Annotated in this window: 41 protein-coding genes, 1 tRNA gene and 1 pseudogene (1 of these 43 only partly in view); 23 read left to right on the forward strand and 20 right to left on the reverse strand. The window is 67.3% G+C overall.

The window, feature by feature from the left end:
• From ASD67_RS04855 to ASD67_RS04880, 6 genes are all read right to left on the reverse strand, one after another.
• A protein-coding gene (locus ASD67_RS04855; RefSeq protein WP_056344199.1) for a phosphotransferase crosses the window boundary here: on the reverse strand, positions 1–865 show its 5' portion. Its footprint begins 206 nt before the window's first position; only the first 865 of its 1071 coding nucleotides appear in the window; the start codon lies at positions 863–865; its stop codon lies beyond the left edge, outside the window.
• Between the two features lie 84 nt (positions 866–949).
• Positions 950–1759 carry an acyl-CoA thioesterase gene (locus ASD67_RS04860; protein WP_056344202.1) on the reverse strand — a complete coding sequence of 270 codons (810 nt, stop codon included), beginning with the start codon at positions 1757–1759 and terminating at the stop codon, positions 950–952.
• A 4-nt stretch (positions 1760–1763) separates the two neighbouring features.
• Positions 1764–3002 carry a hypothetical protein gene (locus ASD67_RS04865; protein WP_056344205.1) on the reverse strand — a complete coding sequence of 413 codons (1239 nt, stop codon included), beginning with the start codon at positions 3000–3002 and terminating at the stop codon, positions 1764–1766.
• Positions 2999–4195: a sulfotransferase family protein gene (locus ASD67_RS04870; RefSeq protein WP_056344207.1), complete on the reverse strand. Its 1197-nt coding sequence runs from the start codon at positions 4193–4195 to the stop codon at positions 2999–3001. Before ASD67_RS04870 ends, ASD67_RS04865 begins: the two co-directional genes overlap by 4 nt.
• On the reverse strand, positions 4192–5013 hold the full coding sequence (locus ASD67_RS04875; protein ID WP_056344211.1) for an SDR family NAD(P)-dependent oxidoreductase: 822 nt from the start codon (positions 5011–5013) through the stop codon (positions 4192–4194). Before ASD67_RS04875 ends, ASD67_RS04870 begins: the two co-directional genes overlap by 4 nt.
• 43 nt (positions 5014–5056) lie before the next feature.
• Positions 5057–6664, reverse strand: coding sequence for a class I adenylate-forming enzyme family protein (locus tag ASD67_RS04880; RefSeq protein WP_056344214.1), 1608 nt, complete (start codon positions 6662–6664; stop codon positions 5057–5059).
• A 142-nt stretch (positions 6665–6806) separates the two neighbouring features.
• Between ASD67_RS04880 and ASD67_RS04885 the strand changes: the two genes are divergently transcribed.
• Together ASD67_RS04885 and ASD67_RS04890 are read left to right on the forward strand one after the other, a co-directional pair.
• Positions 6807–7523, forward strand: coding sequence for a 2-oxo acid dehydrogenase subunit E2 (locus ASD67_RS04885; protein ID WP_056344216.1), 717 nt, complete (start codon positions 6807–6809; stop codon positions 7521–7523).
• Positions 7520–8290: an enoyl-CoA hydratase/isomerase family protein gene (locus tag ASD67_RS04890; protein ID WP_056344218.1), complete on the forward strand. Its 771-nt coding sequence runs from the start codon at positions 7520–7522 to the stop codon at positions 8288–8290. Before ASD67_RS04885 ends, ASD67_RS04890 begins: the two co-directional genes overlap by 4 nt.
• 257 nt (positions 8291–8547) lie before the next feature.
• Here ASD67_RS04890 and ASD67_RS04895 read toward each other — a convergent pair whose 3' ends face one another.
• Positions 8548–9315: a sulfite exporter TauE/SafE family protein gene (locus ASD67_RS04895; protein ID WP_056344221.1), complete on the reverse strand. Its 768-nt coding sequence runs from the start codon at positions 9313–9315 to the stop codon at positions 8548–8550.
• Positions 9316–9443: 128 nt separating this feature from the next.
• Positions 9444–10340, reverse strand: a complete 897-nt coding sequence (locus tag ASD67_RS04900; protein ID WP_235535570.1) for a LysR family transcriptional regulator — start codon at positions 10338–10340, stop codon at positions 9444–9446.
• A 113-nt stretch (positions 10341–10453) separates the two neighbouring features.
• On the opposite strand from ASD67_RS04900, the gene ASD67_RS04905 reads away from it, so the two are divergent.
• From ASD67_RS04905 to ASD67_RS04920, 4 genes are all read left to right on the forward strand, one after another.
• Positions 10454–10792: a hypothetical protein gene (locus ASD67_RS04905; protein WP_056344227.1), complete on the forward strand. Its 339-nt coding sequence runs from the start codon at positions 10454–10456 to the stop codon at positions 10790–10792.
• Positions 10793–10959: 167 nt separating this feature from the next.
• Positions 10960–11451: an FKBP-type peptidyl-prolyl cis-trans isomerase gene (locus ASD67_RS04910; protein WP_056344229.1), complete on the forward strand. Its 492-nt coding sequence runs from the start codon at positions 10960–10962 to the stop codon at positions 11449–11451.
• A 2-nt stretch (positions 11452–11453) separates the two neighbouring features.
• Complete coding sequence (pip, locus tag ASD67_RS04915) at positions 11454–12545, forward strand: prolyl aminopeptidase (protein WP_056344233.1); 1092 nt, start codon at positions 11454–11456, stop codon at positions 12543–12545.
• A complete protein-coding gene (locus tag ASD67_RS04920) occupies positions 12545–13411 on the forward strand; it encodes a DUF2520 domain-containing protein (protein ID WP_056344235.1) in 867 nt (288 codons plus the stop codon). Before pip ends, ASD67_RS04920 begins: the two co-directional genes overlap by 1 nt.
• Before the next feature lie 6 nt (positions 13412–13417).
• Here ASD67_RS04920 and trmB read toward each other — a convergent pair whose 3' ends face one another.
• The 8 genes from trmB to ASD67_RS04960 all read right to left on the reverse strand — a co-directional run bounded on the left by trmB (position 13418) and on the right by ASD67_RS04960 (position 21458).
• A complete protein-coding gene (gene trmB, locus ASD67_RS04925) occupies positions 13418–14131 on the reverse strand; it encodes a tRNA (guanine(46)-N(7))-methyltransferase TrmB (protein ID WP_056344238.1) in 714 nt (237 codons plus the stop codon).
• 37 nt (positions 14132–14168) lie between these two features.
• Complete coding sequence (locus ASD67_RS04930) at positions 14169–15254, reverse strand: hypothetical protein (protein WP_056344241.1); 1086 nt, start codon at positions 15252–15254, stop codon at positions 14169–14171.
• Positions 15255–15327: 73 nt separating this feature from the next.
• Complete coding sequence (locus ASD67_RS04935; protein ID WP_056344243.1) at positions 15328–16191, reverse strand: ETX/MTX2 family pore-forming toxin; 864 nt, start codon at positions 16189–16191, stop codon at positions 15328–15330.
• Positions 16192–16339: 148 nt separating this feature from the next.
• Positions 16340–17314 (reverse strand): hypothetical protein, encoded by a 975-nt coding sequence (locus ASD67_RS04940; protein ID WP_056344246.1) that lies wholly within the window; start codon positions 17312–17314, stop codon positions 16340–16342.
• A gap of 71 nt (positions 17315–17385) precedes the next feature.
• On the reverse strand, positions 17386–18606 hold the full coding sequence (gene metK, locus ASD67_RS04945; RefSeq protein ID WP_056344250.1) for a methionine adenosyltransferase: 1221 nt from the start codon (positions 18604–18606) through the stop codon (positions 17386–17388).
• Positions 18607–18655: 49 nt separating this feature from the next.
• Positions 18656–20284 carry an apolipoprotein N-acyltransferase gene (gene lnt / locus ASD67_RS04950; protein WP_082544857.1) on the reverse strand — a complete coding sequence of 543 codons (1629 nt, stop codon included), beginning with the start codon at positions 20282–20284 and terminating at the stop codon, positions 18656–18658.
• A 33-nt stretch (positions 20285–20317) separates the two neighbouring features.
• Entirely contained in the window at positions 20318–20710 is a 393-nt protein-coding gene (locus ASD67_RS04955; protein WP_082544979.1) for a DUF2141 domain-containing protein, read from the reverse strand.
• Complete coding sequence (locus tag ASD67_RS04960) at positions 20679–21458, reverse strand: sterol desaturase family protein (protein WP_443028007.1); 780 nt, start codon at positions 21456–21458, stop codon at positions 20679–20681. Before ASD67_RS04960 ends, ASD67_RS04955 begins: the two co-directional genes overlap by 32 nt.
• A gap of 47 nt (positions 21459–21505) precedes the next feature.
• Between ASD67_RS04960 and crtY the strand changes: the two genes are divergently transcribed.
• From crtY to ASD67_RS04990, 6 genes and pseudogenes are all read left to right on the forward strand, one after another.
• Positions 21506–22660: a lycopene beta-cyclase CrtY gene (gene crtY, locus ASD67_RS04965; RefSeq protein ID WP_056344252.1), complete on the forward strand. Its 1155-nt coding sequence runs from the start codon at positions 21506–21508 to the stop codon at positions 22658–22660.
• Positions 22657–24135, forward strand: coding sequence for a phytoene desaturase (locus ASD67_RS04970; protein WP_056344254.1), 1479 nt, complete (start codon positions 22657–22659; stop codon positions 24133–24135). Before crtY ends, ASD67_RS04970 begins: the two co-directional genes overlap by 4 nt.
• A gap of 98 nt (positions 24136–24233) precedes the next feature.
• Complete coding sequence (locus tag ASD67_RS04975; protein ID WP_056344256.1) at positions 24234–24815, forward strand: TIGR00730 family Rossman fold protein; 582 nt, start codon at positions 24234–24236, stop codon at positions 24813–24815.
• Between the two features lie 103 nt (positions 24816–24918).
• A pseudogene (locus ASD67_RS04980) lies at positions 24919–25907 on the forward strand (phytoene/squalene synthase family protein); the annotation flags it as partial.
• Positions 25904–26470: a nicotinamide riboside transporter PnuC gene (gene pnuC / locus ASD67_RS04985; RefSeq protein WP_056347027.1), complete on the forward strand. Its 567-nt coding sequence runs from the start codon at positions 25904–25906 to the stop codon at positions 26468–26470. The pseudogene ASD67_RS04980 and the gene pnuC, both read left to right, overlap by 4 nt.
• Positions 26467–26985, forward strand: a complete 519-nt coding sequence (locus tag ASD67_RS04990; RefSeq protein ID WP_056347028.1) for an AAA family ATPase — start codon at positions 26467–26469, stop codon at positions 26983–26985. Before pnuC ends, ASD67_RS04990 begins: the two co-directional genes overlap by 4 nt.
• Positions 26986–27144: 159 nt before the next feature.
• Here ASD67_RS04990 and ASD67_RS04995 read toward each other — a convergent pair whose 3' ends face one another.
• Positions 27145–28236, reverse strand: a complete 1092-nt coding sequence (locus ASD67_RS04995) for a helix-turn-helix transcriptional regulator (RefSeq protein ID WP_056344260.1) — start codon at positions 28234–28236, stop codon at positions 27145–27147.
• An 84-nt stretch (positions 28237–28320) separates the two neighbouring features.
• Here ASD67_RS04995 and ASD67_RS05000 point away from each other — a divergent pair, with 84 nt between their 5' ends.
• Genes ASD67_RS05000 through ASD67_RS05020 form a run of 5 tightly spaced genes read left to right on the forward strand, consistent with a single transcriptional unit; the run spans position 28321 to position 32676 of the window.
• Positions 28321–29337, forward strand: coding sequence for an alcohol dehydrogenase catalytic domain-containing protein (locus tag ASD67_RS05000; protein WP_056344262.1), 1017 nt, complete (start codon positions 28321–28323; stop codon positions 29335–29337).
• The gene (locus ASD67_RS05005; protein ID WP_056344264.1) at positions 29334–30491 is read left to right on the forward strand and encodes a sulfotransferase family protein; all 1158 of its coding nucleotides are present in this window, start codon (positions 29334–29336) and stop codon (positions 30489–30491) included. Before ASD67_RS05000 ends, ASD67_RS05005 begins: the two co-directional genes overlap by 4 nt.
• A gap of 1 nt (position 30492) precedes the next feature.
• A complete protein-coding gene (locus ASD67_RS05010) occupies positions 30493–30978 on the forward strand; it encodes a VOC family protein (protein ID WP_056344268.1) in 486 nt (161 codons plus the stop codon).
• Positions 30979–30995: 17 nt separating this feature from the next.
• The gene (locus ASD67_RS05015) at positions 30996–32180 is read left to right on the forward strand and encodes a DUF1214 domain-containing protein (protein ID WP_056344272.1); all 1185 of its coding nucleotides are present in this window, start codon (positions 30996–30998) and stop codon (positions 32178–32180) included.
• A 13-nt stretch (positions 32181–32193) separates the two neighbouring features.
• Positions 32194–32676: a VOC family protein gene (locus ASD67_RS05020; RefSeq protein WP_235535571.1), complete on the forward strand. Its 483-nt coding sequence runs from the start codon at positions 32194–32196 to the stop codon at positions 32674–32676.
• A gap of 1 nt (position 32677) precedes the next feature.
• Here ASD67_RS05020 and ASD67_RS22925 read toward each other — a convergent pair whose 3' ends face one another.
• Complete coding sequence (locus ASD67_RS22925; protein ID WP_162248540.1) at positions 32678–33358, reverse strand: Crp/Fnr family transcriptional regulator; 681 nt, start codon at positions 33356–33358, stop codon at positions 32678–32680.
• A gap of 99 nt (positions 33359–33457) precedes the next feature.
• On the opposite strand from ASD67_RS22925, the gene ASD67_RS05030 reads away from it, so the two are divergent.
• Positions 33458–35185 (forward strand): N-acyl-D-amino-acid deacylase family protein, encoded by a 1728-nt coding sequence (locus tag ASD67_RS05030; RefSeq protein WP_056347032.1) that lies wholly within the window; start codon positions 33458–33460, stop codon positions 35183–35185.
• Positions 35186–35254: 69 nt separating this feature from the next.
• Complete coding sequence (locus ASD67_RS05035; RefSeq protein WP_056344278.1) at positions 35255–36226, forward strand: quinone oxidoreductase family protein; 972 nt, start codon at positions 35255–35257, stop codon at positions 36224–36226.
• Positions 36227–36319: 93 nt separating this feature from the next.
• Here ASD67_RS05035 and ASD67_RS05040 read toward each other — a convergent pair.
• Positions 36320–36395 (reverse strand) — tRNA-Val (locus ASD67_RS05040).
• Positions 36396–36555: 160 nt separating this feature from the next.
• On the opposite strand from ASD67_RS05040, the gene ASD67_RS05045 reads away from it, so the two are divergent.
• Positions 36556–37806: a hypothetical protein gene (locus tag ASD67_RS05045; protein WP_156377577.1), complete on the forward strand. Its 1251-nt coding sequence runs from the start codon at positions 36556–36558 to the stop codon at positions 37804–37806.
• Here ASD67_RS05045 and ASD67_RS05050 read toward each other — a convergent pair.
• On the reverse strand, positions 37782–38816 hold the full coding sequence (locus ASD67_RS05050) for a winged helix DNA-binding protein (RefSeq protein ID WP_056344283.1): 1035 nt from the start codon (positions 38814–38816) through the stop codon (positions 37782–37784). The two genes, ASD67_RS05045 and ASD67_RS05050, sit on opposite strands and share 25 nt — an antisense overlap.
• Before the next feature lie 239 nt (positions 38817–39055).
• On the opposite strand from ASD67_RS05050, the gene ASD67_RS05055 reads away from it, so the two are divergent.
• The 3 genes from ASD67_RS05055 to ASD67_RS23605 all read left to right on the forward strand — a co-directional run.
• Positions 39056–39643, forward strand: a complete 588-nt coding sequence (locus ASD67_RS05055; protein WP_056344287.1) for a thermonuclease family protein — start codon at positions 39056–39058, stop codon at positions 39641–39643.
• 46 nt (positions 39644–39689) lie between these two features.
• Positions 39690–40067 (forward strand): fluoride efflux transporter CrcB, encoded by a 378-nt coding sequence (gene crcB / locus ASD67_RS05060; RefSeq protein WP_056344289.1) that lies wholly within the window; start codon positions 39690–39692, stop codon positions 40065–40067.
• On the forward strand, positions 40064–40549 hold a 486-nt coding region (locus ASD67_RS23605), incomplete at its 3' end, for a pseudouridine synthase (RefSeq protein WP_235535572.1). The genes crcB and ASD67_RS23605, both read left to right, overlap by 4 nt.

Below are 40549 nucleotides of genomic sequence, written 5' to 3' on the forward strand. Positions count from 1 at the left end.
AGCCGGCGAGCAAGTCCTTTTCCGCCGACCGGCGGTCCGCGACCGTCAGATTGCCGATGATCGAATAAGCGACGTCGTGCATATACGGCCCCTCCTGCCACGCCTGCCAGTCGAGAAAGCCCGGCCGCCCGTCGGTTTCGAAGAACATGTTTCCGAGATGCGCGTCGCCGTGCGAGAAGCATTGCGGGATTTCGACCGACCGCTTCCACTGCATCCGCAGCCCCGCCTTGATCCGGTCGCGGTCGCGATAGGGCCCGACATAGGCGGCGCAGCGGCGGTGGTTCATGCACGCGTCGAAATATTCGGGCTCGAGCATCATCATCACCACCCGATCGGCCGCCTGCCAGACGGTCGAGAAGTTGCGCAACGTCTTGAGTTCGGGCGACTGCCACCAGCGCGCGTGCATCCGCGCCAGCAGTTCGAGCGTCTGCGCCTGCTGGTCGATCGTGATCAGCCGCCGCGCGTCGCCGAAGCTCACGTTGCGCGCCGACAGATCCTCCATCAGCACCAGCCCTTGAACCTCGTCGTGCCAGCCCGACCAATAGGCGCGGGGAATGTGGATATTCATCTCGGGCGCCCAACTCGCGAAGAATTTCGCCTCGTTCACGAAGGAATCGTCGAAGGTGTAGGCGTGGCGGATAAACCCGCCCTTCAGCCACATCGTCGGCGGCAGGCGGTGCGCATGGCCGGCGGCATTGTAGGACAGCAGCAAGCGGACCTTGGTCGCGGTGCCGGCGATCACGGTGCCGATATGGGCCTCGGTCACGATCGTGCCGGGGAAGCGCTCGGTCAGGATCGACGTGAGCCATTCGGCGGTGATGTCCTCGATCCGCAGCGGCAGGTGGCTGGTGGGGACTTCGGTCATGCACGTTCCTCTCTCGGTCGAATCCATCGAAAGCTTATTTAGTATACTGTTTTGCGCTTTGGCAAGCCTTCTCGCTTTGTCGGGTCAGCCGCGCAGCCGCATCGTCTGCGCGGCGACCGCAAGCAGGATGCCCTCCTCGGAAAAGAGCCGTGTCGCGACATGCGCGATGCCATTTTCACCCCCGTCGACATGCATCGCCGCGAGCACCCATTCGCCGACCGGCGGCGCGACGAAGCGGATGGCATTGTCGAGGCTGCTGCCTCTCGTCGTCGGTCCGAGCGCGTCATCGAGGGCCAGAAAGGCACAGTCGGCCACGACCGCCAGCAATCTGCGGTCGAGCGGTGCGCCGCAGCGCGCGCGAATCCAGCAGGCGAGGTCGACGCCGCCGGGGCCGCTCCAATCGGCCCGATCGGGGATGGCGCCGCTTGCCAGCCGGAATTCGAGCAAGGCGTTGAGGTTTGTCGACAAGCGCCGCGCCATCGACCGGCCCGGACACGCGTCCGGCGGCGGTACGACGGGCATCGCTGCGTCGCGACGCGCGATGGCGGCATCCTGTCCGCCGCATGCGCCCTGGACGTGAAGAAAGGCGAGCTGACCGCATCGTCCCGTCACCCGGCACTGGCGCACCACCCTCCCGTCGGCGACGATTTCGGCATCGAAAGAAAGCGTATCGCCCGGCCGCGCCCAGGTCAGGAACTGCGCCGAGGCGAAGAGCGCGGGCCGCCCCGTTCGCCGCTCCATCGCCTCGATCGCCGCCGCGAGCGCTATTCCGCCAAACAGGAACTGATGCGCGGGTGGCCCCACGCACAGCGGTTCGGGAACCTGGGCGAGGAAAATGCCGTCATCATCCGCACCCGCGGCGAGCGCGAGCAGGGCCGCAGGCTTATCGGTCATGGCCTCAACTGATCCGCCGGCCATAGGCGGCAAGCCGCGCCGCCAGTTGCGCCGCGCGCTCGCCCTGATCGACCCAGCGGGTGTCGGCGGGCAGGTCGCCCTTCAGCCGGTCGATCGTCGTCCGGTGCAGGCTGGAAAAGAGCGGCGGACCGTCGGCGGGCATATGCTGCCACCGGAGGATCGAAAAAACCTGCGACTGGCCGCCGGTATCGAGCCAGTTGTGGACCCCGGGATCGCGCCGCGCGATGACGAGGCGGATACGCCCGTCGCCATCGACCGCCGACTGCGCGGCGGTCAGGCTCGACTGGATGCGGTGATAGTCGAGCGAGCGATAGAGCCATTCGGTCAATTGCACCGCGGCATAGGATGCCCCCGCCGGATCATATTCGAGGATCGCGGCGTCGTCGGGACCGAGCTCATAGCTGCCGTTCGAAATGCCCTGCGTCACCAGCCCGCCGCCGGCGCCGCGAAACGTCTGCGCCGGGGTGATACTGTTGGGCGTCAGGCCGCTCCACACATTCTGGAACCAGAAATAGAGATAGAGGTCGTTCAGCGCGTTCGCCGTCGCGCGTGCGACCATGTCATCGATCGAAATCGGATCGGCCCGCGCGTCGCCCAATCGCTCGATCGCGAGGTCGAGCGGCGTCTCGTGCGCCCAGTCCATCATCGAATCGCGGACGAACAGGAATTTGACGCCGGGGCGGGTGGCCAGGTGATTGCCCCTCCCCTCGCCCGCGCCATCGTCGATCAGCAATTCGAAACGTCCGTCGGCATCGAAGTGCATGTCATGGTCTTCGACCGTCTGCACCGTCTGCGACGTGCCGTAATTGGCGGTCAGCGTGAACGATATATTGGCCGCCTTGCGGTCGAGGATGCGCCCGGTCACCCGGTAGCTTGTGCCATGTTCGATCCCCGCGAGCCGATAACAATTGTCGGGATTGTCGCCGCCGGTGCGCGCGCCGGGCACATCATGGCCGTGCCACGAATAGGCCGGCATGAAGTCGCGCACGAACCGCGGATGCTGGGCGTCCGACGCCGCCGCCTTGAACAGCCAATTGTTCAGATATTCCCTGGCGAAATCCCCGAGCAGCGGCCGCGCTTCGGCAGGGATGCGGTCGCCATAGCCGCGCCCGAACAGCGCCTCGATCTGCGCCAGCGTCGCGGCGATCCGCGGATCGCCCAGCATCGCCCGCACATCGGCTTCGGCCGCGAACTGGCCCGGATTGGCGATGGGATTGGTCATTGCCTTCTCTCCCGCTGGATGGCGAAGCGTTCGATATAGGGCGCGAAGGCCCCCTCGATCGCCGCTTCGTCGAGGCCGTAATCGGCCAGCCCATATTTGCGACCGGGCGCCGAACCATGATGATCGGTCTCGAGATGCCGGGCCATCGCGCCGCGCGCCGCGGTGGTGAGCGGAATGTCGAGGTCGTCATAGACGCGCGCGACGGTTTCGAGCGGGTCGGTGACGAGATCGGTGAACAGCACGTCGCTGACCCGCGCCTCGGCTCCCTCGCACGCGCGCCAGGCGGCATAGTCATCGACCGCGAACTGCCAGGCGGCGAGCTGCTGCGCGCCGATCGCCAGCGGATCGACCGCCGCGTCGGAAAAAAGCGAGCGCAGCTTGCAGAACAGGCTGGCGATCGACGGGATGACCTTGCCCGGATCGCGGTGGTTCACATAAAGGCGCGCATCGGGAAAGGCGATCAGCAGTTCGCGCCAGTTGAAGAGGTGGCCCGGTCCCTTCAGCGCCCAGCGCCGGCGCGGACGATCGATCTGCAGATATTGCATCATCGCCGTCTGCCAGGCGAAGGCCCCCGGCAGCTTGTCGGCGATCGCCGCCTGATAGGCGGGGACATTCCAGTAGACGCCATAAAGGCTGCCGAGATTGCCTTCCTGCAGGAAGATGCATTCCTCGGGCAAGGCCGCGCCGAACGGATGGATCGCGGTCACATCGGGCGCCGTCATCCCCTGAAACGCCAGGATTTGCGTATAAAGCGCCTCCCGGTCCGCCGCGTCGGCGAGCGGCGACGGGATCGCCGCTTCCCACGCCGCGACACCGCGATTGCCGGGGTCCTGCGCCATCAGCCCGTGCAGGAAGGTCGTGCCGGCGCGCGGCATTCCCGACCCGATCAGCGGCGCGACGATCCGCTCGGCATCGGCGCCGGTCGCCGCCTTGCGCGCGTCGAGATAGCGGAGCCGCGAGACGAGCATGGTGATCAGCCGGCTGTGGGTGCGGTCGCGCCCGGTCGCGGTGAGCGTCGCCCCGGCTTCGATCGCGTCGCACAAGATTGCGAGATCGTGGCGGAAACGCGCCTCGTCCCAGCGCTTGCCGCCCCAGTCGGACAGCCCGGTTCGCTGTTCGGCCTCGGTGAGCAGCGTCTCGGCGGCGACCGGTCCCGTATAGGGCACGAGCGCCGACGCGAAGGCTGCGCTCATAGCCCGGTCACCCGCTCATAGGCCGCCAGCGGCCCCGTCTGCGTCACCCCGCCGTCGACCGGCAGGGTGACGCCGGTGACGAACCGGCTTTCGGGTCCGGCCAGGAACAGCGCCGCCTGCGCGATGTCCCAGGCGTCGCCCTCGACGCCGAGCGGCGCGATCGCGCTGCGCACCCGGCGGCGCTCGCCCACCAGATGCGCCTCGACCATCGGGGTGACGATATGCCCCGGCGCCACGCAATTGGCGCGGACGCCGTCGCGGCCGTACATCACCGCGAGTTCGGCGGTCAGCTGGATCACCGCCGCCTTGCTGGGTCCATAGGCGGCATTGCCATGCGCACGGATGCCGGCGACCGACGAGATATTGACGATGGCCTTGCCCCGCCCTTCCAGCAGCGCGGGAATCGCGTGGCGGCACATGTTGAAGATCGTGCCGAGATTGACCGACATGACGCGGTCGATATCGGCAACCGCGACCTCGTGAAGCGGTCCCGAGCCGGCGCCGACCCCTATATTGTTCACCAGAATGTCGAGACCGCCGAGCCAGGCGAGGCTTTCGGCGGTCATCTGCGTCGCCTCGGCCGGATCGGCGACATTGCCCGCGACCACGATGCCGTCGCCGCCAAGGTCGCGGACCAGATCGAGCGTCGCCTGCGCGCGCTCGGCCTCGAGGTCGAGCAGCGCGACGCGTGCGCCCTCGGCCGCGAACAGCGCCGCGATCGCCTTCCCGGTGCCGACCCCCTCCCCTTGCGTCCCGGCGCCGGTGACGATCGCGCGCCAGCCGTCCAGCCGGTTGTGAAATTGGGTGGGCCGGGGCATCGGATTTCCTTTCTGTCGAGCGCCGCCGGGGCGCAGCGCAGCGTCAATCGGCGACGACGATCTCGCGCAATTTGGGTTTCACCACCTTGCCCATCGCATTGCGCGGGAACTGGTCGAGAAAGCGCCATTGGTCGGGCACTTTGTAGCGGGTCAGCTTGTCGCGGCAGAGCGCGACCAGTTCGGCCTCCAGCGCCGCCATGTCGGTATCGGGCCGCGCCGCCACGATGCAGGCGACGGTCAGCATCCCCATCCTAAGGTCGGGTTTGCCGACCACCGCGCAGTCGGCAACGCCATCATGGGTGTGGAGGATACGTTCGACCTCGGCGGGATAGACGTTCGATCCGCCGCGCAGGATCAGTTCCGAACTGCGGTCGGCGATGCTCAGCCAGCCGTCGGAGTCGAGGCTGCCATGATCGCCCGAATGGACGACCCCGCCGCGCAGCAGCGCCGCGGTCTTTTCGGGCTCGCGCCAATAGCCGAGCGGCGGTGTATAGACATTCGCCCAGGGGCCGGTGCGGACCGGTCCGAAACACACCTCGCCCACCGTGCCGGTCGGCAGCAGTTCGCCCTCGGCATCGCGGATCGTGATCTCGAAATGCGGCAGTGCGCGCCCGCTCGCTCCCTCGGGCGCGACGGCGTCGAACGACTGGGCGACGACGGTCGGCGCTTCGGTCAGGCCATATGAGGTCGAGACATCATAGCCATGGCGGCGAAAGAAGGATTCGCGGATCGCCTGCGGCAGCGGCGCGCCGCCAGATGACATGCGGAAGCCGTCGGGAAGGTCGAGATCGGTCTGCAGCAGGTCATAGATCATCGTCGGGACGAAGGCGATCTGCCCGATCCGCTGTTCGCCGATCCACGCGATCAGGGGTTCGATCTTGATCGACGGCGCAAAGAGGAAGGGTTGGCAGGCGAGGAAGGCCGATACCGGGCCGAGGATCATGACGTTGGTGATCGTCAGCGGCAGCGCCGATCCGCGCCGCGCCTCGGGTGACATCAGCCCGTGCGCGAACCCTGCGGCAGGGACGATGATCATATTGTGCTGGCTGTGGACGACGCCCTTGGGCACCCCGGTCGTGCCGCTGGTGTACATGATCGCGGCGGGCGCGAAGGGGTCGATCTCGGGTTGCGGCGCGGTCGCCCGGGCCGCGTCGGCCAGCGCGCTGTGCCATCCGCCATCGCGGTCCTCGGCATCGAGGATCCAGACGTGGGCAAGTTCGGGCAGGTCTGGGCGCAGCGCGTCGACCTGCGCCGCGATACTGCTGTCGGCGAGCAGCAGCGTCGTCCCGCTATGTGCCAGAATATAGCGCTTGTCGTCCGCCGGCAGGATGCGGTTGATCCCGACCCAGACGGCGCCGAGCCGCATCGCGGCGAAGAAGGCGATGACGAGCGCATTCTCGTTGCCGAGCGACGCCGCGACACGGTCGCCGGCGCGGATTCCGGCGGCGTCGAACAGCGCGGCGGCGGCCGTGACCGCCTGCCCCAGCGTGCGAAAATCATAGGCGCGCTGGCTGTCGACCAGTGCCTCGTCGTCGGGGCATTGCGCCGCCGCGCGTTCGATCAGGCCGGCGACGTCACGCGGCGCGCCGGGGGGATCGATTCGAACCGGGGGCGCCTGAAGCCCGAGCGCCGCATATTCCTCTTCCGTCATAATCCTCGCCATCGCAGCGTATCTCTCTTGCTTTAAGGTCTATATGATTATGATATATATATGCAAGGCCTGAGTCCGCTTCCGCGCGTCGCGGATGGATTCGGAGTCCCCGTCACGCCGTGATGCCAGCGAGAGGAAAAGAATGACACCGACTTCGCCCGAGGACCAACATGCCGCGTTCGGCGCCGTCGAAACGGTGCCGATGAGCGGTTTCCAGAAAGTGGTGGCGCGCCGCCTGACCCAGAGCTGGACCCAGATTCCGCATGTCACGCATCACGACGATATCGACGTGACCGCGCTCGACGCGCATCGCAAGGCCCTGGGACCCGACGTCCGGATTTCACCGCTGATCTTCCTCGCCAAGGCGCTGGCGCGCGCGCTGGCGGCCTTTCCCAATTTCAACGCGTCGCTTTCGGACGACGGCAAGACGCTCGTCCTCAAGCGATATTTCCACATCGGGATCGCGGTCGACGGCCCGCTCGGCCTGCTCGTGCCGGTGCTGCGCGACATCGATGGCAAGGATGTCGCGACGCTCGCCGCCGAGCTTGCGGCGCTCAGCGCGCAGGCACGCGACAAGGGCCTGCCGATGAGCGCCATGTCGGGGGGCTGCATGACGATCACCTCGCTCGGCGGGATCGGCGGCACGGGTTTCACCCCGATCATCAACCAGCCCGAGGTCGCAATTCTGGCGGTCACGCCGTCGCGGATGCAGCCCGTCTGGGACGGCGCCGCCTTTCAGCCGCGCCTGATGATGCCGCTGTCGCTGAGCTACGACCACCGCGTCATCAACGGCGCCGACGCCGCCCGCTTCGTTCGCGCGATCGGGCAATCCCTGGCCGAACCGGAGGCTTTGACATGACGAACGAGACAGCGGCCGACACTCTGGTGCTGCGCGAAGACTCCGACGGCGTCGCGACGCTGACCCTCAATCGGCCCGAAAAAAAGAATGCGATCAATCGCGAATTGTTCAAGACACTGCGCGCGCATCTGCTCGCGCTGCAACAGGACGCCGACATCGGCCTGATCGTGCTGCGCGCCGCCGGCGCCGATTTCTGCGCCGGGCACGACCTGTCGGAAAAGCCCCACGCCGACGCGCTCGGCTGGCTGCGGCGCGAGGTTCAGACGCTCGAACTTCTGACTAGCCTGCGCCAGCCGGTGATCGCCGCGGTGCAAGGCACCTGCTTCACCGGCGGGCTCGAAATGGCGCTGTCGGCCGATTTCATCGTCTGCGACGACAGCGCGCGCTTCGCCGATACGCATGGCAAATGGGGGCTCGTCCCCGGCTGGGGCATGTCTCAGCGGCTGCCGCGGCGCGTCGGTCCTGCCAAGGCGCTGGAAATGATGCTGACCTGTCGCCCCTATGGTGCCGACGAGGCGGTGGCGATGGGGCTGGTCAACCATTGCGTCGCCGCGGGGCAGTTGGCGGGCGCGGTCGCCGAACTGGCGCGGACCATCCTCGCCAACAGCTGGCACAGCAATGCCGAGAACAAGCGGCTGATCTATAACACCGACGGCATGCGGCTGGCTGAAGGCTTGGACCATGAAATCATGCGCAACGCCGGCTTCGACCGCGACGCCGCGGCGCGGCGCGCAAGCTTTCACAACCGATCGCGGGACGGGGCGTAAATAGGGCGACTATATCTTTTGCAAACCCACGGAACGAATGTCGGCTTTGGGGTGGGGAGCGGACAGTCCGGCAAAACCCGTTCCCCGGCGACGGTCGGGGAACGCCAACTCCGCCCATTTCTCTTACGTCATCCCGGACTTGATCCGGGATCCCGCTTTTTTGAGGCATCGGCAGGCTTCGACTTCAAGCGGGCCCCCGGATCAAGTCCGGGGCGACGATGAAGAATAGGGCAGGAGCCGGTCGAAACCGGTCCCGCTCAGGTCAGCGACTTGTACAGGCCGAAGGCGCTTGTTGCGATCAGCACGATGCCGACCATCACCAGCATCACCTTGGGCGAGAAGCGTTTCGCCATCATCGCGCCCAGCGGCGCGGCGGCGACGCCGCCGATGATCAGGCCCAGCGTCGGGCCCAGGATTTGCTCGAAGCCGAGTTGATAGATGAAGGCGGCCGATACGGTGAGCGCGAGGAAAAATTCGACGCTGTTGACGGTGCCGACGACCTTGCGCGGCTCGCCGCCCTGGACGAGCAGGTTCGAGGTCACGACCGGACCCCAGCCGCCGCCGCCCGCGGCGTCGAGAAAGCCGCCGACGACGGCAAGCGGCGCGACGATCTTGGGCTTTTCGAACTTGGGCGGATAGAGCAGGCCGCGGATCAGCAGCCACACGCCGATCAGCACCAGATAGCCGAGCACGAAGGGTTTCACGACATCGGCGTGGAGCGACGACAGCACATAGGCGCCGAGCACCCCGCCGATCATGCCGGGGATCAACAGCCGCCAGAAGAGCGGCCATTCGATGTTGCGATGGAACAAATGGCTGAGCCCCGAGGCGCCGGTGGTGAAGATTTCGACGACATGGATGCGGGCCGAGGCGGTCGCGGGCGGCACGCCGAGCACCGCGACGAGCAGGGTGTTGCAGATCACGCCGAACGCCATGCCGAGCGCGCCATCGACGAGCTGCGCCGCGAACCCGATCAGGATGAAGGGAAGCAAGGCCGAGAAGTCGATGGCCGCGAAATCGATCATAATCTTATTCCAACCCTTTTAGTTGACAACCTGCTGCCGCGATTCTCGTCCTTGCGCCAGAGCAATTTTTCTCCCCCCGGTGAAGGGAATAGTTTCTACGCCATGCCGAAGCCCTGCTTTGCCGGGGTTCAGCGGCCGATGTCGTCGGGAAGATATTCGCGCGCATAGTCGATGAAGGCGCGCAGTTTCGGCATCACCTGTTTGCGGCTGGGGTAATAGAGGAACAGCCCCGCGGTCGACACCGCACGTTCGGGCAGCACGAGTTCGACCTCGCCGCGCGCGACCAGTTCCTCGAGCACGGGTTCGGCGGTCATGCCCAGCGCGATGCCGCTGCGCACCGCCATGATGATCGCGCTCTGGTCGTTGACGATCACCGGGCCGGTGACCCCGATTTCGATCTCGCGATTGCCGTCCATGAACGACCAGGGGAGCAGCCCGCCGCTGGACAGGCGCAGCCGCACGCAGCGATGATGGCGCAGGTCGGCGGGCTCCTGCGGCCGGCCATGGCGTTCGAAATAGGCGGGCGCGCCAAAGGCGGCGAAGCGGAACGGCCCGGTCAGGCGGACCGCGATGACATCGGCGTCGAGCGATTCGCCCATCCGCACCCCGGCGTCGAAGCCCCCGGCGCTGAGATCGGCGAGCGCATCCTCGGCGTAGATTTCGAGCTCGATGTCGGGATAGGTTTCGCAAAAGCCCGCGATGATCGGTTCGAACAAGGGCTGGATCGCGCCGCGCATCAGGTTGATGCGCAACCGTCCGGCGGGCCGGTTGCCGAGGTTGCGCGCCGCTTCATAGGCGTCGGCAAGCCCGGCATAGGCGGGGGCAGCGCGTTCGAGGAACATCTCGCCCGCCTGGGTCAGCCCGACGCTGCGCGTCGTGCGCATGAACAAGGGCGCGCCGACGCGGGCCTCGAGGCCCTTGATCGTCTGGCTGATCGCCGAGGGGGAAACGCCAAGATCGGAGGCCGCGGCGGAAAAGCTCCGCCTGACCGCGACACGCAGGAAAGCTTCGATCCCGTCGAGCACCCCATGGGGGATTGTTAAATCCTGCTTCAAGGCACTTGCAGATTATAGAGGATTATCTATGCGCGCAAGCGCAGCTAAAAAGGTTGCACAACGAAACGAAAGGAACCTCTCCCATGGCCATTCAGCTCTCCACCTTCCGCAGCTTCCCGACCGCCTTCACGATCGTCGCGGCTTCGGCTCTCGCCTTCACCGGCCTCGTCGCCTCCACCACGCCCGCTTACGCCCAGTCGGCCAGCGACTATCGCTGCGCCGGTCTCGCCGATCAGGCCGCGACCGCCGCCGGCGGTGCCGAAGCCGGCAAGCAGGTCAATGCCAAGCGCTTCGTGTCGACCGGCAAGAAGCTTTGCGAAGCGGGCAACGAACGCGCCGCCGCCAAGCAGTTCCGCGCCGCGCTCAAGCTCGCCGGCGTCGCCGAACTCGAAACCGACAGCAAGATGGCGTCGGCCAACTAAGCCTAAGCCACCACGACACCAATCTCCGATCCGTCCTCTCCCTCTCCCCGACGGATCCACCAACTGGGGCGGCACCTGACACAGGGCCGCCCCGATTTGTTGGTGCGGGGGATTGCGCGGCGGCACCGGGCGGTTATGCCGCGAACTCCAACCGGGAGTTTTCGTCCATGACCCTATCGTGCCGCCTCTTCCTTCTCGCCGCCATGCCGCTGCTGGCGCTGGCCGTCCCCGCCGCCGCGCAGGATGCCCCGACGCAGCAGGTGAGCACCGCCTGGCTCAACCGCCAGTCGGCGGCGCTCGCCGAACGCAATGCCGGCAACGGCTGGAACGTGATGGCGAGCGGGCTGCGCTGGCGCCGCGTCGCGGGCACCGGCGCCGGGCCGCGTCCGGGACCGAGTGACTCGGTCACCGTCCATTATGTCGGCAGCTTCGTCGACGGCAGCATCTTCGACAGCTCGGTCGCGCGCGGCGAGCCCGCGACCTTTCCGCTCAACCGCGTGATCGACGGCTGGACCGAGGGCGTCACCTATATGGCGGTGGGCGACAAGGTCGAATTCGCGATTCCCTATTATCTCGCCTATGGCGCCGGCGGCAGAGGCCCGATCCCCGGCGGCGCGACCCTGTTCTTCACCGTCGAACTGCTCGGTATCGGGGGCTGACCATGGATTTTTCGCGCCTTCAGGCGAGCAGCAAGATCGGTGACGCCTGGGTCTATCCCGCCGCCGCTCCGCTCGGCAGCGGCCTGCTCGACGTCGACGGCGACGCCGGCCACCGCCTGTACTGGGAGGAGTATGGCAATCCCGACGGCGAACCGGTGATGTTCCTCCACGGCGGTCCCGGCGGCGCCTGCGCCCCCGACATGGCGCGGTTCTTCGACCCCGCGCGCTACCGTGTGATCCTGTTCGACCAGCGTGGCTGCGGCAAGAGCGAGCCGACGGTCGCCTCGGCGGGCCCCGCGGTGGCGCTGCGTCACAACACCACCGCCGACCTGATCGGCGATATCGTCAAGCTCCGCGACGCGCTGGGTATCACGGGCAAGATGCATGTCTTTGGCGGCAGCTGGGGCAGCACCCTCGCCATGGCCTATGCGATCGCGCACCCCGGCCATTGCGCCAGCCTGATCCTGCGCGGCATCTTCCTCGGCGCGGCCGAGGATCTCGACTATCTCTATCAGGGCAATGCCGCGAGCTTTCACGAAGCGCCCTATGCGCTGACCGCGCCCGGCGCCTATATCCATTATCCCGACGAATGGGCCGAGCTGCTGTCGGTGCTGACCCCCGAGGAGCGGCGCGACGTCATGGCGTCGTACAAGCGCATTTTCGACATGGTCCCCGCGACCGACGCCGAGCGCGAGAAGCAGCTTCACGCCGCGGTCACCTGGTCGCTCTGGGAAGGGGTGATCTCGAACATGATCCCCGAATCGGCGGCGACGGGCAAGTTCGGCGACGCCGATTTCGCGCTCTGCTTCGCGCAGATCGAGGCGCATTATTTCGCCAACAACCTGTTCATCGAACCCGGCCACCTGCTCGGCAGCGCCGATATCCTCGCGAAAATCCCGGTGCATATCGTCCATGGCCGTTTCGACCAGGTTTGCCCGCTGACGCAGGCGTCGCGCCTCGTCGCGGCGCTGCGCGGGGCGGGGGCTGAACCCGCCACCTATGTGATCACCAACGCCGGGCACAGCGCGATGGAGCGCGAAAATGCGCTGGCGCTGACCGCGATCATGGACGGGCTGCCGAAGCTGGCAGGCTGATGGCGGTTCGCTATCATCGCGTCGGCATGGCCGGATCGGGGCGCGTGGCGCGGGCCCTGGCGCTGGCGCTGGCGCCGTTCTCGGCCGAGCCGGTGCTGCTGTGGGGACGCTCGCCCGAGCGCGTGCGGGATGCAGCGGAAGTGGCCGGCGCCAGCGCGGCGGAAGCGATCGAATGGCTGACGGAGCGTTGCGACGCGATCGTCCTTGCGGTCGCCGACGATGCCTTGGCGGCGGTCGCGGCCAGCCTGGCCGCGGCGCTGGCGCCGGGCCGCGACCCGTTCGTCTGCCATGTCAGCGGCGGCAGCGGTGCGGCGGTGCTCGGTGCGCTGGCCGCGCGCGGCGCGCTGACCGCGGCGGTCCATCCGGCGATGACCTTCACCGGCGACCCGGTGCAGGAGGTCGAGCGCATGGCGGGTGCGCGCTTCGCGATCACCGCGCCCGATGGCGAGGCGCTGGCCGAGGCGCGGACGCTCGTCGGCCTGCTCGGCGGCGTGGCGGTCGCAATCACCGAGGATCGCCGCGCGCTCTATCACGCCGCGCTGTCGCACGCCGCGAACCATCTGGTGACCCTGCTCGGCGGGGCATCGCACGCGTTGCGCGTCGCGGGTGCCGACGAGCCGGAGGCCTTGCTCGCGCCGCTGGTGCGGGCGGCGCTGGAGAACAGCTTGGCCAAAGGCTTCGGGGCGCTGTCGGGGCCGCTGCTGCGCGGCGATGGCGAGACGATCGCCGCGCACATCGACGCGATCATGCGCGATTGCCCGGACCTGTTGCCCGCTTATCGCGCAATGGCGCTGGCGACGCTCGATGAACTCGACCGTTCGGGCGCCGTATCCGCCCCCGAACTCCGCGCGATCGTCGCCGGGTAGCGAAGGTCAGCGCCGCCGGTAGCGGAAATACCAGACCTCATGGCCCTGCGCGCGGGCCTTCGCCTCGTAGCGTGTTTCGGGCCAGCCGGCGGGGCGGGTCAGGAAATCCTTCGCGTCCTTCGCCAGCCATTCATACTGGTGACGATGGCGGCGCATCACCATCAGCGCATGTTCCAGATACACCGGATGGTCGGTGCCGAAGCGGAACTCGCCGCCGGGTTTCAGCTTGGCCGCGATCAGGTCGAGCGGGCCGTCGTTCATCATCCGGCGCTTGGCGTGACGCGCCTTGGGCCAGGGGTCGGGGTGGAGCAGATAGGCGAAGCTGAGCGCGCCGTCGGGAATGCGGCGCAGCACTTCGAGCGCGTCGCCATGATGGATGCGGACATTGCCGAGCGGCAGGCCGGCGCCATGGTCGCCCGCGACATGGACCAGCGCCTGCGCGACGCCGTTGATAAAGGGTTCGGCGCCGATGAAACCATGGTCGGGCAACATGTCGGCGCGCCCCGCCATATGCTCGCCGCCGCCGAAGCCGATCTCGAAATGCAGCGGGCGGTCATAGCCGAACAGCGCTTCGGCGGTGACCTCGCCTTCGAGCGGCACCGCGATCTGCGGCAGCAGCGTGTCGATCAGGTCCTGCTGGCCCGCGCGCAGCGGTTTGCCTTTCGAGCGGCCATAGAGGCGGTTGATCGTCGTCGGATCGCCGGGCTTGTAAGCAGTCATGGCGCGCGCGTTAGCGCGCCGCGGCGCCGGGCGGAAGCTATTTGATGCCGCTGCTGTTGATCTCGACGGTGCGTTCCTTGCCCCAGGTCGTCACCGTACTGGCGCGGCGATTCGCCTTGAGGATCTCGCCCGCGCGTTCGGGCGACGGCAGGCGGTCCTGCGCGATGAAATTCACGTCCTGCGCCGCGGTGTGCAGCGTCACGCTGTAATTGGGAGTCGCCTTCTTGCCCTCGATTTCGGCCATCACCGCGTTCATCGCCGACAGGCCGACCCAGAGACCATTCCCATTGTCGCCGAGCGCGAGCAGATAGCCGTCCTTGCTTTCGCCCGGACGGTAGGTCGCGACATTGGCGCTGAGCTGGCGGTCGCGGCACCATTGCACCGGGGCGGTCGATGCCGGTTCCTTCTTGATCGTATCGTCGCCCGTAGCGGCCGACATCAGCGCCGCACCCAAGATGTCGGTCAGCCCGTCGCTGCGTACATCCTTGGACTTTTTGGCGAACGTCAGCGGCGCGGCGCACGCGACGACCGGCAGGGCCGCAACGGGGGCTGCCTGTGGGGGCCATTGAATCTGCGCCACCACCTTGTCGATCAGCGCGCCGAGTTCGGCGGGGGTGCGCCGCCGCGAGGTGACGCGGAATTTCGCATACCAGTCGCCAACCGGCACCAGTACGACCCCGGTGCTGGTGAAGGGCGCGCCGGCCTGCGGCGCATAGATGGCGCGCAGGCCGCTGGTCACCGTCTGACCGGGCAGGGCAATCGCGTGGGGCGGTTCGACGAGCATCGGCGCTCCGAAGGCGTCGCGCAACTCGATCGCCGATTGCGCCTGCGCGAACCAGACCGGCGCCGCGCCATTGGTGTTGCGGAAGATGTAGAGGGAAATGAAATCCTCCGCGCCGTCGGGCTCGAACGACAGGCCGACGTCGAGTTCGTCCTGGGCATAGGCCTTGGCCTTGGTCAGCGCATTGCCGCCGAGCGTCGCGGGCACGGTGATACCGCTGTGCGCGTGGGTCCAGGCCTCGCCATGGCTGATCGCCAGATCCTGCTGCGCGGCGACGGGTGCCGCCGAGACAAGCATGAGCGCGCCCGCGACAATAAGCCCCTTGATCCAACGGTTTCGCATGATGACCCTCCCCGATCTGGCAGCGACGCTGTCAGATCGGGGAGGGCAAGGCAAGTGGCATCGAAGAGGGCGATCAGGCGGCGACCAGCCCCGTCTTTCCGGGCACCGCGGTCGGCACCATCACTTTCATCATCGGGCGCGGACGCAGCGGTTGTTCCTCGGGACGGGCGTTGATGTCGATACCCTCGCTGCCGGAGAAGGTGCCCGAAATGGTGCCGACGACATCGGCGCCGTCTGCGCGGAAACCGGTCGTGTCATACAGATTGTTGGCGACCACCGCGTCGAGCACATAGCCGATCGGCACGAACCACAGGTGATGGACGTTGCTGCCGCCGTTGATGTCGATCCAGTCGTCGAACCACACCGCGACGCTGCCGCTGATCCGGCAATCGGCGGTCCAGGGGATCGTGAAATCCTGCGTGTCCATATAGGCGATGCAATGGTTCGATTTTTGCGCCGGGATCGTCACCGGGATCGATACCGACCAACTGTGCTGGGCGGTCGTCGATTGCGACTGGGTCGACGAGACCGACATCGTCAGCGATACCTTCGACGTGTCGGTGGCGACCCCCGCCACCCCGACGGTCACCGACATTTCGATGCCGAGGCTGATCGATTCGGTGATCGACATCGTATAGGTCTGCGTCGTCGAGGTGCTGGCGGCGAAGGTAATCGATTGCTGGGTGCTCGTGTCATTGTCGTACCAGATGTCCGACGCGACATAGGAACTGGGGTTCGGGGTCGACTGCCGGACCGACAGTTGCACATCGTTCACCGTCGCGGAGCATTGGTAGCGATGATAGGAGCCGCCGTCGTCGCCGCCATCGAGTTCGCTGGCCTGGGAATAATCGAGCGCTTGGGTAAAATGGCATCCGGTGCCGTGGCTGCGCGCCACGAAACAACCCCACGCCCAAATGATATTCGGAATATCCGTCATGGTACCCCCCCTCATTTCTGCAAGCAACAGGGATTCCATGGCACAATTGCCGCGACCCCCGGCTTCGGATTCTACTGTTTACCGGTCCGCTGGCAATTGATTCTTTTAGGGATCGATTCGGCACGTTTTAAGTAATGTTGCCGGTCGGTTAGCGTGTCGGCCAAGTCTCGATCGCCGCGACGCTGCGGTCGGCGGCGGCCAGATCGAGGACGTGTTGCGGCGACGGCATCCTGTCCTGCGCGACGATCGTGAAAGTTTGGCGGGCGCCCACCAGATTGGCCGAATAATAGGTCGCGCCGACGGCGCCCTGCGGCTCGACCGCGAACGCCTTGCCATTGTCGCCGGTCGCCAGCAGATAGCGGTCGCGCGCGCCGTCGGGGCGGTACACCGCCTGATTGCCGCGCACGACCTGGTCGAGGCACCAGCGCGTGCCGACCATCCGCGCCGCCGCGGTCCTCACCCCTGCGGTCAACGCGGTGTCGGGTAGCGTCGAATCGGTCGCGTCGGGGCCAAAGACCAGCTTCGGCGCGCAATCGGCGATCGGGCGCACCGCGGGCGCGGTGCCGCGCGGCAATGTGAGTTCGGCCAGCACCCCCTCCATCCAGCCCGACAGGTCGGCGGGGGTCAGCGTGGCGGAGTTGGCGCGCAGCTTCACATACCAGTCGCCCACCGCGAACAGCGCGACGCCGGTGCTGCGGATGCCCTCGACCCCCACCGGCGCGAACACCGCCTTGATTCCGCTCGCGGTGCTTTGTCCGGGCGGGGTGAAGGCGACCGGCGCGACGCCGAGCGGCGGATCGGCGAGGTCGGTGCGCAGGCTGATCGCGCGCTGCGCCTGCGCGAACCAGACCGGGACCGCGCCATTGGTGTTGCGAAAGATGTAGACGGTGAGCGATTCGCGCCCGTCGTCCGACGCGAAATTCTGGCTGATGTCGAGTTCGGGCGCCGCGAAGCTGGTGGCGCGCACGCGCGGCAGTTCGTCGAGCGCGGCGGGGACGATGATTCCGCTATGTGCGTGCGTCCACGGCTTGCCCTCGGCGACCGCCAGCGGTTCCTGCGCCGCGACGGGCGCGGCGCTCAGCGCCGCGGCGACAAAAAATGCCCGATACCAGATGCTTGCCATCGCTCATCCTCCCGTCCCCGACCGATAGCTGTCAGAACGGGAGGGCGATGGCAAGCGGGCCTTGCGGCGCTTTATTCGGCGAGTGCGGCCTTCAGCTTGTCGACCAGGTCGGTGCGTTCCCAGGGGAACGTATCGCCGGTCGCGGTGCGGCCGAAATGGCCGTAAGCTGCGGTCTGCTTGTAGATCGGTTTGTTGAGGCCGAGGTGGGTGCGGATGCCCTTCGGCGTCAGGCGCACGAGCTGCGGGATAACCGCTTCGAGCTTGCCTTCGTCGACATTGCCGGTGCCGTGCAGGTCGACATAGATCGACAGCGGTTCGGCGACGCCGATCGCGTAGCTGAGCTGGATCGTGCAGCGGCGCGCGAGGCCCGCGGCGACGATGTTCTTGGCGAGGTAGCGGGTGACATAGGCGGCCGAGCGGTCGACCTTGGTCGGATCCTTGCCGCTGAACGCGCCGCCGCCGTGCGGGCTGGCGCCGCCATAGGTGTCGACGATGATCTTGCGGCCGGTCAGCCCGGCGTCGCCGTCGGGGCCGCCGATCTCGAAACGGCCGGTCGGATTGATGTGATAGACGGTGTTCGCGGTGAGCAGTTCGGCGGGCAGCACGTCGGCGATGACGCCCTTCACATAGTCGCGCAGCTCGGCGTATTTGGCTTCGTCGCCTTCGCCATTGTGAAAATAATAGCCCGGCGCATGCTGGGTCGACACGACGATCGCGGTCGCCTCGACCGGGCGCTCGTTGGCGTAGCGCAGCGTCACCTGACTCTTGGTGTCGGGCTCGAGGAAGGGCGCGGTTCCCGCCTTGCGGTCGGCGGCCATACGCTCGAGGATCTTGTGGCTGTAATCGAGCGTCGCGGGCATCAGATCGGGGGTCTCGTCCGACGCATAGCCGAACATGATGCCCTGATCGCCGGCGCCTTCGTCCTTGTCGCCGCTTTCGTCGACGCCCTGCGCGATATGCGCCGACTGGCCGTGGAGGTTGTTCTCGAAGCGGAAGGTCTCCCAATGGAAGCCGTCCTGCTCGTAACCGATTTCCCGGACCGTGTTGCGCACGGTGGCCTCGATCTCTTCGAGCGCGCCGGGCGCCCATTCGCCGTTCTCGAACACGCCCTTGCAGCGGATTTCACCGGCGAGGACGACGAGCTGGGTCGTGGTCAGCGTTTCACAGGCGACGCGCGCTTCGGGGTCCTTCGACAGGAACAGGTCGACGATCGAATCGCTGATCTGGTCCGACACCTTGTCGGGGTGCCCTTCGGAAACGCTTTCGGACGTGAAGAGGAAGCTGTTGCGCATGGGAGCCTTCTTGGATCGAATATAAAGGAAGCTTTATGTGTGGGCGCTGTTAACGCCCGCGCCGCCGAAAGGCAATGGCGGCTGCGAGCAGCAGCAGCGCAAATCCGACGGGAAGTATGTTGCCATAGCGCGCGAACAGCGTCGGGGCGTGCGCCGGCGGCAGCGTCGTGTCGATCCGCCCGGCGCGGTGCATCGGGATCGAATCGCGGATGCGGCCGTCGGCGTCGATCACCGCGCTGATGCCCGTCGGGGTCGAGCGGACGACGGGCAGCCCCTCCTCGATCGCGCGGAGCCGAGCCTGTGCCAGATGCTGCGGCGGACCCCAGCCGCCAAACCAGGCGTCGTTCGACGGGTTGAAGATGAAGTCGGGGCGATGGTCGCGGTCGACGACCTGGCCCGAAAAGATGATCTCGTAACAGACCTGCAGCCCCGCCTTGCCGAAGGCGCCGAGGTCGAGCGTGCGCGGGCCCGGCCCCGGCCAGAAATCGATATCGCCGGGCGCGAGGCGCGACAGGCCGATCGACGACAATATGGGGCGCATTGGCAGATATTCGCCGTACGGCACCAGATGCGACTTGTCGTAGCGCGGGCCGAGCCTGCCGTCGGCATGGACGGTCATCACCGCGTTGCGCGCGCCGACGACCTCGCCGCTGTCGTCGATCTCCAGCTTCAGCGCCCCGAGCAGCAGGACGTCGCCGGGGTTCATCAAATTGGTCAGCCGCATCCGCGCTTCGGCGGGCGAGCGCTCGTAATAATAGGTCGGATAGCCGGTTTCGAGATAGTCGGGGATCGCGGCCTCGGGCCACAGGATCAGCCGCGGCTGATCGCCGCGCGGCACCGTCAGCCGCGCCAGCTTGGCGAAATTGACCCCGGCCTTGATGCCGACCCACTTATCTTCCTGCCCGACATTGGGCTGGACGACGGTGATCGGAGTTGAAGTGGATGTAGCCACATCCTTTTCCCGCGTAGGGAAGAGGTCGAAATAGCCGATGGCCAGGACCAGCGCGATCACGGCGCCCGCGCCGACCTGCGTCCAAAGCTGTTGTCGTTCCGACATGTCAGGTTCGGACGTCTTCGGACGCTTGGGCTGAAAATAAGGCAGCACATAGATTGCGGCCGCAAGCACCACCAGCGACGAAACGCCATAGGTGCCTATCAATCGCGCGGGGCCCGCGAACCCCACGATGGTCGCGCTCAGCGGATTCCATGCAAAGCCGGTGAACACCCAACTGCGCAGCCACTCGGTCAGCGTCCAGAGCGCGGCAAAGGCGAGGATGAAGGAGACAGACGCCGCCATGCCTGACCTGCCCTTGAAGCGCGCGACCATCCACGCCCCCCACGCCGCCAGCGCCGGATAGACCGCCAGATACAGCGCCAGCAGCACCACCGCGATCCACCCGAGCCACGCCGGCATCGCCGCCTGATAGGTGAAGGCGGTCGCGATCCAGTTCAGCCCGATCGTGAAATGCCCGACCCCGAAGGCCCAGCCGATGCCAAAGGCGCGCCGCCCTTTCGGGCTACGCGCGACGAGCGCCATCCAGCCGGCGAGCGCGACCAGCGTCAGCGGCCAGAAGTGGAGCGGCGCGAAACCGGTCGCCGACACGGCGCCGAGCAGCAGGGCGATCAGCTTGGGCCAGCGGTCGGCGAAAGCGGCGATGCGGGGAGATAAAGCGGTCACGCGCGCTGCTTTAGCGGCCCGCCCGCGCGCTCACTAGAGCATATATTTCATCTTGATCGTCTGCGCGGTGTCGCCGGTCACGACGAAGCTCGCCGATTTGAAACTCGGCGCGCCGACGGTAATCGTCGGGTTGCGCGAGAAGCCGAAGCCCTCCTTGGGCAGGAAGATCGCGAGGTCCATCTTGTTGTTGCTGTTCTCGTCATGGACGACCGCGATCGCATAGGTGCCGTTGGCGGGCGCCGCGATCTTGAAATGCGCGGCGGCGCTGGCCGCCACCGCCATCCGCACCGACGCCTTGTCCTTGCTGCAATCGGGAAAGGCCTTGGGATTGGTGGTCAGGCAGACGAGGACCTGGCCCTTGCTGTTGCGCAGCCCGGTGATGCTGACATCGACCTCAGGGGGCGGCGCGCTCGCGGCGGTCAGCATCGCCAAAGCGGCCAAGCCCCAGATCGGTGCCGCACGCCTTGTCCCAGAAGCGGAAATAAAGCCCATAATTCCCCCGGTAAGCGGCGTGATGCTGCTGGTGGTGGGTCGCGGTTATCAGCCAGCGCCCTGCCGGTCCATGAACAAGCGCACGCGGGAACATTTCCCAGCCCATATGATTGCCGACCCCCATGACGGTCATGATCGTGAGGACAAGGCCGAGCACCGCGACATGGATCGGGATCAGGAACACCAGCGCCGGGATGACGACCGCGCCGGTCAGCGCCTCGATCGGATGGAAACTCATCGCCGCCCAGGCGGTCGGCGGTCGGCTGTCGTGGTGGACGGCGTGGGCGATGCGGAACAGCGCCGGCCGGTGCATCCAGCGGTGGGTCCAGTAGAACCATGTGTCGTGGATCAGCAAATAGCAAAGCAGGCTGACCGGCAGATACCAGAGCGGGAGGGCGTCGATGTCGGTATAGATACGCGTCCAGCCATGCTCCTGCCACCCCCAGGCGACGATGCCGGCGGGAATGCCGTAGATCGCCGCGCTGGCAAGGCTCCACCCGATCTCGCGCCGCATCTGCGGTTCGAGCCCGCGATAGAGGCCCGGATGTTTGATCCGCGTCGCGAGCGCGAAACCGCCGCTGCTGATCAGATAGCGCACCCCGACGATCAGCGTCATCGCGAGCGCGGAAAGCAGGATGGCGGGGGCGGCGATCATGCGTTCGGGATAGCGGGTGCACGCCATGGCGCAATCGCTTTGCGCCGCTTGCCAAGCGCGGCTAGGGCTGGGGCATGGGCAAGGCAGATCTCTCGTGCGACATCGCCATCGTCGGCGGCGGGCTTGCGGGCGGGCTCGCGGCGCTCGCGCTGGCGGCGAAGCGCCCCGACCTCGACGTGCGGCTGGTCGAGCCGGGACCGGTCGGCGGCAACCATATCTGGTCCTTTTTCGACGGCGATATCGCCGAGAAGGACCGCTGGCTCGTCGCGCCGCTCGTCCGCCATTACTGGCACGGTTACGACGTGCAGTTCCCGCACCATCGCCGCACATTGCGCATGGGATATAAGAGCATCCCCGGCGAGGCGCTGGCCGAGGCGGTCGCGGCGGCGCTGCCCGCCGAGCGCATCATCGCCGACCGGGTCAAGCATGTCGCCGCCGACCATCTGCTGTTCGGGCGCGGCGGCCGGCTCGATGCGAAACATGTCATCGACGCGCGCGGCGCGGGCCATCTGTCGGCGCTGACCTGCGGCTGGCAGAAATTTGTCGGGCAGGTGCTGACGGTGAAGGGCGGCCACGGCCTCGCCCACCCGGTGGTGATGGACGCGCGCGTCGCGCAGCTCGACGGCTATCGCTTCGTCTACCTGCTGCCGCTGAGCGAGGAGACGATATTCGTCGAGGATACCTATTACAGCGACAGCCCCGACCTCGACGCCGACCTGATCCGCGAACGGATCGGCGCCTATGCCGCCTGGCGGCAGTGGGAGGTCACCGCTGTGTCGCGCGAGGAAACGGGCGTGCTGCCGGTGGTGATCGCGGGCGAATTCGACCGTTTCTGGCCCGAGGGCGACAAGGTCGCGCGGATCGGCACCCGCGCCGGGGCGTTTCATGCGACGACCGGCTATTCGCTGCCCGATGCGGTGCGCACCGCCGCGGCGCTGCCGCGGCTGGTCGACGGTCCCGACCTCGGCGCGCAGCTCCGCGCGCGCGCGGCGCGCGGCTGGCGGCGCCAGCGTTTCTATCGCCTGCTCGACGCGATGCTGTTCCGCGCCGCCGAACCCGCGCAGCGCATCCGCGTCTTCGAACGCTTCTATCGCCTGTCGCCGCGGCTGATTTCGCGTTTCTACGCCGGCCAGTCGACGCGCGGCGACAAGCTGCGCCTGCTGGCGGGCAAGCCGCCGGTGCCGGTCGCGCGCGCGCTGAGCGCGGTGCGGAAATTCGACTGGAAATGAGCCGCAGCGCGATCATCATCGGCGCCGGTTTCGGCGGCCTCGCGCTCGCGATCCGCTTGCAGTCGGCGGGGGTGGCAACGACGGTGGTCGAGGCGCGCGACAAGCCCGGCGGGCGGGCGTATCACTGGACGCGCGACGGTTTCACCTTCGATGCCGGGCCGACCGTGATCACCGATCCGCCGTGCCTGCACGAATTATGGGCGCTCAGCGGACAGCATATGGCGGCCGATGTCGACCTCGTCCCTGTCATGCCCTTCTATCGCCTCAACTGGCCCGACGGCACCAACTTCGATTATTCGAACGACGAGGCGGCGCTGGCGGCCGAGATCGCGAAGCTCAATCCGGCCGATGTCGCGGGCTATGAGAAATTCCTGACCTATTCGAAGGGGGTCTATGAACAGGGCTATGTGAAGCTCGGTTCGGTCGCCTTCCTTGACTTCGCCTCGATGATCAAGGCCGCGCCGGCGCTGATGAAATATCAGGCCTGGCGCAGCGTCTATTCGATCGTCTCCTCTTATGTGCAGGACGAACGGCTGCGCCAGGCGCTGTCGTTCCACACTTTGCTCGTCGGTGGCAATCCGATGACGACCAGCTCGATCTATGCGCTGATCCACACGATCGAGAAGGACGGCGGGGTCTGGTTCGCCCGCGGCGGCACCAATGCGCTGGTCGGCGGCATGGTGGCGCTGTTCGAACGGCTTGGCGGAAGCTTGCGGCTTGGCGATCCGGTGGCGCGCATCGAAACGCAGGGCGACCGCGCAACCGGCGTGACGACCGCGAGCGGCTGGCACGGCGCCGCCGATATGGTCGCGACCAACGGCGATTTGATGCACAGCTATCGCGACCTGCTCGCGGATCACAAACGCGGACCGAAGGTTGCGAAAAGCCTCGCGCGCAAACGCTGGTCGCCGTCGCTGTTCGTCGTCCATTTCGGGGTGAAGGGCGACTATCCCGATATCGCGCACCACAGCATCCTCTTCGGCCCGCGCTACAAGGGGTTGCTCGACGACATCTACAAGAACGGCGTCGTGCCGCAGGATTTCTCGCTCTATCTCCATCATCCGAGTGCGACCGACGCGAGCATGGCGCCGCCCGGCCACGCCGGATTCTACGCCCTCGCCCCCGTCGCGCATCTCGGCAAGTCGAAAGCCGACTGGGACGGTGCGTTCGGGCAGCAATTCGCCGATGCGATATTGGACGAGGTCGAGGCGCGCGTGCTGCCGGGCCTGCGCGCCAACCTCGTCACCCGCTTCCACTACACCCCCGCCGATTTCGGCCGCGACCTGTCGGCGCATCTGGGCAGCGCGTTCAGCCTCGAACCCGTGCTGTGGCAGAGCGCCTGGTTCCGCGCCCACAACCGCGACGATGCGATTTCCAATCTTTACTTCGTCGGCGCGGGGACGCATCCGGGCGCAGGTATTCCGGGGGTCGTCGGCAGCGCCAAGGCGACTGCCCAATTGATGTTGGACTTATAACTCCGTTCGCATCGAGCGAAGTCGAGATGCCCATCGGGCTCGGCGCCAAGTCGATGGGTGTCTCGACTTCGCTCGACACGAACGGGTAAAGGGAATTTATGAAACGCCTTGCCGTCTATTGTGGCTCCGCCACCCCCGCCGACCCGATCTATATCGACACCGCGCGCCATGTCGGCCGTACCCTCGCCGAAAAGGGTATCGGCGTCGTCTATGGCGGCGGCCGGCTCGGGCTGATGGGCGCGGTCGCCGACAGCGCACTCGAAGCCGGCGGTGAGGTGATCGGGGTGATCCCCGATGCGCTCGTCGGCAGCGAGGTCGCGCACCGCGGCTGCACCGAATTGCACGTCGTGTCGGGCATGCACGAACGCAAGAAGATGTTCACCGACCTCAGCGACGGGTTCCTCACCATCCCCGGCGGCGTCGGCACGATGGACGAATTGTGGGAAGCGATCAGCTGGGCGCAGCTCGGCTATCATGCCAAGCCGGTCGGGCTGCTCAACGCCGCGGGCTTCTACAACGATCTGATCGCGTTCAACCGGCATATGATCGAGGTCGGTTTCATCCGGCCCGCGCATGCGGGGATCATGGTCGTCGATGCCAGCCTCGACCCCCTGCTCGACAAGATGGCGGCCTATGAGCCGCACGCCCCGATCTTCGCGATGAAGGCGGATGATTTGTGAGAGCAGGGCGACGCGCCATTCTCTCCCCTCCCGCTTGCGGGAGGGGGCGGGGGAGGGCCTGTCTCTTTCCCAACGGCTTTAAACATGCCCTCCCCCCCCCCCNGCCCCTCCCACGAGTGGGAGGGGGATTCTCGCTACGACCCCCAAACCCTCCACGGTTTCGCGCACGACAGCATCGCGCGGGGATCGAAAAGCTTCGCGCTCGCGAGCCAGTTGTTCGACCGCGAAACCCGCGAGCGGGTGTGGCTGCTCTACGCCTGGTGCCGCGCTGCCGACGACCTGACCGACGGGCAGGACCATGGCGGCACGATGACCGCGGGCCATGATGCCAAGGCGGCGGTCGCGCGGATCCGCGACCTGACCGATCGGGCCTATGCGGGGGAGCCGACCGGCGACCCCGCCTTCGACGGCCTCGGCTACCTGCTCACCGAAGTCGATATCCCGCGCGCCGTCATCGACGACATCATCGCCGGTTTCGATCTCGACGCCGCCGACTGGCGCCCGCGCAGCGAACAGGATCTGCTGCGCTATTCCTATCATGTAGCGGGCGCGGTCGGGGTCGCGATGGCGCTGGTGATGGGGATCGACCCCGCCGACGCGACGACGCTCGACCGCGCATCGGACCTCGGCATCGCCTTTCAGCTCGCCAATATCGCGCGCGACGTCGCCGAGGATGCCGCCGCCGACCGCTGTTACCTGCCGGTCGAATGGATGGTCGAACTCGACATCCCGCCGGGCCAGCATATGCACCCCGCCTTTCGCGCGCGGCTGTCGGTCATGGCGAAATGGCTGTCCGAAATGGCCGAGGAATATGAAGCGTCGGCGCGCTGGGGCGCGCGCAAATTGCCGCCGCGCAGCCGCTGGGCGGTGCTCGCCGCCGCCGGCATTTACGGCGACATCGCGCGCGAGGTTCGCGCGCGCGGCGACCATGCCTGGGATCACCGCGCCGGCACCTCGATCGTCGCCAAGCTCGGCTGGGTCGCGCGCGCCGGATGGTCGGTGCTGCGCCGCCCGCCGCAGCGGCGGATCAGCCGCGACGGGCTGTGGACGCGGCCCCGCGCGGATACGGCGCGCGCGGAGGCGTCCGCGTGAGCCAGCTCGAATGGCTGGCCGCCGCGCTGGTCCTGATCAACGTCGCGCTCGTCGCGCTGCGCAGCGTGTGGAACTACCCTTTCGCGCTCGCCGCGGTCAGCGTTTATGCGGTCGTCTTCCACGACGCGCGGCTCTACAGCGACATGGCGCTGCAGGGTTTTTTCTTCGCACTCAACCTTTATGGATGGGCGGCGTGGATGCGCGCCCGCGAAGACCGCGGCGTGCCCGTCGGTTGGATGACCGACCGCGCGCGGCTGCTGTGGGGCGTCGTCACGATCATCGCCTGGGTCGTGTGGAGTTCGCTGATGCACCGCTACACCGACGCGGTCGCGCCGTGGGTCGACGGGGCGATCGCGATGCTCAGCATCACCGCGCAATGGCTGCTCGCGCGGCGGCGGGTCGAAAGCTGGTGGCTGTGGATCCTCGTCGACCTGATCGCGGTGCCGCTTTTCGCCTGGCGCGGGTTGTACGCGACGAGCATCGTTTATGTCATTCTCCTCGGCCTCTCGATCGACGGGCTGATCCAGTGGCGCCGCGCCGCGGCGCAGGAGGCGCCGGCATGACGCGCCACATCTGCCTGCACGGCGCCGAAAGCACCGGGAAATCGACGCTCGCACCGCGCCTTGCCCGGGCGCTCGGCGGGGTCGTCGTGCCCGAATTCGGCCGCGCTTATTGCGAGGCGAACGGCACCGACCTCGACGCCGCCGATCTGCTCGCGATCTTCCACGGCCATGTCGCGGCAACGCAGGCGGCGCTGGCGACCGGCCCGGCGTGGCTGATTTCCGACACCGATCCGTTGATGACGCAGGCGTGGGCGGTGATGCTGCTCGGCGAGCGCTTGCCCGAGATCGATGCCTGGACCGACGTTGCCGACCTCTATCTCGTCCCGGCGATGGACCTGCCGTGGGAAGAGGACGGCACCCGGCTGTTCGGCAGCGAACTGGCGCGAATGCAGTTCATGGAGGTTGCCACCGCCGAACTCGACCGGCGCCAGTTGCGCTGGGCGTGGGTCGAGGGCGAAGGCGATACGCGGCTGCAGAGCGCGTTGGCGGCGGTGGAGGCGGCGGATTTGCCTTAGCGACATCGAGATGGCGCGAATGCCGACTTTAACATGATCGCCAAAAAAAGGGGCCGACCCCTGCGGATCGGCCCATTGGAGTTGCCCTGATTGGAGATTCAGATGAACCTACAATCATCTAACTAATATTACTCTATTTGTTTGGCAAGCCCTTTTCGATCAGTCGAGCATCGCGACGCTGGTCAGGATGCGCTGGATCAATTCGCCCTGCCGCGCGGTGCCGGTGCGGGCGTAAATATCCTTCGAATAGGTCCGCGCCGTCTGTTCGGTGATGCCGATCTCGGCCGCCGATTCGGCCAATGTGCGGCCGTTCGCCAGCAGCATCGCCAGCCGCGCCTGCGTGTCGCTGAGTCCGAACAGCGCGGCGACATGCGCCGAAATGTCGCGCCGCGACGGGCGGCGGCCGGACAGGTAGAGCATCATGCAAACCCCGCGCGGCCCCGCGTCGGCGCGCGACGCGAGCGGAACGAGCAACAGGTCGACCCCGTCGGCGTCGCCCAGATGGATCGCCTCCGCCTCGGTCGATTCCATTACCGCCGCGATGCGTTGCGACAGGTCGATATTGCGCTGCACCGCGTGCGGCCGATCGCCATGGATGGCGAGGACCCCGGCCTCGTCGACCCAGCGCCGCGCGGCGTCGTCGACCGCCACGATGCGTCCGACCGAATCGAGCGTGATGACCCCAAAGGACAAAAGGTCCGCTGCGCGGCGATACATTTGCGTCTCGATCGAACGGCTCAACAACGCCGAATAACAAGCGAGTGCCGGCACCAGCGCGCGCGCGAGCCGCTCGCACAGCGCCCGGTCGTCGGCTCCGAATGCCGGCTCACCGGCGCTGCGCGTCACGGTCACCCAGATGTTGCAACCGCTCGGTTCGACGACGCGGAAGATCAGAAAATGCTCGAAATCGGCGGCACGCAGAAAATCCTCGCGAAACGCGTCATGATCGATGGCGGCTACGCCTTCGAGTTCGTCATAGGCATAGACCCGCCCCGGCTGCATCGCGAAATAGGGGATGGGGTCGCGGCCGGCGAAGCTTTCGCGATACCGGGTCCACAGCCATTCGGGCGGCGCGAGCGCGTCGCGCACCTCGATGCCGCCGGCGGGGTCGGCGTCGGCGCGGCGGAAGATCAAATTGGCGAAATTGCCGCCGATTTGCTTGCGCAGCCGCCGCACGAAATCCGTCCAGGGTGGCGCCTCAAGCGGCCCGGCCTGAATCGACAGCAACAAGGCTTCCAGTGACTCGTCCAAAATCCTCTCCGCCTCCCATTTGGGAATGTCGCTTGCCGATCCAGGCTACTCATATAGCCGAAAGAATGGACTCGGGAGAATGAAATGAAAGCGGCGCTGTTCAAGGCGGTGGGCGAACCACTGAGCATCGAGGATATCCCCGACCCCGAACCCGGCGAGGGCGAGGCGGTGATCCGGGTCGCGCGCTGCGGCGTGTGCGGCACCGACCTCCATTCGACGAGCGGCCATGGCTATACCCTGCCCGCCGGCGCGCAACTCGGTCATGAATATGCCGGGGAGGTCGTCGCCGTCGGTCGCGGCGTCGAACGGCTGCGGGTCGGCGACCGGGTCGCGGCGCTGCCCGTCGTCGGATGCGGCGAATGCGACGCCTGCCGCACCGGCATCGACGTGCTCTGTTCACGTTGGACGGGCTTTGGCGGCGGACTTGCCGACTATGCGCGGATCAGCGAGCGCGGTGCGACGATCCTGCCCCGGACGATGTCGCTCGCCGACGGGGCACTGGTCGAACCCTTCGCCGTTGGACGCCGCGCGGTCCGGCTCGCCGCCCCCAAGGCCGACGATCGCGTGCTGATCATCGGTCCTGGGCCGATCGGCCTCGCGGTGCTGTTCTGGCTGCGCCGCGCGGGGGTGCGATCGGTAGTGCTGCTCGCGAGCAGCGACCGGCGCCGGGCGCTCGCCGAAGCGATGGGCGCCGAGCGGTTCATCCTCGAAGGCGATACCGCGCCGCAGGACATCGCCGCCGCACTCGGCGGCAAGCCCGACATCGTCTTCGAATGCGCCGGGGTGCCGGGAACGATCGCCCGCGCGATCGCGCTCGTCCGACCGCAAGGCCGCATCGTCTCGCTCGGTTTCTGCATGGTATCCGACCAGTTCGTGCCGGGCATGGCGCTGATGAAGGACGTCAGCCTGCGCTTCTCGCTGATCTACACGCGCGAGGATTATGCCGAATGCGCCGCGGCGCTCGATGCCGACGGCGACCGCGCGCGGGCGATGGTGACCGAGACGGTGGCGCTCGCCGACGCCCCCGCCGCCTTCGAACGCCTGCGCGCCGGGACCGGCGGCGGCGGCAAGCTCCTCATCGATCCGTGGCTTGGCCGATGACGCGCTGGAAAGACCGCTTCGACGCGCTGCACGAAGGCGCGACGATCGCGACGGGATATGATGATTTCGGCGACACCGCCTATCATGAAGGCATGCGCGTCCTGCTCGACGCGATCGATGAAAATCCGCCCGCCGGTCCCGCGACCGAAGCCTCCGCGACCGGGGTGATTACCGGAGCGCTCACCGGCCGGCTGGTGACGCAGGCGGGCTGGACAGCGAATCCGGCCTATGCGGCCGAGCCGATCGAGCGGCCGTTGATCGTCATCGGCCTGCCGCGTACCGGGACGACCGCGCTGCACCAGCTGCTCAGCATGGATCCGCAGTTTCAGGGTTTCGAGCGCTGGCTGACCGGCAACCCGATGGTTCGCCCCCCGCGCGCTGAATGGGACGCGCATCCCGCCTATCGGGCCAGCGTCGCGCGCATCGCCGCGATGCGGGCGATGGCCCCAAAGATCATGGCCGCCCACTCGACCGAAGCCGGCGAGGTCGACGAATGCCTGATGCCGATGGCGCAAAGCTTTGTCTGCAACTGGTTCGCCTCCAACATCGACGCGCCCGCCTATGACGCCTGGTTCCGCGCCGCCGACGAGATCCCTTCCTTTCTGCGTTACAAGGAGGTGTTGAAGCTGGTCGGACTCGGCGACCGGCGGGGCTGGCTGCTCAAGAATCCCAGCCATGTCTTTGGCATCGACGCGCTGTTGGCGGCCTTTCCAGACGCCTGCATCGTCCAGACGCACCGTCACCCCGCAGCGTCGATCGCCTCTTTGATGAGCCTGCTCGGCGGCATTCGCGACCTGATGACCGATACGCCGGTCGATCGCGATCGCCTGCTCGCCCGCGAGGCGAGCTTCTGGGCGGAGGGCGCCCGGCGCAGCATGGCCGCCGCGGACCGCGCACCCGACCGCTTCATCCACATTCGGCAGGAAGACATCCGGAACGATCCGATGGACGTCGTCCGGCGAATCTATGGCAAATTCGGCCTTCCGCTGTCGCCGGACGCCGAGACCCGCTTTCGCGGCTGGGCGGCCGCCAACCCGCCCGAAGCCCGTTCGACGCACCGCTACACCCCGGTCGAGTCCAGCGCGGTGACGCCACTGTTTACCGATTACATCGCGCGCTTCGACCTGAAGCACCCCGCCACCGCAGGAGCCTGAGATGAGCATCCCCGTCCTCTTCAAACAGCATTTCCAGATCGCCTATGTCGTGCGCAATCTCGACGCCGCGCGCGCGCGGCTCGCGCGCGAGTTCGGGATCATCGAATGGGATGTCATGGACATGACCGCGCTGATGGGACCCGGCCACGCCACCCGTTTCATCGGCAACAGCTTCGTCGGCGACATGATGATCGAGTTGATCGAGCCCGACCCGGCGAGCGAGTCGATCTATCGCGACTGGATCCCGGATGCGGAGGACGGCGTCCGCCTCCACCATCTCGGCTTTCTCGTCCATAGCGACGCCGATTTCCGGGCGGCGATCGCGCAGCTCGGCGCGGCGGGTTATCCGACCGCGGTCGCCGGCAGCTTCGGCGACGCGCTCGACTATCACTACGCCGACACCACCGCACTGCTCGGCCACTATTACGAACTCATCCACCTCAAGCCCGCGGGCGAGCAATTCTTCGCGCGCATTCCGCGCAATTGACCGGGAGGAAGAACGCCATGACGACCGGACCCGCCGTCCCGATGGAATGGGCACGTTTCATCGACCTGATTTCCGGCATCGATCGCAGCCTCGAACATATGATCGACCCCAGCGATCCCTGGCTGAAGCAGGAGGCGATCCAGCAGATGGCGATGAGCCTGTCGCAGGGCTATGCGCCGATCATGGCGCAGGACGCGCGCGTCCCCGGATTCTACACCTTCCTCAATCCGGTCATCAAATCGGCGGCGCCCAATCCCGACTATATGTATCGATCGACCTTCGTCGAGGGCCATGGCCGCTATCGACTGTCGGGCTGGCGCGGCACGACCTTGTTCGTCCATATCGGCATCGGGTCGGGCTATATCGGGGTCGACGACCAGCCGGGGCCGTCGGTCGGGCATATCGACGCCGACACGCTGACGCTCGACGCGGATGGCCGCTTCTCGGTGATCCTCAGCGCCGCACGTCCGGATGGTTATGACGGCGACTGGTACGAACTGCCGGCGAACGCGCGCACGATCGGCATCCGCGAGGCGAGCTACGACTGGGAAAATGAAGTCGACAGCCGCATCGCGATCGAGCGGCTCGACGATGTCGGCGGCTTCGGCCGCCCGACGATCGACGAGGTCGCGTACCGGATGGAACGCCTCGCGGGCTTTCCCGAACGCTATGCCCAGCTGTTCGTCCACTTCGTCAAGACGCTGAGCCAGCATCCGGTGAACAGCGTCGTCCTCAACACATGGTCCGACATCGGCGGCCTCGCCGAGCAGACCTATTATGAAGGATTGTTCGAATTTTCCGCAGGCGAGGCGCTGATCCTCGAAACCGAAGTGCCCGACCAGGTGCGCTATTGGTCGGTCCTCCTCGCCGATCAGCTGTTCAACACCATCGACTGGGACAAATGCCAGTCGAGCCTCAACGGCTTTCAGGCGCAGCGCGACACCGACGGGCTGTTCCGCGCGGTCATATCGGTCGACGATCCCGGGGTTCCCAACTGGCTCGACACCGCGGGCCGGTACAAGGGCGTCGTGCAGGGCCGCTGGTATCAGGCGAGTTCGGCACCGACGCCGCGGCTGAAACGCGTCAAGCTGGCCGAGCTGCGCAATCACCTGCCCGCCGACACCCCGCATATCGACCATGAAGCGCGCCGCGAATGCCTGCGCGCCCGCTTCCGCGGCGCGCAATGGCGGCGCAAGTGGTGACGGCGGCAAAAAGGTGATCGCGCGCCTGCCCGCCGCGCTCGACATCTATCAGATCGGGGTGGTCGTCGCCGACCTCGACGCGGGCATGGCGCGCTATGGCGCATTGCTCGGCCTGTCGAACTGGAAGCGTATGGATACCGACTATGTCGGACGCTATCGCGACTCGCAGGGCCGGATCGCCAACCGCAACGCCTTCGCGCCGTGGGGGGCGATCCATCTGGAGATGATCGAGCCCGGCGTCGGCGACGGCAATGCGAAGGAATGGCTGCGCACGCGCGGCGAAGGCATTTTTCACGTCGGTGTCGCGACCGACGATGTTCGCGACCGCCCGCTCGAAGCGGACGTGATATTCGAGGTGCTGTCGCAGCGGCAACCCGACGGAAGCACCGCGATCGTCCATCTCGACACCGTCACCGCGCTCGGCTTCTTCGTCGAATTGACCTGGCGCCCGATGGCACAGCGGCTTGATGACTGGGTGCGGTCGGCGATCGACTAGCTCAGCCCAGTTCCTCCCGATCGGCCAGCGCGAGAAGCTCCGCGCGGTCGCCGATTGTGACGCCGCCATAGCCCGTCGAGATTAGCCCGCGGTCCGCGAGCAGGCGCAGCAGCCCGTTCATATGCTGGCGCGACACCCCGACGATCCGCGCCAGATCGTCCTGCGTCGCGCGGAGCGGACGATCGGGTGCGCTGCTGGCGCCGCCAGCCAGAAAAGCGGCGAGCCGCGCGAGCGCCGGCAGCGCGCGGACACGCCCCGCCTCGCGCATGCCGAGCCGGTGGTGCGCGCAGTTGAGCAGCGCCAAGCCGCGCCACAGGTCGGGCATCGCTGCCGTCAGCTCGGCGAGCGCGGCCATCGGCACCGTCAACAGGCGCACCGCGCCCGCCGTGATCGCGTCGTGCGGCCGCTCCTTGCCGTCGATCACCGAAAGCTCGCCGAACCAGCGGCCGGGCTTGACGATCATGTTGACCAGTTCCTGCCCCGCCGCCGGATAGCTGACCAGCCGCACCTGACCCTCGACCACGACATGCAATCCGTTCGGCGGGTCGCCGATGCGATAGATGTGGACGCCATCGCGCAAGTCGTGCGCCCGCGCCCGCGCCTGCAACCCGTCGCGCTGCTCGGCCGGCAGGCCCCCGAACCAGCTGTCGGCGGCAAGAATGTCGGCCAGATCGGATGCCATGTCGCGACGCTGGATCGCGCGCCGCAGATTGTCAACAAGGCGACATTTTTCTTCGCGGCGCGTTGCTATCGTCGGGCGACAAGCAGGATGGGAACCAAGATGGCCGATTATGACCTGGTGATTCGCGGCGGAACGATATTCGACGGACTCGGCCATCGCGGCGAGGCGGCGGACCTTGCGGTCAAGGACGGGCGCATCGTCGCGATCGGCCAGATCGAGGGCAAGGGGCGCGAAGAGATCGAGGCGGCGGGGCGAATCGTCACCCCGGGCTTCGTCGACGTCCACACCCATTATGACGGGCAGGCGCTTTGGGAAAACCGCCTCGCGCCCTCGTCCAACCATGGCGTGACCACCGCTGTCATGGGCAATTGCGGCGTCGGCTTCGCACCCTGCAAACCCCACCAGCGCGACATGCTCGTCGCGGTGATGGAGGGGGTCGAGGATGTTCCCGAGGTCGTGATGACCGAGGGTCTGCCGTGGAACTGGGAAACCTTTCCCGAATATCTCGACGTCCTCGATACCCGCGAACTCGACATCGATATCGCCGCGCAACTGCCGCATTCGGCGCTGCGCGTTTTCGTGATGGGCGAACGCGCGGCCGATCATGAGCCGCCGACCGCCGAGGATCTGGCGCAGATGCGCGCGCTGACGACCGAGGCGATCCATGCCGGGGCGCTGGGGGTCAGCACCTCGCGCAACCTGATGCACCGCACGAAGGCGGGGGAGTTGGCCCCCAGCCTCCATTCCGAAGAGGATGAGCTGATCGCGCTCGCGAACGGCCTGCGCGACGCGGGCGACGGCGTGTACCAGATCATCCCGCGCGTCATGGGACCCGCGGCCGACGAGTTCGCGCTGATGCGCCGGCTCGCCGAGGCATCGGGCCGGCCGCTATCCTATTCGCTGCTCCAGATGCCGACGGGCGACCCCGACGAATGGCGCGTGTCGCTCGACGGGCTGTCGGCGGCGCGAAGCGACGGACTGCCGATCTGCGCCCAGGTCGCGCCGCGGCCGGTGGGGATGCTCTATGGGCTCGATCTCAGCTTCCACCCCTTTTCTCTCCATCCCAGCTTTAGGCCGCTGCTCGACCGGCCGCTGGCGGACAAGGTCGCGGCGATGCGCGATCCGGCGTTCCGGGCACAGCTGCTGTCCGAACGGCCCGAGGACAGCAATCCGGTATCGGTGAAGACGGTGCAGGCGTTCCGTTACGCCTATCCGATGGGCGCGGCGCCCGATTACGAACCCGACCTCGCCGACCGCATCGATACCCGCGCCGCGGCGCTCGGCATCACGGCCGAGGAGCATGCCTATGATTTGCTGCTCGAGCAGGACGGCAAGGCGCTGCTCTACCAGCCGGGCGCCAATTATCGCGACGGAAACCTCGACGCGGTGCACGCCATGCTGGCGCATCCGGGCACGGTCGTCGGCCTGGCCGACGGCGGCGCGCATTATGGCATGATCTGCGATGCCAGCTTTCCCACCTTCTTCCTCAAACGCTGGGCCGCCGATGCCGACCCCGACCAGCGCATCCCGATCGAAACCGCGATCGCCGCGCTGACCAGTGAACCCGCCGACATGGTCGGGCTTGGCGACCGGGGCCGGCTGACGGTGGGGGCCAAGGCCGATATCAATATCATCGATTTCGCCGCGCTGCGCCTCCACAATCCCTCGGTCGTCAACGATCTGCCGGCGGGCGGCCGGCGGTTGCGGCAATTGGCCGATGGCTATGACGCGACCATCGTTTCGGGTGTGGTGACCTATCGGCACGGCCGGCACACCGGCGCCGTGCCGGGACGGCTGGTGCGCGGCGCCCGCCCGCTGGCGGCGTAACAGAACAGCGCCAAAGCCCCGCAGCGCCGATCGACAGGCGGGGCTTCAACCGATCGAAAAGGATGGCGGATGGCGCAGGCGATCATGCTTAGACAATATGGCGACCCGGCGGCGCTGCGCGCCGAGCCGGTCGAGCTTGCGGCATTGGGGCCGGGCGAACTGCGGCTTCGCCAGACCGCCATCGGGGTGAATTTTCACGACATCTATGTGCGGTCGGGCGCCTACAAGACGCTCGCCCTTCCCGGCATACCCGGTCTCGAGGCCGTGGGCACTGTGGAAGCGGTCGGGCAAGCGGCGCGGGGATTTTCGGTTGGCGACCGGGTGGCGTATATCGATTCCTCCTACGGCGCCTATGCCGATGAACGCAATATACGCTCCGACCTATGTGTGCGCCTGCCCGAACCGATCGAGGATCGGGTTGCGGGCACGATGTTTCTCAAGGGGCTGACCGCCGCCGTTCTGCTGCACCGCGTCCGGCAGGTGCGGGCGGGCGATACGATTCTCGTCCACGCCGCCGCCGGGGGTGTCGGGCGCCTCCTCGTGCAATGGGCCTCGCGTATCGGCGCGCGGGTCATCGGCACGACGGGGTCGCGCGAAAAGGCCGCCGCCGCCCGCGCCCATGGCTGCGACGAGGTCATTCTCTATGGCGAGGAGGATGTCGCCGAGCGGGTGCTCGACCTGACCCGCGGCGCCGGCGTCGATATCGTCTATGACGCAGTCGGACGCGACACGTTCGACGGGTCGCTGAAATCGCTTGGTCTGCTTGGTCATCTCGTCAACTATGGCCAGGCGTCGGGACCCGTCGCCCCCTTCGACATCTCGCGGCTGGCGATGAAGGGCCTGACGATCTCACGCCCGGCCTATGCGCACCATGTCCGCACCCCCGAAACGCTCCACGCAATCGCCGCCATGTTTTTCGGCGCGATCGAAACGGGCATTCTGAAAGCCGAACGCGGTATCGCCTATCCGCTGACCGACGCCGCGCTGGCGCATCGCGCATTGGAGGACCGGGCCGAGGGCCCCTTTGTCCTCATCGCCTGACCTTCGGGCAAACAGGCGGCGACGAAACGGTCGCCAATGTCCGAAACGCCGCACAACGCGGACTAGGCTCGATCGTTTTTGCCGATGGCCGTGTGGTGGGCGCTGACGGGCTCGAACCGCCGACCCTCTCGGTGTAAACGAGATGCTCTACCAACTGAGCTAAGCGCCCCCTTTCGGAGAAGCGCGCCCCTGCCATAAGCCGCCGTCGCTGGCAAGCGGCCGAGCGGAGGTAGCGGGAGGCGCCTTTGCGCATAAACGGAAAATAATCCTTCTCTCCCTAACGTCGGTCCTTTGGCGGGATGGGGGCGAATATGTCGAACGGCGCGAGGATGACGGCCCTGCTGCTTGCCGGCGCGGCCATGCTGGCGGCGACCGGCTGCGCGCCCAAGAAGACGCCGGTCGCGACCGGGTGCCTCGCCGAGGCCGATCGCCATGCCGGCGCCGACGCGATCCGCAGGGAGCCGCGGGCGGCAAGCGAGGATCCCCAATTGTGCGAAGGCCTGGCGCTGCTCGCCGAGCGCAAGGCGCAGCCCGCGATCGCGGCGCTCGAGGCCGCGGCCGGGCGCATGGCCGAGGCGGACCGCTGGTCGGCGCAGGGCTATCTGGCGCGCGCGCTGGCGCTCGACGGCCAGGGCGAACGCGCGCTGCAAAACTGGGACGAGGCGATCGAGGGCGCGACCCGGACGGGCCATGTCGATCGCGAGAATATCTTTCGCGCCGACCGCGGCGTGCTGTTCGCGCAGCAAAAACAATATGGCCCCGCGCTCGCCGATTTCGAGGCCGTCTATCGCCGGGCGAAGCAGCCGAAGGCCAAATCCGAAATGGCTTATATGGCGCTCAAAGTCTCGGTATCGGCCGGCAACCTGGCGTCGGTCGAGCGCTGGTACCCGCTGGCAGTCCGTGCCGCCGAGGCGGTCGGCGATGCGACGAAAATCGCCTATGCGACCCAGTTTTACGGCCAGATGCTCGACGAGCGGCAGGATTATGACGCGAGCGCGAAACTCTATCAGCGGGGCGTCGATCGTATCGCGGGTTCGGGCAGCAAATATCTGCACGCCGAGATGCTGGAATTTCAGGGCCAGTCGCGCTTCGCGGCGGGCGACTATCGCGGCGGCGAACGCGCCTATGCGCAGGCGGCCGAGATGTTCCGCCAGGCCGGGCGGGCCGACTATGCCGCCTTCCTCGAAAAAAATCTGAAGGCGAGCACCGGGCGGTTCGAGGCCGGTCACGCCTGCGCCGCGCTCGTCGAAGAGCGGCGCTATGACGCCGCAGCCGCGGCGGTGAACGACATCCCGCGCGAGCGGCGCAGCTTCGGCGCGAAAACCTGTCTCGTCGATGCGCTCGACGGCGCCGGCGACACCGGCCGCGCCCGCCGCGAACTCGACGATCTGCTGACGTCGACCGAACCGGGCGGCTGGCCTTGCGACGAATTGAAGGCCCTGTCCGAGCGGGTGGGCCATGCCCCGCCCATAAAATCGTCCGTCCCCGGGCCACCGCCCGCGGCGCGGCCGGCACCGCCGCAGACATGCGCCGAAGCGATCGCGCAGGCCGAGGCCTATTCCTCCAGCGCCTCGAAATAACGCGCCAGCGCATCGAAGGCGGCGTCGGCAAGCCCGATGAAGATGCGGCGGCCATCCTGCGGATCGGCCTCGCGCACGAACAGCCCGGCGTCGGTCATCGTCTTGATCCAGCGCAGCGCGGTCGTCGCGGGGACCGCGGCGGCGATGCACAGGCTCGATACCGACACCGGCTGGCGTTCGAGCCGCGCGGCGTAGAGGTCGAGCAGCATGTCCCACGCCGGATCGGCGAACAGGTCGGCGGGGAAATATTGTTCGCGCATCCGGCGCTGGCGCAGCATCCGGCGCACCGCTTTGGCGCGCTGGCGATGCACGGTGCGTTCCTCGGGCTCGAAGCTGCGCGGGCCTGCGGCGTAATCGCGCGCCGGCGAACGGACCAGGCCGCCGGACTCGCCAAAATTCTCTTCGCGCGGCGCCAGCGCGGGCGGCGTGCCGGCGAGGCCGCGCTGGCCCGACAGGTCGCCGAGCAGCCGCGCGATGCGCGCGACCTCGTCCTGCAACCGGTCGATCCGCTCCATCGCCTCGTCGCGCGCGATGTCATGGACCGCCGTGCGCAGCGACCGCGAGGCCGCGGCGAGCGCGACGAGGCGGTCGGCGGCATCGGCATCGACCAGCCATTCGGTGCGGATCGACGCCGGGACCATCGCCGCGACGCGGTCGAGCGCGCCAAGCGCTGTTTCGCACACCAGGGCGCATTCCATCGCGAGCACCGCATCGCAAATTTCGGCGAGCGTCTCGCTTTCGATCGTCTCGGCGTCGATCAGCCAGACGATATCGGGCAGCGCCATGGTGCGCAGATGGGCGGCGATCCGGGTCGGCGGGATATGGTCGACCACCCGCGCCCGCCCGGTGCGCGTCAGATCGGCGCCGATCGCCCGCGGCCCGACGAAAAGCACCGCCGCCGGGCCGACGTCGGCATCGGCGCGCGCATCCCACCGCGGCGGGGCAAGTGAGTCGAAGCGAACCGGCGGCAAGGCCGATATCCGCGGGTCCGTGTCGATCCTGTGGTCCATCGTGCCGCCCCTTTCCTCGCCGTGTCTCCGCCTTGGCGTCCTTATGTCGTCAAAATGGCGATATTCACCTTTTGTTCGTTCCAGAGTGCCGCCGATCCGGATGCTGACCGATGATAGCCAGCCTTTGATCCGGATCGCGCGGGTGGAATAACATCCATTTTGGACATGTTTTGTTCTCCTCGTCAATCCCCTATTCGCGCTTGCCAGACCCGCGCCATCCCCGCACTGATCGCGATACCATGCTGCCGCGCCCCTCCCTCTCCACCCGCCTGCGCTGGCGGCGGCGCCTCCGCTCGCTGGGCGCCTTGCTGCTCCTTGCGGCGATGGCGGGCGCGGTCTGGTTCGCGCAGCCGGCACCGACCCGGACCATCCCGCTCGTCCATATCATCGACGGCGACAGCCTTACCGTGACGCACGACGGCGCCGCGCGCACGATTCGCCTGACCGGGCTCGACGCCGTCGAATATCGCCAGGATTGCGCGCGCGCCGATGGCCATCGCTGGGCCTGCGGACACGAAGCGCGCGCCGCGCTCGCGAGGCTTGCCGGACCCGGGCCGTTGCACTGCACGCTGGCGGCGAAGGACAAATATGGCCGCACCCTCGCCGCCTGCCGCACCCGGCCCGAACCCGACGGCGTCGATCTGGCGACCGAAATGATCCGCCAGGGCTGGGCAGTGGCCACCGACGACGCCCACCTGCCCGACGAGGGTGAAGCGCAGCTTGCGCGGCGCGGGATCTGGCAGGGCGATTTCGACCGGCCCGCCGACTGGCGCGCGGTGCACGACCGTGCCGCGACCGCCGTCGGCGCCGCGGCTGCCGACCGCTGACGACGCACGGCTTTCCGCCGCGCGCTTTTGCGGCTAGGGCGGGCGGATGAACGGCCTTTTTCCTGTGATGATCGGCGGCGCCATCGGCGCCGGCGCGCGGCACCTCGTCGGCGGCGCGATGCTCGCGCGCCTCGGTCCCGGCTTCCCCTGGTGGACACTGTCGATCAATATCGCCGGCAGCCTGTTGATGGGCGTGCTGATCGGCTGGCTCGCGCGCAGCGGCGGGACCGAAGCGGCGCGCCTGTTCTTCGGCGTCGGCGTGCTCGGCGGCTTCACGACCTTCTCGGCTTTCAGCATGGAGTTCTGGACGCTGTTCGAACGCGGGCAGAGCGCACAGGCCTTCACCTATGTCCTCGCCTCGGTGGTCGGTGCGATCGCCGCCTGCGGTCTCGGCCTGCTCGTCATGCGGCAGGTGCCGGCATGAGCAAGATCGACATGGACGGCGCAACGATCGCCGAAGAGGACGACGGCATCCGGCTCGACCGCTGGTTCAAACGCCATCGCGCCGGGACGCCGCACGCGCTGCTCGCGCGCTGGGCGCGGTCGGGGCAGCTGACGCTCGACGGCAAAAAGGCCGATGTGTCGGACCGCATCGCGACCGGGCAGACGCTCGTCATGCCGTCGCCGCCGGTCGAGACCGCCGCACGTCCGGCACGCAAGGGCCGCGCGCTGACCGACGCCGACGTCGAACTCGCGACCGGCATGCTGATCCACCGCGACGCGAGCGCGCTGGTGCTCAACAAGCTGCCGGGACTCGCGACGCAGGGCGGCACCAAGACCGAACAGCATGTCGACGGACTGCTCGACGCGTTGAAATTCGACGGACCGACACGGCCGAAGCTCGTACACCGGCTCGACAAGGACACGTCGGGTGCGCTGCTGATCGCGCGTACGCCAAAGGCGGCC

This window comes from Sphingopyxis sp. Root1497 (assembly GCF_001427085.1).
Taxonomy (GTDB): Bacteria; Pseudomonadota; Alphaproteobacteria; order Sphingomonadales; family Sphingomonadaceae; genus Sphingopyxis.

What these genes read in the sequence shown, in the direction of transcription:
- ASD67_RS04860 (WP_056344202.1), bottom strand. Translation starts at nt 1,759, where the DNA reads ATGACCGATAAGCCTGCGGCCCTGCTCGCGCTCGCCGCGGGTGCGGAT.
- ASD67_RS04865 (WP_056344205.1), bottom strand. Translation starts at nt 3,002, where the DNA reads ATGACCAATCCCATCGCCAATCCGGGCCAGTTCGCGGCCGAAGCCGAT.
- ASD67_RS04870 (WP_056344207.1), bottom strand. Translation starts at nt 4,195, where the DNA reads ATGAGCGCAGCCTTCGCGTCGGCGCTCGTGCCCTATACGGGACCGGTC.
- ASD67_RS04875 (WP_056344211.1), bottom strand. Translation starts at nt 5,013, where the DNA reads ATGCCCCGGCCCACCCAATTTCACAACCGGCTGGACGGCTGGCGCGCG.
- ASD67_RS04880 (WP_056344214.1), bottom strand. Translation starts at nt 6,664, where the DNA reads ATGACGGAAGAGGAATATGCGGCGCTCGGGCTTCAGGCGCCCCCGGTT.
- ASD67_RS04885 (WP_056344216.1), top strand. Translation starts at nt 6,807, where the DNA reads ATGACACCGACTTCGCCCGAGGACCAACATGCCGCGTTCGGCGCCGTC.
- ASD67_RS04890 (WP_056344218.1), top strand. Translation starts at nt 7,520, where the DNA reads ATGACGAACGAGACAGCGGCCGACACTCTGGTGCTGCGCGAAGACTCC.
- ASD67_RS04895 (WP_056344221.1), bottom strand. Translation starts at nt 9,315, where the DNA reads ATGATCGATTTCGCGGCCATCGACTTCTCGGCCTTGCTTCCCTTCATC.
- ASD67_RS04905 (WP_056344227.1), top strand. Translation starts at nt 10,454, where the DNA reads ATGGCCATTCAGCTCTCCACCTTCCGCAGCTTCCCGACCGCCTTCACG.
- ASD67_RS04910 (WP_056344229.1), top strand. Translation starts at nt 10,960, where the DNA reads ATGACCCTATCGTGCCGCCTCTTCCTTCTCGCCGCCATGCCGCTGCTG.
- pip (WP_056344233.1), top strand. Translation starts at nt 11,454, where the DNA reads ATGGATTTTTCGCGCCTTCAGGCGAGCAGCAAGATCGGTGACGCCTGG.
- ASD67_RS04920 (WP_056344235.1), top strand. Translation starts at nt 12,545, where the DNA reads ATGGCGGTTCGCTATCATCGCGTCGGCATGGCCGGATCGGGGCGCGTG.
- trmB (WP_056344238.1), bottom strand. Translation starts at nt 14,131, where the DNA reads ATGACTGCTTACAAGCCCGGCGATCCGACGACGATCAACCGCCTCTAT.
- ASD67_RS04930 (WP_056344241.1), bottom strand. Translation starts at nt 15,254, where the DNA reads ATGCGAAACCGTTGGATCAAGGGGCTTATTGTCGCGGGCGCGCTCATG.
- ASD67_RS04935 (WP_056344243.1), bottom strand. Translation starts at nt 16,191, where the DNA reads ATGACGGATATTCCGAATATCATTTGGGCGTGGGGTTGTTTCGTGGCG.
- ASD67_RS04940 (WP_056344246.1), bottom strand. Translation starts at nt 17,314, where the DNA reads ATGGCAAGCATCTGGTATCGGGCATTTTTTGTCGCCGCGGCGCTGAGC.
- metK (WP_056344250.1), bottom strand. Translation starts at nt 18,606, where the DNA reads ATGCGCAACAGCTTCCTCTTCACGTCCGAAAGCGTTTCCGAAGGGCAC.
- ASD67_RS04955 (WP_082544979.1), bottom strand. Translation starts at nt 20,710, where the DNA reads ATGCTGACCGCCGCGAGCGCGCCGCCCCCTGAGGTCGATGTCAGCATC.
- ASD67_RS04960 (WP_443028007.1), bottom strand. Translation starts at nt 21,458, where the DNA reads ATGGCGTGCACCCGCTATCCCGAACGCATGATCGCCGCCCCCGCCATC.
- crtY (WP_056344252.1), top strand. Translation starts at nt 21,506, where the DNA reads ATGGGCAAGGCAGATCTCTCGTGCGACATCGCCATCGTCGGCGGCGGG.
- ASD67_RS04970 (WP_056344254.1), top strand. Translation starts at nt 22,657, where the DNA reads ATGAGCCGCAGCGCGATCATCATCGGCGCCGGTTTCGGCGGCCTCGCG.
- ASD67_RS04975 (WP_056344256.1), top strand. Translation starts at nt 24,234, where the DNA reads ATGAAACGCCTTGCCGTCTATTGTGGCTCCGCCACCCCCGCCGACCCG.
- ASD67_RS04990 (WP_056347028.1), top strand. Translation starts at nt 26,467, where the DNA reads ATGACGCGCCACATCTGCCTGCACGGCGCCGAAAGCACCGGGAAATCG.
- ASD67_RS05000 (WP_056344262.1), top strand. Translation starts at nt 28,321, where the DNA reads ATGAAAGCGGCGCTGTTCAAGGCGGTGGGCGAACCACTGAGCATCGAG.
- ASD67_RS05005 (WP_056344264.1), top strand. Translation starts at nt 29,334, where the DNA reads ATGACGCGCTGGAAAGACCGCTTCGACGCGCTGCACGAAGGCGCGACG.
- ASD67_RS05010 (WP_056344268.1), top strand. Translation starts at nt 30,493, where the DNA reads ATGAGCATCCCCGTCCTCTTCAAACAGCATTTCCAGATCGCCTATGTC.
- ASD67_RS05015 (WP_056344272.1), top strand. Translation starts at nt 30,996, where the DNA reads ATGACGACCGGACCCGCCGTCCCGATGGAATGGGCACGTTTCATCGAC.
- ASD67_RS22925 (WP_162248540.1), bottom strand. Translation starts at nt 33,358, where the DNA reads ATGGCATCCGATCTGGCCGACATTCTTGCCGCCGACAGCTGGTTCGGG.
- ASD67_RS05030 (WP_056347032.1), top strand. Translation starts at nt 33,458, where the DNA reads ATGGCCGATTATGACCTGGTGATTCGCGGCGGAACGATATTCGACGGA.
- ASD67_RS05035 (WP_056344278.1), top strand. Translation starts at nt 35,255, where the DNA reads ATGGCGCAGGCGATCATGCTTAGACAATATGGCGACCCGGCGGCGCTG.
- ASD67_RS05045 (WP_156377577.1), top strand. Translation starts at nt 36,556, where the DNA reads ATGACGGCCCTGCTGCTTGCCGGCGCGGCCATGCTGGCGGCGACCGGC.
- ASD67_RS05050 (WP_056344283.1), bottom strand. Translation starts at nt 38,816, where the DNA reads ATGGACCACAGGATCGACACGGACCCGCGGATATCGGCCTTGCCGCCG.
- ASD67_RS05055 (WP_056344287.1), top strand. Translation starts at nt 39,056, where the DNA reads ATGCTGCCGCGCCCCTCCCTCTCCACCCGCCTGCGCTGGCGGCGGCGC.
- crcB (WP_056344289.1), top strand. Translation starts at nt 39,690, where the DNA reads ATGAACGGCCTTTTTCCTGTGATGATCGGCGGCGCCATCGGCGCCGGC.